The sequence below is a fragment of the Pseudomonas sp. Ag1 genome (genome assembly GCF_000278565.1).
In the GTDB taxonomy this organism is placed as follows: domain Bacteria; phylum Pseudomonadota; class Gammaproteobacteria; order Pseudomonadales; family Pseudomonadaceae; genus Aquipseudomonas.
Genome location: NZ_AKVH01000108.1, coordinates 1 through 57,011 on the forward strand (window position 1 = coordinate 1; position 57,011 = coordinate 57,011).

A 57,011-nucleotide genomic window follows, 5' to 3' on the forward strand; every position below is an offset into this window, starting at 1 on the left:
CGTTTTGCTTACTTTTGCGCTGTTCAAAAGTGAGCCGCTGTAAGAGCGGAACCAATAGTCGCCGTTACCTAAATAACGGATATACACCCCGACCCCCCTCTCACCCCAACAACTCACTCATCGCAATAATCTGCTCCGCCACCTGAATCAGCTTCTGCTGCCGACTCATCGCCTGACGCCGCATCAGCGTGTAGGCCTCTTCCTCATTACACCCCTTCATTTTCATCAACAACCCCTTGGCCGTTTCGATCCGCTTGCGTTCGGCCAACTGCTGATCCCGCGCCTGCAACTGCGCGCGCAGCGCCTGGTCACTCTCGAACCGCGCCATCGCCACATCCAGAATCGGCTGCAACCGCTGCGCCTGAATCCCCTCGACAATGTAGGCACTCACCCCGGACTTGATCGCCTGACGCATCACCCCCGGATCATGCTCATCGGTAAACATCACAATCGGCCGTGGCTGGTCGCGACTCACCAGCACCACCTGCTCCATCACATCGCGTCCCGGCGACTCGGTATCGATCAAAATCACGTCCGGGCGCACCGCTTCGACCCGCGCCGGCAAGTCGATCGTCAACCCCGATTCATCGATCACCTCAAACCCGGCCTCGGTCAACGCAGCCTTGAGCCGCCCGACCTTGCGCGGTGTGTCATTGATCAACAGGATTCGTAGCATGGGTTCCTCCTGTCAGCGCAAGGCCTGGCGGCTGGCAACATCTGCCATGGCATGCAGGCGAAAGCTGCGGGCATACCCGGCCGGGTCCGAACCGTCCCAGATTTTTCCGTCGATCAACTGGCTGCTGCGCATGGCCTCGCCACCGGCAGGCACGCCCACGGCGCTGGCCGCCTGGCGATAGATGTCCAGTTGTTGCACACGCCGGGCAACGCCGAGGTAGTCCGGGTCCTCCCGCAGCAGGCCCCAGCGGCGGAACTGGGTCATGAACCACATGCCATCAGACAGGTAGGGCAGGTTCACCTCGCCGTCGCCATAAAAACGCAGCGCGTGGGGATCCTGCCAGTGGTTGCCGAGGCCGTCATCGTAGTCGCCGAGCAGGCGCGGTTCGATGCAATCGAGCGGGGCGTCGAGGTACTGCGGGGCGCTCAGCAACTGTGCAGTGGAGCGGCGGTTTTCCGTGCTCTGTTCGATAAAACGGCTGGCCTGCAGGATCGCCATCACCAGTACCCGGGCGGTATTGGGGTATTGCTCGACAAATGCCTGGGTGCAGCCGAGGACTTTTTCCGGATGGTCCGGCCACAGTGCCTGGGTGGTGGCCAGGGTAAAGCCCTGGTTCTGCTTCACCGCACTGGCGCACCAGGGCTCGCCCACACAAAAGCCGTCGATGCGCCCGGCTTGCAGGTGCGCAACCATCTGCGGCGGCGGCACCAGCACACTGTCCACATCCTGCAGGGGATGGATGCCCTGGCTGGCCAGCCAGTAATACAACCACATGGCGTGGGTACCTGTGGGAAAGGTCTGGGCGAAGGTGAGTTTTGTTCGGCTTTGGTGCACGTGGCGGTCCAGTGCCTCAGGACTGGTCACCCCCAGCTGTTGCAGGCCACGGGACAGGTTGATGCTCTGGCCGTTCTGGTTCAGGCCCATCAGCACCGCCATATCGGTGGGTGCCACGCCGCCGATGCCCAGGTGCACGGCGTAGATCAGGCCGTACAGGCTGTGGGCGGCGTCCAGTTCGCCGCTGACCAGGTTGTCCCGCAGGCTGGCCCATGATGACTGGCGCCTGAGATTCAAGGTCAGGCCATAGGGCTGGGCGAAGCCCTGGGTGGCGGCGACCACCACCGAGGCGCAATCGCTCAGGGCCATGAAACCCAGGTTGAGGCTGCTCTTTTCCGGGGCATCGCTGCCGTTGACCCAAGCCAGGGGATCACTCATCAATACGTACCTTTCATAAAAAAACGCCGTTCCGTCGGGTACTCAGAGGAAGAGCCCGGGGTAACGACGTCTGTGTCCTTGAGCCCGTTCCGCCGTTGGCGCGAGCTGCGATAGACAAGGCATAGCAAGGCACATGCCACGATGCGCACAGGATGGGCTGGGCGTCAGCTTTTCATCAGGATTGAAATTGGCCTGCCTCGCAGTATGGCCGCTCTTTCAGCCCGGGCCATGCAGGCATGTTCAGCCACCTTCACCGTTTCTCGACACTGCTTTTCTGCCTGGTGCTGCTGGGCAGCCCCGGCGCGTTCGGGGACTCCTACCAGGCCCGTGATGAAAGCCTGCACACTTTTTTTACCGCGTTGTCCCTGCCGCTGGGGCAGCCGATCGTTGTCAGTCAGGCGGCAGCTCGCAAGCGCATCAGCGGGGCGTTCGATTTCGACTCGCCCCAACCGCTGCTGGAGTCGGTCGCCCAGCAGCAAGGCCTGATCTGGTACACCGATGGCCAGGTGCTTTACCTCTATGACGCCGACGAGGCGAAAAGCTCGGTGGTGACCCTGCGGCATATCTCGGTCGACCTCCTGCGCGGGTTCATGCGCCGTTCGGGGCTCGAAGAGGCGCGCTACCCGCTGCGTGCGAGTGGGGCGCGGGTGTTCTACGTGTCCGGGCCGCCGAACTATGTCGACCATGTGCTGCGCCTGGCCCAACTGATGGACCGCCAGCGTGCGGAACTGCGCCTGGGGCCGCAGCGGATCGGGGTGGTGCAGGTGCTCAACACCCACGTTGCAGACCGCGAGTACAACATGGGCGACAGAACCGTCACGGTGCCGGGCATGGCATCCATGATCGAAAAACTGCTGGCCGTCGAGCAGGAGAGTGCGTCCCCGCGGCAACCCGGATTACTGGCCGACAAGAATATCTCGGTGCTGGCGTACCCGGACACCAACAGCCTGCTGATCAAGGGCAAGCCCGCGCAGGTGAGCTTTATCGAAGGTCTGGTGGCAGAACTGGACGTACCGAAGCGCGCGGTGGAGGTTTCGATGTGGCTGGTGGATGTGGACCGCGGTGAGCTCAAGAAGATCGGCGCGACCATGCACAAGGGGGCGGACAAGCCTTCAGCTACCCGGGTCATGGCACCCATCGAGGACGAAGCATTCATGCAGCGGATCACCGCCTTGGAGTTGCGCAGGCGAGCGAGGGTCACGACGTTGCCGGTGATTCTCACCCAGGAGAATGTGCCCGCGGTTTTCAACGACAACCAGACGTTCTATCTGCCCCGGCCGGGTGAAGACCACGACGAATGGCAACCGGTGGTCTTTGGTACGCAGGTCAGTGTTCTGCCGCGCTTCGCCGAGGCGAATGAAATCGAGATGCTGCTCACCGTCGAGGATGGCCGCCAGATGGGCAAGGCTGCCAGTCGCGATAAACCCTCGGCGGGGGTGGAGCGGATGGGGATCAACACGGTGGTGCGTGTGGCTCCGGGCAGGCGATTGCTGGTGGGGAATTTTCAGCGCGATACCGGCACAGCCTTGCTCGGACGCTACAACGGGCCCATGGCCAACAGTGTGCGATTGTTTGTGATTCAGGCGACGGCGGTCGCAAATGTGCTGCATACCGCTGCCGAGCCGGGGCAGGCGCCGCCGTTGACGCGCTCCCAGCATGAGCAGGTGAAGCGGGCATTTAACCGGGTGACCGAAGGATAAGAACGTTGGTGGCGCCCCTGGGCGGGCATCGTCGAAAGGTCCTACGTGCCCAGTCTGAAAAAATCAGTGCCTATGGGGTTTTTTCCTCTCCTATACAGCGAGTGGGCTTTTTATAGTCGCGACCTTCAGGAAACCAGTGTTGGAAATGAAGGTGAGTTGGGTGCGGAGGTACGAATGGCCGTGGTGAACGATGGGGTACTGGCTACCCCCATGGTCTTTGAGCGCTGGACGTTGCACGGCGACGGTAGATTGACCAGTGAAGACTCGGATATTCAACTCCCGCCCAAGGAGTGGCAGGTGTTGCGCCTGTTGCTGTCCTCGGCCGGAGTGCTGGTGACCAAGGACCACTTGCTGGAACAGGCATGGCCCCATAACGAGGCCACGGAAGAGTCCCTGACCCGTTGCATCTGTTCGCTGCGCAAATATTTGAAGGGCGGCAAGGGCCTGATCAAGACGGTATACGGCAAGGGGTACCGGGTGACCTGTGCGGTCAGGGTGACCAGCCTGACGGTGGGCGCTGTCTGTTCCACCTGCGGTCGGGGGCAGGCATGAGCAGCGCCCGATGCAAGGGGGCGCTGCTGCTGATGCTCACGCTCGGCTTCGGCAATGAAGCCCGGGCGTATTGCTGGGCCGAGGCTGCCAGCCGATACGGCATGGAGCCGGAATTGTTGCAGGCCATCGCCGCGGTGGAGTCGGGCTACCGCGCCAAGGCCATGAATTACGCCAACAACAACGGCACCCGTGATATCGGGCTGATGCAGATCAACAGCATTCACCTGCCGCGCCTGCTCAAGGAGGGCATTACCGAGCAGCGCTTGCTGGATGAGCCTTGCCTGTCGGTGGAGGTGGGGGCGTCGATCCTTGCCGACTTCGTCAAACAGTTCGGCTACAACTGGACAGCGATCGGTTCCTACAATGTGGGCGGCGGGCCCGGGCCTCAGCGTGAGGCCCTGCGTCTTCGCTATGCGCAAAAAATCTGGGTCCGCTATGAGGAACTGATGACGCACCGTAACTGACGATTGGACGGCACGCCTCGCATGCAGCCCGTCACCCCGGCTATAATCGCCGCCACCTTTCGCCGCCATCCGAGTCAAGCCCGCCCATGTATACCCTGGCCCGCCAGCTGTTGTTCAAACTCTCTCCGGAAACTTCCCACGATCTGTCCCTGGACTTGATCGGTGCCGGTGGCCGCCTGGGGCTCAATGGCCTGGTGTGCAAGGCCCCGGCGAAAATGCCGGTGTCGGTGATGGGGCTCGATTTCCCCAACCCGGTAGGCCTGGCTGCGGGTTTGGACAAAAACGGTGCGGCCATCGACGGTTTTGCGCAGCTGGGTTTTGGCTTTGTCGAAATCGGCACCGTGACCCCACGGCCGCAGCCGGGCAACCCGAAGCCGCGGATCTTCCGCCTGCCGGAAGCCGAGGCGATCATCAATCGCATGGGCTTCAACAACCTGGGTGTGGATAACCTGCTGTCACGGGTTCAGGCGGCGAAGTACACCGGTATCCTCGGGATCAATATCGGCAAAAACTTCGACACGCCGGTGGAGCGTGCGGTGGATGACTATCTGATTTGCCTGGACAAGGTCTACGCCCACGCCAGCTACGTCACGGTCAACGTCAGCTCGCCTAACACCCCGGGCCTGCGCAGCCTGCAGTTTGGCGACTCCCTCAAGCAACTGCTCGAAGCCTTGCGTCAGCGCCAGGAAGATTTGGCTGTGCGCCACGGCAAGCGTGTGCCCCTGGCAATCAAGATTGCCCCGGACATGAACGACGAAGAGACCGTACTGGTGGCCCAGGCCCTGGTGGATTCGGGCATGGATGCGGTGATCGCCACCAACACCACCCTGAGCCGCGTCGGTGTCGAAGGCCTGGCGTATGGTGACGAAGCGGGCGGCTTGTCCGGTGCGCCGGTACGCGACCAGAGCACTCACATCGTCAAGGTGCTGGCGGCCGAGTTGGCAGGGCGCTTGCCGATCATTGCCGTGGGTGGCATCACCGAGGGCAAGCACGCGGCCGAGAAAATCGCCGCCGGCGCGAGCCTGGTGCAGTTGTACTCCGGCTTTATCTACAAGGGCCCGGCGTTGATTCGCCAGGCGGTGGATGCGATTGCGGCATTGCCGCGCGGCTGACAACAGGCAATAAAAAGGGCTCCTTGAAGGAGCCCCTGGGCCGAAGCCCGCCGCCCGGATGGGGCGTGCGTGGTTAAGTGGTTGCGTATTCGTGCTGGTGTCGGAATTAAATGCCCTTGATTAGCCGACGGCGTGAAGTTCGTTGAGTCTGTGGATTCCCGCAGTGCCAGTCATACCGTCCCAGTTGTCGCCGCGTCCTTCTCGCCAGCCGTTGATCCAGGCTTGGCGTACCGACGGTAGAGTAAATGGGCAAAGCTCACGGGATTTGCCATGAACGCCATATTGATATCCGCGTAAAAATGCTCTTTCCAACGGATCACGCTTAAGTCTTCTCATAGGGTGTTTCCCTCACTTGTTGACTGTCTTGATATCCTTCGGCCTCGTCCGAGGCCGGGCAGAGTTTTTCTGCCGTTGGTGCGCTCGCTGCCGGCGTGGCGAGCTATGTGTCGGCGTCGTTACGGCGCCAACCTGTGTTGAGTTCTAACCAATAGGTCACATGGATTCAATGATCGTTTTGTCATAAGCACGTAACGATAACGATGCTATAGCCATAAGCTGGGATGGCTTTTCGCCCCTTTTGTTGGGCAAACCCAGCTATGATGTGCCCTTCAAAGAGGATGGGTTTAATCCTTTAGTGAGAATGTCCGCCTGTTGCAGTCGGTTATTATTCGACGAAGGGTCGGAATGTTTCTTCTTGTTGCTTCAAATACTTGAACTGCCCCGTCGATAAAGGCCCGAAAGGCCGGTAGCCGGGGTGGAACGGCACATTCGTGCCACACGAGCGTTCTTCAAGAAAAGCGCTTGATTGAAAACCGAACGCGCGATGCGTCGCCCGTTCACTTATTGCTGAAAAGCCTGGAATGCCCCATGTCGGACCGTTTTGAACTCTTCCTCACTTGCCCCAAGGGCCTCGAAGGCCTGCTGATCGAGGAAGCCGTGGGGCTTGGCCTTGAGGAAGCCCGCGAGCACACCTCGGCCGTGCGCGGCATGGCCGACATGGAGACCGCCTACCGCCTGTGCCTCTGGTCGCGCCTGGCCAACCGCGTGTTGCTGGTGCTCAAGCGCTTCCCGATGAAGGACGCCGAAGACCTGTACCACGGGGTGCTGGACATCGAGTGGGAAGACCACATGCTCGCCGACGGCACCCTGGCCGTTGAATTCAGCGGCCATGGCTCGGGCATCGACAACACCCACTTCGGCGCGCTGAAGGTCAAGGATGCGATTGTCGACAAGCTGCGCACCCCGACCGGCGAACGTCCATCCATCGACAAGATCAACCCGGACCTGCGCATCCACCTGCGCCTGGACCGTGGCGAAGCGATCCTTTCCCTTGATTTGTCCGGCCACAGCCTGCACCAGCGCGGCTACCGCCTGCAGCAGGGCGCGGCACCGTTGAAAGAGAACCTGGCGGCGGCGATCCTGATTCGCTCCGGCTGGCCGCGCATCGCTGCCGAAGGCGGCGCGCTGACGGACCCGATGTGCGGCGTCGGTACCTTCCTGGTGGAAGGCGCGATGATCGCCGCCGACATGGCGCCCAACCTGAACCGTGAGCTGTGGGGTTTCACCGCCTGGCTTGGCCACGTTCCGGCGCTGTGGAAAAAACTTCACACAGAGGCCAGCGAACGTGCCGCCATCGGCATGGCCAAGCCACCGCTGTGGATTCGTGGTTACGAGGCGGATCCTCGCCTGATCCAACCCGCCCGTAACAACATCGAACGCGCAGGCCTTAGCCACTGGATCAAGATCTACCAGGGCGAAGTCGGTACCTTCGAGCCGCGTCCGGACCAGAACCAGAAAGGCCTGGTGATCTGCAACCCGCCGTATGGCGAGCGTCTGGGTGATGAAGCCAGCCTGTTGTACCTCTATCAGAACCTCGGCGAGCGTCTGCGCCAGGCGTGCCTGGGCTGGGAAGCGGCGGTGTTCACCGGTGCTCCGGACCTGGGCAAGCGCATGGGCATCCGCAGCCACAAACAGTATTCGTTCTGGAACGGCGCCTTGCCGTGCAAATTGCTGCTGATCAAGGTCACCCCGGATCAGTTCGTCACCGGCGAGCGTCGCACCCCGGAACAACGCCAGGCCGAGCGCGAGCAAGCGGCCTACGACCAGGCGCCGACCGAGCCGCAAGAGCGCCAGTACAACAAGAACGGGAATCCGATCAAACCCGCCCCGGCCCCAGTGGTCGAGCAGGCGCGCTTGAGCGAAGGCGGGCAGATGTTTGCCAACCGCCTGCAAAAGAACCTGAAACTGCTGGGCAAGTGGGCCAAGCGCGAAGGCGTCGATTGCTACCGTGTGTACGATGCCGACATGCCGGAATACTCCATGGCCATCGACCTGTACCACGACTGGGTCCACGTCCAGGAATACGTGGCGCCGAAGTCGATTGACCCGGAAAAAGCTTCGGCACGCATGTTCGATGCCCTGGCGGCCATTCCCCAGGCGCTGGGCATCGACAAGAACCGTGTGGTGGTCAAGCGTCGCGAACGCCAGAGCGGCACCAAGCAGTACGAGCGCCAGAGCGCCCAGGGCAAGTTCACCGAGGTCAGCGAAGGCGGCGTCAAGTTGCTGGTCAACCTGACCGATTACCTGGACACCGGCCTGTTCCTCGACCACCGTCCAATGCGCATGCGCATCCAGAAAGAGGCGGCCGGCAAACGCTTCCTCAACCTGTATTGCTACACCGCCACCGCCAGTGTGCACGCCGCCAAGGGTGGCGCGCGCAGCACCACCAGCGTCGACCTGTCGAAGACCTACCTGGACTGGGCGCGCCGCAACTTCTCCCTCAACGGTTTCTCCGACAAGAACCGCCTGGAGCAGGGCGACGTGATGGCCTGGCTGGAAGCCAGCCGCGATGAGTTCGACATGATCTTCATCGACCCGCCGACCTTCTCCAACTCCAAGCGCATGGAAGGCATCTTCGACGTGCAACGCGACCACGTGCAGTTGCTGGACCTGGCCATGGCGCGCCTGGCACCGGGCGGCGTGTTGTACTTCTCGAACAACTTCCGCAAGTTCCAGCTGGAAGACAACCTCGTCGAGCGGTATGCCGTCGAAGAGATCAGCGACAAGACCATCGACCCGGATTTTGCGCGTAACGCCAAGATCCATCGGGCGTGGAAAATCACCGCGCGCTGATCACTGCGTTCTGAAGCCGCAGGCCCGGATCATTCCGGCCTTGCGGCTTTTTTTTGCGCTGGTCAAACGCAAGTCCTGTGGCTATAACTTAGGACCTGGCCAAAGTGACGCACCCGCACGCTGGCGTTCCGAGTCTTGTCTATGCCGCTGCATGCCGTCCGCCCGAAAATCCTAGGCTTTATCAGTGAGCAGGTGTCGGCGTGGCTGGTGGCGGTGGTGGTGTTGCTGGCCGGTATCGCGCTGACGATTGTCGTCGCCTGGGCCGCGTCAGAGCTTTACCAGCAGCAGATGCGCCAGCGCTTTCAACTGCTGGTCAACGAGCGCTACAGCCGTCTCCAGGAGCGTTTCGAGGACCAGGAACAACGCCTGGGCAGCCTGCGGCGGTTCTTCGTCAATTCAAATACAGTCTCGCGCAAAGAGTTCGAAGGGTTCGCGCAGCCCTTGCTGTTGCGTACCCGCGCCTATGCCTGGGCACCCCGGGTTTTGCGTGACCAGCGCGGTGCGTTCGAGCAGGCAATCACGGCGGAGCGCGGTGCGAATTTCTCCATTCGTGAATTGAATGCGGCGGGCGAACTGACCCCGGCGACTGATCGCGATGAGTATGTGCCGGTGCTGTACAGCCAGACCCAGAGCATTCTCGGCTCGCCGCTGGGTTTTGACCTGTTGGCCCAGCCACTGCGGCGCTCGACGGTGGAGCGTGCGCAACAGTCAGGGAAGATGGCGGTGTCCCAGCCCATGCAACTGGTGGGTGTGGAGCCGGCCTATGCCATGGGTGTATTGCTGGTGGCACCGGTCAGCCGGGCACCGACGACACAAGTGCCCAACAGTGAACCTTACGGCTACGTCATGGCGGTGATCAGCATGCGCCAGCTGGTGGCCGATGGCTTGCCCAAGGCCGCACGGGACAACCTGGTGATGCAGATTGTCGACACCTCCGATGCAGAGCAACGGGTGTTGTACGAATCCAGCAACCCCGTGGCAGACAGTGACCTGGTGGCAGCACGCCGGCTGACGCTCGGCGACCACGTCTACGCCTTGAGCCTGCGCCCCAGCCAGGTGTTCCAGCAGGGCAATCACTCGTCGCTGGTCAGTATCCTGGTCATGGGCAGCCTGCTGAGTGTGCTGCTCAGTGCGTTGCTCTACGTGGTGGTCAGCCAGCGCCAGCGCGCATTGAAGCTGGTGGAGCAGCGCACCGCCCAATTGCGTCAGCGGGAACAGGAACTGCGAGGCACCCACGGCCAACTGCGCAGCGTGCTCAATGCGGCCACCCAGGTGGCGATCATCGCGACGGACTTGCGCGGTGTGATCACCACCTTCAACGCCGGCGCCGAGCAGATGCTGGGCTTTGAAGCACAAGAGGTACTGGGCCACCTGACCCTCGAAAGCCTGCACCTGGCCCCCGAGCTGGAAGCCCGTGCCGCGCAATTGAGCGCAATCCTCGGCAAGCGCATCGCGCCAGCCCAGGCGATGCTGGTGGACAGCGCCGATGCAGTGCATGAGGCCCGCGAGTGGACGCTGGTACGCAAGGACGGCAGCCAACTGACGGTGAACATGCTCGCCACTGTTCTGCTGGACGAGCATGGCCTGTGGGTCGGGCACCTGGCGATCTGCCTGGATGTCACCGAGCAGAAGCGCGCCTATGAGGCACTGGCCGCGCGGGACCGCCTGCTGAAGAAACTCAGCGCCCATGTGCCCGGCGGTATTTTCCAGTTCGTCCTGGAACCGAACAATGTCTCGCGGTTCATTTATGCCAGCGATGGCATCCGCGACATCTACGAAATCGAGCCTGGGGTGTTGCAGCAGGATGCGCGAAAGGTCTTCGAGCGGATTCATCCGCTGGATGTCGAGCGGGTACGGGAGTCCATTCGCCTGTCCACCCTGCAACTGAGCCATTGGCGTGAAGAATACCGGGTGCAGTTGCCCCATCGGGGGCTGCGCTGGGTTCGCGGTGAGGCGACGCCGGAAGAGCTGGCCGGTGGCGGTACGTTATGGCATGGCTATGTGTCGGATATTTCCGATCTCAAGCGGGTCGAGGAAGAGCTGCGGGCGCTGTCGATTACCGATTCCCTGACCGGCATTCATAACCGACGCTACTTCCAGGACCGGCTGAAGGCCGAGATGATCCGGGTCAAGCGTGCCTCGGGGGCGTTGTCGGTGATTATGTTCGACATCGATCACTTCAAGCGTATCAACGACCAGCATGGTCACGCGGTGGGTGATGAAGTGCTCAAGGAGTTATGCCGGCGCATCAGCCAGCGGTTACGACGCACGGATGTGTTTTGCCGGCTGGGCGGCGAGGAGTTTGTGGTGCTGTGCGCCAATACCGACGGCAGCCAGGCGTTCAGTGTTGCCCTGGAGTTGTGGCAGGCGTTGCGCGGTGAGCCGATGGAAGGTGTCGGCACCGTGACGGCGAGCTTCGGGGTCGCCAGTTGGCGGGTCGAGGAGGGCGTCGACAGCTTGTTGCTGCGGGCGGATTCGGGTGTCTATGCCGCCAAGCAGGCGGGCAGGGACAGGGTTGAGGCAGAGCGGGTGCTTGCCTGAAGTGCACGGCCATTCAAGCTATTAGAGATCAATGTGGGAGCTGGCTTGCCTGCGATAGCATCACCTCGGTATTCCTGATAGACCGAGGCGTCTGCATCGCAGGCAAGCCAGCTCCCACATTTGATATTTGCTGCTGTTAGAGGACCGGGGCCGCCGCCGCCAGTTTCGGCTGGCGATACAGGTCCAGCAGCACCTGGTCCAGTACCGAGGACGCGCCCCACGGTTTCGGATCGTTGAGAATCGCCACCACAGCCCAGGTATTGCCATTGTTGTCGCGGCTGAACCCGGCAATCGCCCGCACGGTGTTCAGGGTGCCGGTCTTGACGTGGGCTTCGCCGCGCATGGCCGTGGTCTTCAGGCGTTTACGCATGGTGCCGTCGGTGCCGGCAATCGGCAGCGAACTGATGTACTCCGCCGCGTACGGGCTTCTCCACGCCGCTTGCAGCATGGTCGCCATTTCGCGGGCGCTGACCCGTTCAGCACGGGACAGGCCGGAGCCGTTCTCCATCACCAGGTGCGGCGCGGTGATGCCTTTTTTCGCCAGCCACTGGCGCACCACGCGCTGGGCGGCCTTGGCGTCGTCGCCGTCGGCATCGGTGCGGTACTGCGCACCCAGGCTCAGGAACAACTGCTGGGCCATGGTGTTGTTACTGTATTTGTTGATGTCGCGGATGATCTCCGCCAGGTCCGGCGAGAACGCACGAGCCAGCACTTTGGCGTTCTTCGGTACCGGCGCCTGGATGTCGCGGCCCTGGATGCTGCCGCCCAGTTCCTTCCAGATCGCCCGAACGGCGCCGGCGGTGTAGGTGGCGTGGTCCAGCAACGACAGATACGTCTGCGAGCTGCAGCCGTCCGCCAACTGGCCGCTGACGGTCACGGTGACGCTGCCGTCGGCGGCGGTCATCGGGCTGTAGCGCACATCGCCGGTGCATTGCTTGGCGTTGGAGACCTTGACCTGGTTGTCGATGCGGATGCTCGCAATCGGCGGCTCGACCGACACCAGCACCTTGCCCGAATCATTGCGGGTGACGAAGCGCAGCGCCTTGAGGTTGACCATCAAGGCATCGGGCTTGACCAGGAACGGCTTGTTCTCGTCGTTGCCGTCGTCATTGAACTCCGGCAGTTGCGGCGGGATGAAGAAGCCACGGTCCAGCACCAGGTCGCCGGTCACTTGCTGCACGCCATTGGCCCGCAGGTCGCGCATCAGCAGCCAGAGTTTTTCCATGTTCAGCTTGGGGTCGCCGCCGCCCTTGAGGTACAGGTTGCCGTTCAGGATCCCGCCGCTCAGGGTGCCGTCGGTGTAGAACTCGGTTTTCCACTGATGGTTGGGACCGAGCATTTCCAGGGCCGCGTAGGTGGTGACCAGCTTCATGGTCGAGGCCGGGTTGACCGACACGTCGGCGTTAAACACGGTAGGTGTGCCCGGGCCATTGAGGGGAATCATCACCAGGGACAGGGCATTGTTTTGCAGCTTGGCTTTCTGGAGGGCTTCCTGGACCTTGGGCGGCAGGGAAGTGTTGATCGGGGCGGCGGTAACGGAAAAGGCCAGGGGCAGAAGAAAACTGGCGAGTAACAGTGGACGCAAAGATTTGATCATAAGAATTAAAACCCTACTGCTGAGGGGGTAAAAAGGTGAGGGGTATGTACGAAAAATCCCTCAATGGTCATGAAAGTGTCGGCATTATGCCCCAAGGCTGTCGCACTTGTGGCTGAACGATAGCTGCAATTGGCGGTTTTTTTTACTGGCACTCTGCCGCCTGTCCCAGAGAATCGGGCAAAGGCCTGCTTAAACTGCTAAAGTGCCGCCCGTTATTACTTAAGAGGATTGTTCCAATGGCGACTAACCGTTCCCGGCGTCTGCGCAAAAAACTGTGCGTTGATGAATTTCAAGAGCTGGGTTTCGAACTGAACCTGGACTTCAAAGAAGGTTTGGACGATGAAGCGGTTGACGCTTTCCTCGAAGCATTCCTGACTGAAGCGATGGACGGCAACGGCCTGGACTACGTCGGCGGTGATGACTTCGGTCTGGTTTGCAAAGCCACCCGTGGTTCGGTCAACGAAGAACAGCGTGCCGCTGTTGAAGCGTGGCTGAAGGCTCGTCCAGAGCTGACCCGCGTTGAAGTCAGCGCCCTGCTGGACGCTTGGCACCCAGAAAAGCCGATCAACCCGGCAGTCTGATGTCATGAAAAAGCGACCCGCCCGGGTCGCTTTTTCGTTACTGGGTCTAAAGAATCAGGCCTTGCGCCAGTTCAGAATCACCAGCGTCAACACCCCCGCGACAATTCCCCAGAACGCCGAACCGATGGAAAACAACGTCAACCCCGACGCTGTGACCATGAAGGTGATCAACGCAGCTTCCCGTTCCCTGGGTTCATTCATGGCGATGCTCAGGCCATTGATGATCGAGCCAAACAACGCCAGTGCCGCAATCGACAGCACCAGTTCCTTGGGCAGGGCGGCGAATAACGCGGCCAATGTCGCGCCAAACACCCCGGCGATCCCGTAGAAAATCCCGCACCAGACCGCGGCGGTGTAGCGCTTGTTGCGATCCTCATGGGCATGAGGGCCGGTGCAGATCGCCGCGCTGATGGCTGCCAGGTTGATGCCATGGGAGCCAAACGGCGCCAGCACCAGCGAGGCCAGGCCGGTGGTAGTAATCAATGGCGACGCCGGTACGTTATAGCCGTCGGCCCGCAGCACCGCGACACCCGGCATGTTCTGCGAGGTCATGGCCACCACGAACAGCGGGATGCCGATGCTGATGGTCGCGGCCAGGGAGAAGTGCGGCGTGGTCCACACCGGCGTTGCCACTTCCAGGTGAAAGCCACTGAAATCCAGCAGCCCCATCAGCCCGGACAGTGCCGTGCCGATCAGCAGTGCCGCGAGCACGGCATAACGCGGCGACAGGCGCTTGATGACCAGGTAAGTGAAGAACATCCCCAGTACCAGCCCGGTACGGTGCTGCGCGGCGACGAAAATCTCGCTGCCGATCTTGAACAGAATCCCCGCCAGCAAGGCGGCCGCCAGGGACGCGGGGATGCGCTTGACGAGTTTTTCGAAGCTGCCGGTGAGCCCGCAGATGGTCACCAGCACCGCGCAGGTGATGTAGGCGCCGATGGCCTCGCCGTAGCTGACGCCGCCCAGGCTGGTGATCAACAGCGCCGCGCCCGGTGTGGACCAGGCAATGGTGATCGGCGTGCGGTAGCGCAAGGACAGGCCAATGCTGCACACCGCCATGCCGATGGAGATCGCCCAGATCCACGAGGAAATCTGCGCGGTGGTCAGGCCGGCGGCCTGGCCAGCTTGAAACATCAGCACCAGGGAGCTGGTGTAGCCGGTCATCATGGCGATGAAACCGGCGACGATGGCCGAAGGCGAAGTGTCGGCCAGTGGGCGTAATCGCGCTTGGGGGACGTCGGACATGGGGCGGTGTTCCTTTTACCGGGTTGTTTTTGTAGGCGCGAGCCTGCTCGCGAAGATCATTAACGATGACGCTGGCATCTTGAATGAATGCGCTGCCTGGACGTTTTTCACGAGCCAGCTCGCTCCTGCAAAGGAGAAAACGTGGAATCAAGCCTAAACTCAAACGTAACGATTCATTGCAATACAGCCGGCGCCCCAAACAGCCGTACAGTGTGTTGGCGCACTGGGTTGTGTACAATGTGCGCTGATTTTACGCGATACTTGCCAGCGACCCTCTGTGCCGTATTACAGTCAACGTCAATTCGCCGCCGTTCTCCCGACCCGAGTGCCCATGAACGAACAGTTGCAGCCCCTCAAGAAACAGCCGCGAGCCGGTAAGGCCGGTCGCAGTGGAACCCAGGACGATATCGTCTACGCGCATATCTTCGAGGCGATCCTCGAACAACGCCTGGCGCCCGGTACCAAATTGAGTGAAGAAGCGCTGGGCGAAATCTTCGGCGTCAGCCGCACCATCATTCGCCGCGCGCTGTCGCGCCTGGCCCATGAAGGCGTGGTACTGCTGCGGCCCAATCGTGGTGCGGTAGTGGCCAGCCCGAGCGTCGAGGAAGCCCGCCAGGTATTCCTCGCCCGGCGCCTGGTGGAGCGTGCGATCACTGAGTTGGCGGTGCAGCATGCCACGGCCGAGCAACTGGCCGAACTGCGGCAGATGGTCAACGACGAGCGCGACAGCTTCTCCCGGGGCGATCGCGGCGCGGGCATCCGGCTTTCCGGCGAGTTCCACCTGAAGCTGGCCGAGGCGGCGAAGAATGCGCCGCTGATCAGTTTCCAGCGCAGTCTGGTGTCCCAGACCTCGTTGATCATCGCCCAGTACGAAAGCGGCAACCGCTCGCACTGTTCCTACGATGAGCACACGCAGTTGATCGACGCGATCGAAGCGCGGGATGCGGATTTGGCGGTGAACCTGATGATGCATCACATGGATCACATCGACAGCAAGCTCAACCTCGATGAGGAAAGCGCTTCTGACGATCTGCATGCAGTGTTCTCGCATCTGTTGCAGACAAAGAAGCCGGGGCGCTCGTCTGTAAAACTGTAATTTTCCAGGCTCGCCACTAACTAAATGTGGGAGCGGGCTTGCTCGCGAAGGCGTTGGATCAGTCAGCACATCCAGCGACTGACACACCGCCTTCGCGAGCAAGCCCGCTCCCACATTTGTTTTGTTGTACCTGTTAAATCAGCGTTGGTGCACCAATTGCCCCGCCGCATACGTCTGCAACACCGCCCGGTCATCCCCCAGTGTCATCAACACGAACAACGTCTCGGCGATGTTATTGGCCTGCTTCAGGCGATAGCTGAGCAGCGGGGTGGCGTTGTAATCCAGTACCAGGAAGTCCGCGTCAGTGCCGGGTTGCAGCGTGCCGATCTTGTCTTCCAGACGCAGCGCCCGCGCACCACCCAGGGTCGCCAGGTACAACGACTTGAACGGACTCAAGCGCGCCCCTTGCAGTTGCATCACCTTGTACGCTTCGTTCAGGGTTTGCAGCAGCGAGAAGCTGGTGCCACCGCCGACGTCCGTACCCAGGCCGACATTCAGCTTGTGCTTCTCGGCCATCGGCAGGTTGAACAAACCGCTGCCCAGGAAGAAGTTCGACGTCGGGCAGAACGCGACTGCCGAACCGGCTTCTGCCAACCGCGCGCATTCGTCGTCGCACAGGTGCACACCGTGGGCGAACACCGAGCGTTCACCCAGCAGTTTGTAATGGTCGTACACGTCCAGGTAGCCCTTGCGCTCCGGGAACAGTTCTTTCACCCATTCCACTTCCTGCAGGTTTTCACTGATGTGAGTCTGCATGTAGAGGTCCGGGTATTCCCCCAGCAGCTGCCCGGCGAGGGTCAGTTGTTCAGGTGTACTGGTCGGTGCGAAACGTGGCGTCACCGCGTAGTGCAAACGGCCCTTGCCGTGCCAGCGCTCGATCAGCGCCTTGCTCTCCGCGTAGCCGGATTCGGCGGTGTCGGTCAAATAGTCCGGCGCGTTGCGGTCCATCATTACCTTGCCGGCGATCATCCGCAGGTCGAGCTTCTCGGCCGCTTCAAAAAACGAGTTCACTGACTGCGGGTGCACGCTGCCAAATACCAGCGCGGTGGTGGTGCCGTTGCGCAGCAGTTCCTTGATGAAAATATCCGCGACTTCTTCGGCGTGGGCCTTGTCGGCGAACTGGCTTTCACACGGGAAGGTGTAGGTGTTGAGCCAGTCCAGCAACTGCTCGCCATAGGCACCGACCATGCCGGTCTGCGGCAGGTGGATGTGGGTGTCGATCAGGCCGGGGGTGATCAGCGCGTCCTGGTAATGGGTGACTTCGATGTCGGCGGGCAGGCTGGCGAGCAAGTCGCTGGCGTGGCCAAGGGCACTGATCTGGCCGTTGTCGATCACCAGCAGGCCGTCCTCGAAATATTCGTAGGAGGCTTCGATCCCCACTTCGGCAGGGTCGGCGATGCTGTGCAAAATGGCGGCACGGTAGGCTTTGCGTGTCAAAGGCATGGTCGTCTCAGTTAGTCGCTTGGCTGCGGCGGGATACCGGCAGCAGTTTGGCAATGGGTTCGGCGCTCGCAGTGTGCTGGCCGAAGTTGGCGTTATAGGTGGCGATGATTTCGCCGGCGATGGAGATGGCGATTTCCACAGGCAGTTTGCCTTTGACCTCGGTCAGCCCCATCGGGCAATGCATGCGTTGCAGTTGCGCGGTGTCGAAACCGCGATCCCGCAGGCGGTGTTCAAACTTGACGCGTTTGGTCTTCGAGCCGATCAGGCCGAAGTAGGTGAAGTCATTGCGCTTGAGCAGGGCGGCGGTGAGTTCCAGGTCCAGCGCGTGGTTGTGGGTCATGACGATGCAGTAACTGCCCACAGGCAAGTGGTCGATTTCATCCACCGGCTCTTCGCTGACGATTTTACGCACGCCTTGGGGGATGTGTTCCGGGAATTCCTGTTCCCGCGAATCGACCCAGCGCACCCGGCACGGCAGGCTGGCCAGCAACGGCACCAGCGCGCGGCCCACGTGGCCGGCGCCGAACACCGCGATCTGCGCCTGCACCTGGCCCATGGGTTCGAACAACAGCACCGTCACGCCGCCGCAGCACTGGCCCAGGCTGGCGCCGAGGCTGAAGCGCTCCAGGTGGGTGTTTTGCTGGCCGCGCACAAGCATGTCCCGGGCGATCTGCATCGCCTTGTATTCCAGGTGCCCGCCACCGATGGTGTCGAAGGTGTGGGCGGCGCTGATCACCATCTTCGAACCGGCGTTGCGCGGCGTGGAGCCGAGCTCTTCGATGATGGTCACCAGCACGCAGGGTTCGCCCTGGTTCTGCAGGTCGGCGAGGGCGCTGATCCAGTTGTTCATGTTTACCTCAACATCTCTGTTGTCAGTCCGGCCGCCTTCGCGAGCAAGCCCGCTCCCACATTTTGATTTGTGAACACATTCAAATGTGGGAGCGGGCTTGCTCGCGATGGCAGCGCCTCGGTCTAGAGCGAAGCCAGCTCGGTTTCCGTTTCCACAGCTTTTGCAGCGGTCAGTTGGCGCATCTGCTCACAGCCCCACAACACCCGCTCCGGCGTCGCCGGTGCATCGATCTTCGGCTGATGGCGATAGTCACCCAGGCTCGCCACGGCGTCCTTGATCGCACACCACGAGGCAATACCGAGCATGAACGGCGGCTCACCCACGGCCTTGGAATGGAACACCGTGTCTTCCGGGTTCTTGCGGTTTTCCACCAGCTTCACCCGCAGGTCCAGCGGCATGTCGGCCACCGCCGGGATCTTGTAGCTGGCCGGGCCGTTGGTCATCAGCTTGCCCTTGTTATTCCACACAAGCTCTTCCATGGTCAGCCAACCCATGCCCTGGATGAAGCCGCCTTCGACCTGGCCGATGTCGATGGCCGGGTTCAGCGAGGCGCCCACGTCATGCAGGATGTCGGTGCGCAGCATCTTGTACTCGCCGGTCAGCGTGTCGACGATCACCTCGCAACAGGCCGCGCCGAACGCGAAGTAGTAGAACGGCCGCCCACGTGCCTGGCTGCGGTCGTAGAAGATTTTCGGGGTCTTGTAGAAGCCCGTGCTGGAGAGCGACACTTGGGCGAAATACGCCTGCTGGATCAGCGCTTCAAAGGTCAGGATGTGATCGCGGACCCGCACATGCCCGTTGTGGAATTCAACGTCGGCCTCGCTGACTTCATATTTGCGCGCGGCAAATTCCACCAGGCGCTGCTTGATGGTTTCGGCGGCATTCTGTGCGGCTTTACCGTTCAGGTCAGCGCCGCTGGAAGCCGCCGTCGGCGAGGTGTTGGGCACCTTGTCGGTGTTGGTGGCGGTGATCTGCACGCGGTCGATTTCCACCTGGAAAATCTCGGCCACCACCTGCGCGACCTTGATGTTCAACCCCTGGCCCATCTCGGTGCCACCGTGGTTCAGGTGGATGCTGCCGTCGGTGTAGATATGGATCAGCGCACCGGCCTGGTTGAGGAAACTGGCGGTGAAGGAAATGCCGAACTTTACCGGTGTGAGTGCCAGGCCTTTTTTCAGGATCGGGCTGTTGGCGTTATAGCGACGGATCGCTTCGCGGCGCTCGAAATACTGGCTGCTTTGTTCGAGTTCGGCGGTCATCTCTTCGAGCATGTTGTGCTCGACGGTCTGATAGTAGTGGGTGACGTTGCGCTCGGTCTTGCCGTAGTAGTTGGCCTTGCGCACGGCCAGCGGGTCGAGGGCCAGGTGCCGGGCAATCGCGTCCATCACTTCCTCGATGGCGACCATGCCTTGGGGGCCGCCGAAGCCGCGGTAAGCGGTGTTGGAGGCGGTGTTGGTCTTGCAGCGGTGGCCGTTGACGGTGGCGTCGCCCAGGTAATACGAGTTGTCGGAGTGGAACATTGCGCGGTCGACAATCGAGTTCGACAGGTCCGGTGAGCAACCGCAGTTGCCCGCCAGGTCCAGGTTGATACCGTGCAGCCGGCCACTGTCGTCGAAGCCTACGTCGTACTCGATATAGAACGGGTGGCGCTTGCCGGTCATCAGCATGTCTTCGACACGCGGCAGGCGCATTTTGGTCGGCTGGCCGGTGAGGCGTGCGACCACCGCACACAGGCATGCCGGGCTGGCAGCCTGGGTTTCCTTGCCGCCAAAACCACCGCCCATGCGGCGCATGTCGACCACGATTTTGTTCATCGATACGTCAAGTACTTCGGCCACCAGCTTCTGTACTTCGGTGGGGTTTTGCGTGGAGCAGTAGACGATCATGCCGCCGTCTTCGGTGGGCATCACCGAGGAGATCTGGGTTTCCAGGTAGAAGTGTTCCTGGCCGCCGATGTGCAGGGTGCCCTGGATACGGTTCTTCGCGGTCGCCAGTGCGCCCGCCGAATCACCGCGCTGGTGGGTGTGGCTGTCGAGCACGAAATGTTTTTTGCGAAACGCCTCGACCACGTCCAGCACCGGCTCCAGGTCTTCGTATTCGATCACAGCGGCCATCGCCGCCTTGCGTGCGGTTTCCAGGTCGCGGGCGGCGACGGCCAGCACCACCTGGCCGACGAACTGCACGGTGTCGATGGCCAGCAACGGGTCGCCGGGCATCAACGGGCCGATGTCTTTCAGACCCGGCACGTCTTCGTGGGTGATGACGATGCGCACGCCTTCAAAGGCGTAGCAGGGCGCGGTGTCGATGCTAAGGATCTTCGCGTGGGCGCGGTCCGACATGCGTGCGTAGAGGTGCAACTGGTTGGGAAATTCCAGGCGGTCATCGATGTACTGCGCTTCGCCCGAGACGTGCTTGGCGGCGCTGTCGTGCTTGACGCTGCGACCGACGCCGCTGGTCAGGTCCTTGGCAAACAGTTCGGCGAGTTCGGCCTGGGATTTTTCCACGGCGTGATGGTTAGACATAAGCGGTCACCCGAGTCTCGATGTGCGGCGTTTGCAGTTCGATGAAGTATTTGCGCAGCAGGTTCTGTGCGCTGAGCAGGCGGTATTCCTTGCTGGCGCGGAAGTCCGACAGCGGGGTGAAATCCTCGGCCAGGGCCGCGCAGGCTTTTTCCACGGTGGCGGAATTCCAGGTGGCGCCGTTCAGTACGGCTTCGCAGTTCTTCGCGCGTTTTGGGGTGGCGGCCATGCCGCCGAACGCCACGCGGGCATCGTCGATCACACCGTTAGTCATCTTCAGGTTGAAGGCCGCGCAGACGGCAGAGATGTCATCGTCCAGGCGCTTGGAAACCTTGTAGGCGCGGAACAGCGGCACGCCTTTGGGCACGATGATTTTCTCGATGAATTCGCTGTCCTGGCGGGCAGTGACGCGGTAGTCGATGAAGTAGTCTTCCAGCGCCAGGGTACGGCGTGTGTTGCCCTTGCACAGCACGATCTGCGCGCCGAGGGCGATCAGCAGTGGCGGCGAGTCACCGATGGGCGAGGCATTGCCGATATTGCCGCCCAGGGTGCCCTGGTTGCGGATCTGCAACGAGGCGAAACGGTGGAGCAATTCGCCGAAGTCCGGGTATTCGTGGTTGAGCGCGCTGTAGCAGTCGGACAGGGGAGTGGCGGCGCCGATTTCCAGGCGGTCGTCGAAGCTTTCGATGCGCTTCATCTCTTCGATATTGCCGACGTAGATCATCACCGGCAGCGTGCGGTGGAACTGGGTGACTTCCAGCGCCAGGTCGGTGCCGCCGGCCAACAGCCGGGCTTGTGGGTAAGCGTCGTAAAGGTCCGCCAGGTCGGCGACGGTCAGCGGCACCAGGCAGCGTTTGTCGCCGCTGTTCAACTCGCCGGTTTGCGTCGGGGCGATGGCTTTCAGGCGGGCGATGGTGTCGGCCTGGCGACTGTCGAACTGGTCCTGGGGCTTGTTGCAGCAGGCCTGTTCGGCGGCGGCAAGAATCGGGCGATAGCCGGTGCAGCGGCAGAGGTTGCCGGCCAGGGCTTCGTGGGCCTTTTGGCTGTCGGGTGCATCACTGTTCTTTTGCAGGGCGAACAGCGACATCACAAAGCCCGGGGTGCAGAAGCCGCATTGCGAACCGTGGCACTCCACCATGGCCTGTTGCACGCTGTGGAGTTGGCCCTGGTGCTTGAGGTCTTCGACGCTGATCAGTTGTTTGCCATGCAGGGACGAGACAAACGTCAGGCACGAATTGAGGCTGCGATAGCGAATCTGCTCGGCGCCCTGATCGTCGGTGTGCAACTCGCCGACTACCACGGTGCAGGCGCCACAGTCGCCGCTGGCGCAGCCTTCCTTGGTGCCGGATTTGCCCAGGTGCTCACGCAAATAGTTGAGCACGGTCAGGTTCGGGTCCAGGGCGTGCTCGCTACGGAGCTCCTGGTTTAGTAAAAACTGGATCACGGAAGGCCTCGCAGACTCATTATTGTTGTTAACCGCTTTGCGCCGAATCTAGTCATGTCTGACTTTTCGGTCAACGATTTTCTGACCGAAAGGTCAAGAAAATGCGATATCAACATCCTTAATTATGGTCCAGTTCTCTGGAACCGCCGTTTTTGGGGGCTTCTGGACTTTAATGGCTGCTTATTTCATGCCAAATTCCGCTCTGTGGGCCGTACGCCATCAACCGGCAAGTGCGCTACACTGCCGCGCTTGTACCGATAGAAGATTTTGAAGGGAAAACATGACGTTCAAGGCGCCGGATAGTCTTGCCGAGCAAATCGCTCACCACCTCGCCGAACGTATCATTCGCGGCGATCTCAAGCCTGGGGAGCGGATCCAGGAGCAGAAGGTCACACTGGCGCTGAATGTCAGTCGTGGTTCCGTGCGCGAAGCCTTGCTGATCCTCGAGCGCCGGCACCTGATTGCGATCCTGCCGCGCCGTGGCGCCCACGTCACCGAGCTGACGGCCCACAAGGTGCAAAGCCTGTGCACGCTGATGGGCGAGCTGTACATCCTGCTGGGCAATGCGGTCGCCGCCGGCTGGCAGACCCAGGCCGACATGGCGCCGTTCGTGCAAATCCAGCAGCGCCTGATCGCCAGCTTCGAACGCCAGGACATCCGCGCCTTCGTCGAAGAGAGCTTCAACGTGATGCGTGCCGCCTATCCGTTCGCCAACAACCCGTACCTGCAGGAAACCGTCGAGAACCTGCAGCCGGCGATGAACCGCGCCTATTACCTGGCGCTGGATCAGCGCAAGGCGTCCATGAGCGAGTACCTGGTGCTGTTCGAGCAATTGCTCGCCGCCGTGCTGGCCCGTGACCTGCCGCAGATTCGCCTGGTGCTCTCGGCCTACGGCGAGCGCAGTTGCTCGCTGGTCATTGCTGCGTTGGCGGAAGCCTAAGCGTGCGGCTCAAGTGCATCAAACTGGCGGGGTTCAAATCCTTCGTCGACCCGACCACGGTGAACTTCCCCAGTAACATGGCGGCAGTGGTCGGGCCCAATGGCTGCGGCAAGTCGAACATCATCGACGCCGTACGCTGGGTGATGGGCGAGAGCTCCGCAAAAAACCTGCGTGGCGAGTCGATGACCGACGTCATCTTCAACGGCTCCACCAGCCGCAAGCCGGTGAGCCAGGCCAGCATCGAACTGGTGTTCGACAATTCCGACGGCACCCTGGTGGGCGAGTACGCGGCCTATGCGGAAATCTCCATTCGCCGCAAAGTGACCCGCGACAGCCAGAACAGCTACTTCCTCAACGGCACCAAGTGTCGCCGCCGGGACATCACCGACATCTTCCTCGGTACCGGCCTGGGCCCGCGCAGCTATTCGATCATCGAACAGGGGATGATCTCCAAGCTGATCGAAGCCAAGCCCGAAGACCTGCGTAACTTTATCGAGGAAGCGGCCGGCATCTCCAAGTACAAGGAGCGCCGCCGCGAGACCGAAAACCGTATCCGCCGTACCCATGAAAACCTTGCCCGCCTGACTGACCTGCGTGAAGAGCTGGAGCGCCAGCTGGAGCGCCTGCACCGCCAGGCCCAGGCCGCCGAGAAGTATCAGGAATACAAGGGCGAGGAGCGTCAGCTCAAGGCGCAACTGTCGGCCCTGCGCTGGCAGGCGTTGAATGACCAGGTGGGCCAGCGCGAAGCGATCATCGGCACCCAGGAAATCAGCTTCGAAGCCCTGGTGGCCGAGCAGCGCAATGCCGACGCCAGCATCGAACGCCTGCGGGACGGTCACCATGACCTGTCCGAGCGCTTCAATCTGGTGCAGGGGCGCTTCTATTCGGTGGGCGGCGATATCGCCCGGGTCGAGCAGAGCATCCAGCACGGCCAGCAGCGTTTGCGCCAGTTGCAGGACGACTTGAAAGAAGCCGAGCGTGCGCGCCTGGAAACCGAATCGCACCTGGGCCACGACCGCACCTTGCTGCTGACCCTTGGGGAGGAGCTGGACATGCTCACTCCCGAGCAGGAAGTCACCAGCGCCGCTGCCGAGGAAGCCGCTGCGGCCCTGGAAGAATCCGAAACCACCATGCACGCCTGGCAGGAGCAGTGGGACACGTTCAACCTGCAATCTGCCGAGCCGCGCCGCCAGGCTGAGGTGCAGCAGTCACGCATCCAGCAACTGGAAACCAGCATGGAGCGCCTGGCCGAGCGTCAGCGGCGCCTGGTGGAAGAGCGCGTGCTGCTCGCTGCCGACCCGGAAGATGCAGCGATCCTCGAACTGAGCGAGAAACTCGCCGAAAGCGAAATGACGCTGGAAGAGCTGGAAGCCAGCGAAGAACAACAAGTGGAGCGCCTCGAGCAATTGCGTCAGCAACTGCAGCAGGCGACCCAGGCACAGCAGCAGGCCCAGGGCGATTTGCAGCGGCTCAACGGCCGGTTGGCTTCCCTGGAAGCCTTGCAGCAAGCGGCGCTTGACCCGGGCACCGGCACGGCTGAATGGCTGCGTGACCAACACCTGGCCGAGCGCCCGCGCCTGGCCGAAGGCCTGAAGGTTGAAGCCGGTTGGGAGCTGGCGGTGGAAACCGTGCTCGGCGCCGACCTGCAAGCGGTGCTGGTGGATGATTTTGGCGGGTTTGACCTGGCGGGTTTTGCCCAGGGCGATCTGCGTTTGCTCAGCCCGGCGGCGGACGGCACTCGCGTGCCGGGCAGCCTGCTGGATAAAGTGGAGGCGGCGATTGACCTGTCGCCCTGGCTCGGCCAGGTCAAGCCGGTCGACAGCCTTGAGCAGGCCCTGGCCCAGCGCGGGCAGTTGGCCGCCGGGCAAAGCCTGATCAGCCGTGATGGCTTCTGGGTCGGCCGGCACTTTTTGCGGGTACGGCGCGCCAGCGAAGCGGAAAGCGGCGTATTGGCCCGTGGCCAGGAAATTGTCAACCTGACCGCCGAGCGCGAAGAGCGCGAAGCCACACTCGAGTCCCTGGAAAACCAGCTGCAAACCCTGCGCGCCACCCAGCGCCAGCAAGAGACCGGCCGCGAACACCTGCGCCGGCTGTTGCAGGACGAAGCGCGCCAGCAGGGCGAATTGAAAGCCCAGCTCTCGGCGAGCAAGGCCAAGGTCGAGCAACTGACCCTGCGCCGCACCCGGCTCGACGAAGAAGTGGCGGAGATGGGCGAGCAACGCGCCCTCGAACACGAACAAGTCGGCGAAGCACGCCTGCAACTGCAGGAAGCCCTCGACAGCATGGCCCTGGACACCGAGCAACGCGAGCTGCTGCTGGCCCAGCGCGACAGCTTGCGCGAGCGCCTCGATCGGGTGCGCCAGGAAGCTCGCCAGCACAAGGATCACGCCCATCAATTGGCCGTGCGCCTCGGCTCCCTGCGGGCGCAGCACGACTCCACGCGCCAGGCCCTTGAGCGCCTGGAAATGCAGTCCGAACGCCTGACCGAAAAACGCGAGCAACTGAGCCTCAACCTGGAGGAGGGCGAGGCCCCGCTGGAAGAGCTGCGCCTGAAGCTTGAAGAGTTGCTCGACAAGCGCATGACCGTCGACGAAGAGCTCAAGACCGCCCAAATCGCCCTGGAAGACGCCGACCGCGAACTGCGCGACGCGGAAAAACGCCGGACCCAGGCCGAGCAACAGTCGCAACTGATCCGGGGCCAGCTCGAACAGCAGCGCATGGAATGGCAGGCCCTGACGGTGCGCCGCAAAACCCTGCAAGACCAGTTGCTGGAAGACGGCTACGACCTGCACGGCGTGCTCAATACCCTGACCGCCGAGGCCAACGAGAAAGAAGCCGAAGAAGAACTTGAGCGGATTGCCGCGCGCATTCAACGACTCGGCGCGATCAACCTCGCGGCCATCGACGAGTACCAGCAGCAGTCCGAGCGCAAACGTTATCTGGATGCGCAGAACGCCGATCTTGTCGAAGCGCTGGACACCCTGGAGAACGTGATCCGCAAGATCGACAAGGAAACCCGTAATCGCTTCAAAGATACCTTTGATCAGATTAATGGCGGTTTACAGGCGTTATTCCCGAAAGTTTTCGGTGGTGGCAGCGCTTACTTGGAACTGACGGGCGAAGATCTACTCGATACAGGGGTAACGATCATGGCGCGGCCTCCGGGCAAGAAGAACAGCACCATCCATTTGTTGTCTGGTGGCGAGAAGGCACTGACCGCATTGGCCCTGGTATTTGCGATCTTCAAGTTGAACCCGGCGCCGTTTTGCATGCTCGACGAAGTTGACGCCCCGCTGGATGACGCTAACGTTGGACGGTACGCCCGACTGGTTAAAGAAATGTCCCAGACGGTGCAGTTCATCTATATCACCCACAACAAGATCGCCATGGAAATGGCCGATCAATTGATGGGCGTGACGATGCACGAGCCGGGCTGTTCGCGATTGGTGGCGGTGGATGTCGAAGAGGCGATGGCGCTGGTGGAATCCTGAGCCGCAGGTCGAAGGAGGATTTTCAGCAGGACGTAAGGTGATTTACCGGTCTGGGAAAAGTGGCAAATGGACATATTTGTTCAAGGCATTTTGACAGACGGTGTAAAGTTATCTTTGGTCGTGCTAGTTTAATGTCAAATTTTCGTATGCGTGGGCAAAACGTCATTCAGAACATAGAGTTGGCGCCACGTTTTAAAGCGGTTTGCACGGTGCTAAACCCCTTATTTTTCAGCATTTTTTATTAGAGGCACGGGATTACATGGAAATCGGTCTGCGCGAGTGGCTGATCGTCATCGGCATTATTGTCATTGCCGGTATTCTTTTTGATGGCTGGCGCCGGATGCGTGGCGGCAAGGGCAAGTTGAAATTTCGCCTGGACCGCAACCTGTCCAATTTGCCGGACGACGACGGCAGCGCCGAGCTGCTGGGGCCACCGCGTGTCCTGGACAACCATAAAGAGCCGCACCTGGACGAGCACGACCTGCCGTCGATGAGCGCACCGGTGCGTGAAGCCCGTGAACCCAAGCGCGGCAAGCGCAGCGCGGCCAGCGAGCCATCCCAGGGCGACCTGAACCTGGACCTGGAAGAAGGCCCGAGCTTCAGCAGCCGTGATGACGACTTCCCGGATGAGTCCCCGGCCAAGAGCGCCCATAAAGAATCCGTCAAGGACCAGCCGGCTGCCGAAGAGGTGCTGGTGATCAGCGTGATCTGCCGTGACGCCGCCGGCTTCAAGGGCCCGGCCCTGCTGCAGAATATTCTGGAAAGCGGTCTGCGCTTTGGCGAGATGGATATTTTCCATCGCCACGAAAGCATGGCCGGCAACGGCGAAGTCCTGTTCTCCATGGCCAATGCGGTCAAGCCGGGCATCTTCGATCTGGACGACATCGACCATTTCAGCACTCCGGCGGTGAGCTTCTTCCTCGGCTTGCCAGGCCCGCGTCACCCGAAACAAGCGTTCGACGTGATGGTGGCGGCAGCTCGCAAGCTGTCCCAGGAACTCAACGGCGAACTCAAGGACGATCAACGCAGTGTCCTGACCGCCCAGACCATCGAGCATTACCGTCAGCGCATCGTCGAGTTCGAGCGTCGTGCCCTGACACAGAAGCGCTAAGGTCCAAGCTTAAGCGTTGCCTGTAGAATCCATGCACTAACATATTGAGCAGCTTCGGCTGCTCTTTTGCTTTATGAGAGAACACCCATGACCGCCGCCCACACCCGCATCCTCGAACTGCGCGCTGAACTGGATCAGCACAACTACCGTTACCACGTCCTCGACGAGCCGAGCATTCCGGACGCCGAGTACGACCGTTTGTTCCACGAGCTCAAGGCGCTTGAAGCCGAGCACCCGGAGCTGGTAACCCGTGATTCACCGACGCAGCGGGTCGGCAGTGCGGCATTGTCTGCGTTCACTCAGGTACGCCACGAAATCCCGATGCTCAGTCTCGGCAACGCCTTCGATGAAAGTACCATGCTGGAATTTGATCGCCGGGTCACTGAAGGCCTGGACCTGCCCGTGGGCGACCTGTTTGGCGGTGGCGCAGCGGTGGAGTACAGCTGTGAGCCGAAGCTCGATGGCCTGGCGGTCAGCCTGCTGTATCAGGACGGTGAGCTGGTGCGTGGCGCCACCCGCGGCGACGGCACCACTGGCGAAGACATCAGCGTCAACGTGCGTACCGTGCGCAACATTCCTTTGAAACTGCACGGCACCGGCTGGCCGGCGACCCTCGAAGTGCGCGGCGAAGTATTCATGTCCAAGGCCGGTTTCGAGCGGCTGAACGCCACCCAGCTGGAAGTTGGCGGCAAGACCTTCGCCAACCCGCGCAACGCGGCGGCGGGTAGCCTGCGTCAGCTGGACTCGAAGATCACCGCCAGCCGTCCGCTGGAATTCTGCTGCTATGGCGTGACCACGGATATCAGCGACACCCACATCGGCAACCTGCAACAGCTGAAGAAGTGGGGCATGCCCATCAGCCATGAGCTGAAGCTGGCCAAGGGGATTCAGGATTGCCTCGACTACTACCGCGATATCGGTGAGCGCCGCAACGCCTTGCCCTATGAAATCGACGGCGTGGTGTTCAAGGTCAACAGCATTGCCTACCAGCGGGAGCTGGGCTTCCGTGCCCGCGAGCCGCGCTGGGCAATTGCCCATAAATTCCCGGCCATGGAAGAGCTGACCGAGCTGCTTGACGTTGAATTCCAGGTCGGCCGCACCGGCGCTGTGACGCCCGTGGCACGCTTGAAGCCGGTCAAGGTCGCGGGTGTGACCGTTTCCAACGCCACCTTGCACAACATGGATGAAGTGGCACGCCTGGGCCTGATGATCGGCGACACGGTGATCATCCGCCGTGCCGGTGACGTAATCCCCCAGGTGGTGTCGGTTGTCACCGAGCGTCGCCCGGAAAACGCCCGCGCGGTGCAGATCCCCGAGAGCTGCCCGGTGTGCGGCTCCCACGTTGAGCGCACGCAACTGGTCAAGCGTAGCAAGGGCAAGGAAACCGTCAGTGAAGGCGCGGTGTACCGCTGCGTCGGGCGCCTGGCCTGTGGTGCGCAGCTCAAGCAGGCGATCATCCATTTCGTTTCGCGCCGGGCCATGGACATCGATGGCCTGGGCGACAAGACCATCGAGCAACTGGTGGACGAAAAACTCATCGGCTCGCCGGCGGATCTCTACAAGCTCAAGTACGAACAGATTATCGACCTGGAAGGTTTTGCCGACGTTTCCAGCAAGAAGCTGATTGCCTCTATTGAAAACAGCAAGACGCCAACCCTCGCACGGTTTATCTACGCTCTGGGCATTCCCGATGTGGGCGAGGAGACGGCCAAGGTGCTGGCGCGCTCGCTGGCATCCCTGGAGCGCGTGCAGCAGGCCTTGCCGGAAGTGCTGACGTACTTGCCGGACGTTGGCCTGGAAGTGGCCCACGAGATTCACAGCTTCTTTGAAGACAGCCATAACCAGGATGTGATTGGCGCCCTGATCTCGAAGGACGAGTGCGGCCTGGAGTTGCAGGAGCAGGGCGACCTGAGCGCCGAGTTTGCGGCGAGCACCACGTTGGGCGGCTTGCTCGACAAGCTGCACGTGCCGTCCGTGGGCCCGGGCGCCGCGCAGAAACTCGCCGACAAATTCGGCTCCCTCGAAGGCGTGATCAAGGCCGACTGGCTCGACATGCGCCAGGCGTTGCCGGAGAAGCAGGCCAAGGCCGTCCGGGACTTTTTTGATATTGAAGAAAACGCCCGGCGTGCGCTGGCCATCGAGCAACAGCTCAAGGACTTCGGCATGCACTGGCAGAGTGAGAAGAAAGTCGTCGAAGGCTTGCCCGAGGCCGGTCACACATGGGTGCTCACCGGCTCCCTGGAACTGATGAGCCGCGATGTTGCCAAGGAAAAACTCGAAAGCCTGGGCGCCAAGGTGGCGGGCTCGGTGTCGGCGAAAACCCATTGCGTGGTCGCCGGGCCGGGCGCGGGTTCGAAGCTGGCCAAGGCCACTGAGCTGGGCTTGAAAGTGCTGGATGAAGAGGCGTTCGTGGCATTTTTGGCCAAGCACAACATCACAGTCTGATGATCGTTCCCACGCCCTGCGTGGGAACGCCGCCCTGGACGCTCTGCGTCCGCTCTAAAGTTGCGACGCGGAGCGTCACTGGATGCATTCCCACGCAGAGCGTGGGAACGATCTCTCTCGGGCAATGCTCTAGTATTGGCAAGCCTCCCGGAGAGATCGCCATGTACCGCTTCTTCGAACAACTCAGTTCGCGCATCGCCGCACCGTTCATGGCCGAGACCTCGCGCAACAGCAAGGTCTGGCAGTGCCGCTGTGGGCAATCGCTGTTCTTTCGCAACAGCCAGTGCCTGGCCTGCTCGGCGCTGCTGGGCTATCAGCCGGAGCAGAGTCGCCTGTCCTCCCTGCAGCCCGGCCCGTATGCCGATACCTGGCTGCTGGACGCCGACCCTGAAGCCGGTGCCTTTCGCCGCTGCGCCAACCTTGACACGCCCGCCGCGTGCAACTGGTTGCTGCCCGCCGACAACGGCCAGGCCTTGTGCGTGGCCTGCAGCCTGAACCGCACCATTCCCGACCTGTCGATCCCTGAAAACCCCGAACGCTGGCGCAAGGTCGAAACCGCCAAGCGTCGTCTGGTGGCCCAACTCATCAGCCTGGGCTTGCAGGTGATTCCCAAGACGGTCGATGAAGACACCGGCCTGGCCTTCGATTTTGTCGGCATCGACCTGGAAGGCAACGCGCCCACCACCGGCCACGCCAATGGCCTGATCACCCTCGACATCAAGGAAGCCGACGACGCCCACCGTGAGAAAATTCGCGTACAGATGCGCGAGCCTTACCGCACCTTGCTCGGTCACTTCCGTCACGAGGTCGGCCATTACTACTGGGACCGCCTGATCGCCAACAGCCATTGGCTGGAGCCGTTCCGCACGCTGTTCGGTGACGAGCGCGCCAGCTACGCCGACGCCCTGGAGCAGCACTACCAGAACGGCCCGCGCCCGGACTGGCAGCAAACCTGCGTCAGCGCCTACGCCACCATGCACCCGTGGGAAGACTGGGCGGAAACCTGGGCGCATTACCTGCACATGATGGACGCCGTCGACACCGCGCTGGGCTTCGGCATGAGCGCCCGGGAGATGGACCTGGATTACCAGCCGTTCCCCCTCAGCACCCTCTACGACCCCGGGCATCCCGGCGGCACGGCGTTCCTGTCATTCGTCAATGCGTGGATCGAACTGGCCGGCATGCTCAACGAACTGTCCCGCAGCATGGGCCAGCCGGATTTCTATCCGTTCGTCCTGCCGCCGGCGGTGATTGCCAAGCTGCACTTCATTCACCTGGTGATCCAGCAAGAGGGCGGTCGGGCGGACGAGGTCGTGCTTTTGTAGGAGCAAGCTTGCTCCTGCAGCCAAGTACTTGAACCATCAGATATTTTTAATCCCGCGCGAACGGTTGTAACTTACGATGAGATCGGTACAATGGCGCGGCTTGCCGAGATGCGAGCGTCGTTATGGTGACCCCATCGGTCCCCCCGCAACGATTACCCGTGAACCTGGTCAGAGCCGGAAGGCAGCAGCCACAGCGGGAACATTGTGTGCCGGGGTGTGGCTGGTGGGGTTGCCTCCATAACGCCCCTTCTGTAGTCATCCTTTTTACATATTTAGAATATTCAGACTCAAGCGCCGGATTTAGATCAGCGTTTGGTTTTCTCGTACCTGAAATTCTAGGTTCTCCCTTGATCATTTGCCGTGAGGGCTACGTGTCGTTCCTTGATCGTCGCACACAGAAGAAGCGAAAAGTCTAATGTCTGAATGAAATCAGGCGTGATATCGTTGTGCCACTAACTGAGCGGCATCATCGGTGTTATAGGGAGATGGCATGAAAAAAGTAATAGCTTTGTCCGTTTTGGCTGCGGTAGTAGCCCTTTCATCCAGTAGTGTTTTTGCCCGTGGCAGCAGTTTCGGCGGACACTCGTCTTCCCACTCCAGTTACTCCTCATCCAGTCGCTCGGATCACACCATTCGTGCATATACCAAAAGCAACGGTACCTATGTGGGTTCCTCTCATGCGACAAATCCGGACGCCACTCGTAACAACAACTACAGCACCAAGGGCAACGTGAATCCCTATACCGGAAAACTCGGAACCAAAAGCCGCGATGGCCTCAAATAGTCGAGTCCTTCACAACGGGTGAAAGTCCCGCTGGACAGCCAAAAACCTCCTTGCTAGTTTGCGCCAGTCACATATTTCAAGATATGTCGATGACGCATGGATGATATTAAAGTGATGGCACTTTATTGCTCATTCACCCCAACTAACAAGGATGTCAGTAATGAAAAGCCTGCAAGGGTTGCCCACTCTCATCAGCGCTTCCGTCGGTGCGCCGGGCAAAGCCCGCAACTTGCCCACCGATGTTCAATGCATCCAGTATTTATTCAACTTGATCATTCCCAAGTTGGGTTTCCCCCTGGCGGAAAATGGCAAGTGCGACGGCCAGTTGGTGCAGTGCATCAGCCAGTATCAGTTCCGCCACCTCAAATACGCGCATCCCGATGGTGTCATCGACCCTACCGGTCGCACCTTCAATAGCCTGATCGAAGAAGCGGTGAAGGTGCCGGTCAAGCCGAACCCGACCCTGCGTATTCCGACGTTCCTCAATGTGTTCGGCAACACCGGCGCGGACATGGTCCAGGCCACGGTCGACCACTATCTGGACCGCATGCGGGCAATGATCGAGGCCGAGCGGCGCAACCGGCAGATGATGCTCCAGGCCACGTGCGACGGCGGCACGACGCTGACGGATACGGACTTCCAGAACGCTGCCACGCAGTTGGGTAACGGCATTTCCGTCAATATCATCAAGGCCTTTGCCACGGTGGAGTCGGGCGGGCGCTCCGGGTTCGGCCCGGCCAAGTTGCCGGTGATCGCCTTTGAAGGGCACCATTTTCGCAAGTACACCAAGAGTAAATACGACCAGACCCACCCGCTGTTGTCGTACCCCTACGTGAAGAAGGCCGGGCCCCAGTGGAAGGCCAATAACAAGGACCAGACCAAGGCCTGGGAAACCATGGCCACCGCCTTTGCGCTGGATCAGGAAGCGGCCTTGAAGTCGGCCTCCTGGGGCATGTTTCAGATAATGGGCTCCAACTTCACGGCATGCGGTTATAAAACGGTGTTTGAATTTGTGGTGGCCATGAAGATTAATGCCGGGCATCAACTAAAGGCCTTCCTCGGTTTTTGCAGCCAGAGCCCGGCCCTGGTCAAGGCCATGAAGAACAAGGATTACGCCGCCATGGCGCTGAACTATAACGGCAAGGATTATGGCGACTATGACCAACGCATCAAAAAAGCCTACGAAGCACTTGAAGGGAAAAAATAGAATGCCGTTCAAACGTTGCGTGTCCCGATTGCTGGTTGCCTCTTTCGTGTGTGTTGCTGCAGGTGCGCCGGCGTTTGCCGCTACGCTGCACTCGGGCAAGTACGAAGGGCTGATGCTGGCCGTGACGCCCGAGCATCAGGTGGAGGGGTTTTATGCCGAGGAAATGGGCGAGGGCGTGACCCGCTCGTGCACGTTCTTCCTGCAGGGCAAGGTCGACGGTGCGAAGGCATCGGTGTCGACATGGCTGGATGAGGCCTATCCGGGTACCGTCGCGGCCTCCTCGGACGGTGTGATGCTGACCGTGGAGAAGGGCCGCGAACATCCCGGCTGCATCAACGTGTTGATGCCGGAAATTGCCACCGGCCTGGACCTGACCCAGACCGCTGCCAAGAAGTGGATTGGCCTGGTGACCGTTTCGTCCGACAAGGCCTTCCTGCAGAAGACCCCGGACGCCAAGGCCAGCCATCGTGCCTACGTGGTCAAGGACGATGTGGTCGCGGTACTGGCGTTCAAGGATGGCTGGGCCCAGGTCGAGTTCATCAATGGCGAAGGCCGCTCTTCCAAGGGCTGGATCAGCCAGGACCAGTACGCTAGGCTGGTCCCCGCAAAAGGCTGAAGATGCTGCTGCGCCCGCGCGTAGCGGGGCGAAAACCGGTTAGCCGAAAGTTTCCCGCAACAGCCCCGCAAAGGCATCCCGCGCCAGATGGCGTTGGGTGTCTTTGTGCCAGAACAGCAGGTTATCCACCGCCGCCAATTCGTCGAAGCGGTAGGACGTCAATTGGTTGGCCTGCTCGTAGCGCGCCAGGATGCCTTCCGGCGCCAGTGCCACGCCAATCCCCGCGCTGACGCAGCCAATGATCGTGCCCCAACTGGCATAATTTGCGATGGCAGGCTTGATGTCGTGGGGCTTGAGCCAGTTCTCCAGGGCTGCGCGATACGGGCAGCCGGGCGGCCACACCAGCAGCGTGCGGCCGGCCAGGTCCCGGGCGTCCTCGATGGGTGCGCTGGAGGCGCTGGTAATCAGCACCAGGCGCTCGCTGTAGACCACGCTTTGTTCGAGCTTCGGGCGTTTGCCGCCGGCGGCCACCAGCGCGGCGTCGATGCGGTGATGTTGCAGGTCATCGAGTAACTGCGCCCAGGCACCGGTCACCAGTTCCAGCTCCACTTGTGGATAACGTCGATGGTATTCGGCCAGCAGCGGCGGCAGGCGGCCACTGGCGCTGGATTCCACTGCGCCGATGCGCAGCTTGCCGCGGGGAATCGCGTTGCTGTCGACGGCACGCTTGGACTCTTCCACCAGCGCGAGGATGCGCTCGCAGTAGTCGAGAAACACTTCCCCTGCGGCACTGATCGCCAACCCGCGCCCGGCGCGAATGAACAGCGGGGTACCCAACTCGCTTTCCAGTTGCTTAATGCGTGTGGTGATGTTGGACGGCACGCAGTGCAGTTGCAGGGCGGCCTGGGCCACGCTGCCGGTTTGTGCCACGGCTTTCACCATTTTCAGTTGGGCCAGTTCCATCGCTCAGTTCCAGTGATTACAGAAGTCAGAAACGGTTAATTGTCCTGCGCCTTGCCGGGGCCAAGACTGACGGCATTCCCACTGCTGGGCGCCGTTCATGAAAGCCCCGTCACCTGTAAAGCTTACGCTAGTCACTGCCTGCGTCATCCTCTGTTGGGCGTATTCGCCGATTGGCGTGCATCTGGCCTTGCACAGCTACAGCCCTGGCCAGTTGGCCTTGGGGCGGTTCCTGATTGCTTCGGTATTGATGGCCGGCGTCGCGTTGGTCATGAGGATCGAGCGGCCACGTCTGCGGGACCTGCCGTGGTTGCTGGTGCTGGGCTTCTTCGGGATTTTCCTGCATCACCTGACGATCAATTTCGGCCAGCAATTTGTCACGGCCGCTGCCTCCAGTGTGCTGGCGCAGTCGGTTCCGCTATTTACGGTGCTGGTGGCGTTTTTCGGCTTGAAGGAGCGAGTTACCGGCTGGCGCTGGGGTTGCGTGCTGCTGGGCTTGAGCGGGGTGCTGGTGGTGATCTGGGGCGAGCATGGCCTGGGGCAGATTGATCCCCGTGGACTGATGATCCTGCTGGCGGCGTTGTCGTGGAGCCTTTATTTCACCATCCAGAAACACTATTCCCGGCGCTACAGCCCGCTGACCACGGTGTGCTACACCGTGTGGTCGGGCACCTTGCTGTTGTGTGTGTATTTGCCGGGTTTGCCGGCGGTGGTGTCGCAATCATCAACCCAAGCCAACTGGGCGGTGTTGTTGCTCGGCGCCTTTCCCAGCGCCCTGGCGTACCTGGCCTGGGCCTATGTGTTGCGGCATGTCGAGGTCAGCCGCGCGTCAGTGGCGTTGTACCTGGTGCCGCCGGTGGCGATGGTGATGGCCGCCACGCTGCTGGGCGAGCAGGTTTCGCTGCGCGTGGTGCTGGGTGGCCTGATCGTGCTGGCCAGTGTCGGCGCCATCAGCCTCGAAGGGCGCTGGCGCCGCAAGCCGTTACGGGTTCACGGTGAACACCCGCAGGCGGTGACCGTCGGGGTCCTGGGCGACAAAGGTGTAGCCGAAGTCCGCCTCGACCGGTGACTGGATGATGCTCATCCCGAGTTGCACCCAGCGTGTGTGCAAATCGTCGACCGTTGCGATATCAGCGACGCAGAAACCCGCCTCGCTACCGCCAACCGAGGCTTGGGCCGCAGGCTCCACGGTATGGCGCGACCACAGGCCGAGTTTCACCCCGTTGTCGAGGATGAACAGCGCAAAGGTCGGCCCCAGCTCCACCGGCGGCTTGTCCAGCAGTCGGCTGTAGAGGTTGGCGCTGGTGGCCGGGCTGTCGACGTACAACAAAAAGTAATGGGCAATGCTATTCATGATGACTCCGTGGAATGACGCAGCAATGGCGCGGCTCAGTCCCTAGTCTAAGGGGCTGTCCTGTCAGTTCATGTCAGGAGTCATCAAGCAAAGAGCAGACAGTCAATCTGGCTGTCTGCTCTTTTTATTGCGTGCACGTGTGTTGCGAGCTCTAAGGCTTGGACAAGGCCTGGTCTACCGCTGCGATCAGCTTTCCCAGATCCTTCGGGGTGGCTTTGTGAATGACACCGAACAGATAAGCGCGCTGTTCCTCCTCGTCGACCAGGTCTGCGAAAAAGACTTTCAGCTTCACTCCCAGCGCCTCTGCGAACAAGAACAGTGCCTCGACGCTGGGTGTATAGGTGCCGGTTTCGAAGCGGCTGATGGTTTTAGGGTCAAAACCGGTTTTTTCACCTAGTTCAGCCTGAGTAAGCCCTGCGACCTTGCGGTAACGTCTGATGGCTGGACCCAAACTTGAAATGTGCATCGCTCAATTCCCATTTAGAATCAAGAACTTAACGATAAATCTTAAAATTAGACAACCGCATGTACCATCACCTTTTCTTGCAAAATGTGATGTAATTCGTAGAATCGGCATCTAGGACAAGTATTTGGTGGTCTCGTTTCAGAAGGCAGGTTTATGAAACAGGAAATCATTGCTCTCTCCTTACTCTCATAAATATGCCCATAAAACGGACGCCTGGCAGGGACTGAAATGTCGCTCGTCAGTGCCACGCTTCATTGCGCCTCACGTGCCGGATACCCGAATTCAAGCCTAGTTGATCATCACTGAATGGATGATGAATTGCTGTGCAAAATCGTGGGTTTGCGTACCTTTGCGGCCAACCAGCCGATCGACGGCGCAGCCCGACTGGAAATACGAATCCGCCTGTCCTGCCTACCCGGTGGTCGAGAGGGCGATCGAATGCTGTCCATGGAGCTTTAACGTGCGTCTCAATTTGCCGGTCACTGCTGTTGAACAGACTTTTGGGGAGCAGCAACGGCTAATTTCCGCAACTGACGTCAACAGCCATATTACCTACTGCAACGCCGAGTTTGCCGCCATGAGCGGCTTTACCCAGGCCGAGCTGATCGGCAGCACCCACAACCTGGTGCGCCACCCGGACATGCCGCCCGCCGTGTTCCAGCTGATGTGGAGCTACCTCAAGGCCGGGCAGAGCTGGATGGGCGTGGTGAAGAACCGCTGCAAGAACGGCAACTATTATTGGGTCAGCGCCTATGTGACGCCGATTCTCGAAGACGGGCGACTGACGGGCTATGAGTCGGTGCGGGTCAAGCCCACCCGCGAACAGGTGCGCCGCGCAGAAGCGCTGTACGCGCGGTTGCAGGCAGGTGGTGCGGCGGTCTCGCCGGTGCGGCGTGTGGCGTCTGTGTCCCGAGCCATGGCGTTGCCACTGGCGGCTGCCGTTGCCAGTGTCGCCGCCTTCCAATGGGTTCCGGGTGTATGGGCCCAGGCGTTGACTGTCGGCTTGTTTCTCGGCCTGGGCGTCTGGGGGCATCAACGCTTGGGACTACAGCTCAAGCAGATTGTGCAGAACACGCCCAATACCTTTTCCGACCCCATCAGCGCCATGACCTACAGCGACGCGCTGGGGCCGACCGCGCAGCTCGAAATGATCCTGATCAGCGAAGAAGCGCGACTTAAAACCGCCCTGACGCGCCTCAGCGACCTGGCCAACCAGATGGCCGAAGCAGCCGCCCATTCCAGCGTGTTGTCGAGCACCACCGAATCGGCGTTGCTGGAACAGCGCGCCGAGACCGACATGACCGCCGCCGCCATGACCGAGATGGCTGCGTCCATCGCCGAAGTGGCAGTGCACGTTCAACAAACCGCCAGTGAAGCCCACACCGCCAACACCCTCGCCGAGCAGGGCAGCCAGGTGGCCGGCACGTCGCGCGAGGCGATCCAGCTGCTGGCCGGCACCGTCACCCAGATCAATCAGGCGGTGGGCAACCTGGCCGGGCAGACCCAGCAAATCCAGGTGGCCGCGAGCATGATCCAGGCAATCGCCGACCAGACCAACCTGCTGGCCCTCAACGCGGCCATTGAAGCGGCCCGCGCCGGCGAGCAGGGCCGTGGCTTTGCCGTGGTGGCCGACGAGGTGCGCGCCCTGGCGGGCAAGACGCGGGAGTCGACCCAGCAGATCCAGGGCATCATCCAGAACCTTCGGGCGGGCGCCGATGAGGCGGTCGAGATCGCGAGCCTGGGCATTCACGAGGCCGAGCAGGGCGTGCAGCAAGTACTTGAGGCGCAGCAGGCGCTGCAAGGCATTCGCCACGCGGTGGAGCGTATTACCAGTATGAGTCAGCAAATGGCTGCTGCCTCACAGGAACAATCCCACGTCGCCGAGGAAGTTTCACAGCAGATCAATAACGTTGCCGCCACGGTGCAAAAGACAGCGGGCAATGCCAACGCTGCAGTCACCCGTGGCCGGGAACTCGAAAGCATCTCTTCCGGGTTGCGCGCCCTGGTCGAGCGGTTCAACCGCTAGCCACAGTGAGCCTGACTCATGGACGAGAAATACCGCAGGGCCGTGGATGCAGCCGCCATTTTCTCCGAGACTGACCTGGCGGGCTGCATCACTTACGTCAATGACCAGTTCTGCGGCATGTCCGGCTACGGGCGTGACGAGTTGCTGGGGCAAAATCACCGCATTCTGAGCTCGGGACTGCACCCTGCGGGGTTCTTCCAGGGCATGTGGCAAGCCATCAGCGAAGGCCGGGTGTGGCGTGGGGAAATCTGCAACCGGGCCAAGGATGGGACGTTGTATTGGGTGGACAGCACCATGGTGCCGCTGCTCGATGAGAAGACCGGGCGCGTGCAGAAGTACGTGTCGATCCGCTTTGATGTCAGCGAAAAGCGCCAGCTGTTGCACACCCTGCAATGGCGGGTCGGCCACGATGTGCTGACCGGCTTGCCGAACCGCGCCTATCTGTCGGAGTTGCTTAACCAGTCCCTGGAGTTCTCCCGCAGCGAAGACATACCGTTGGCGTTGTGCATGCTCGACCTGGACGGCTTCAAGGCGGTCAACGACGGGTATGGGCATGCCTGTGGGGATCTGTTGTTGGTGGAAGTGGCCACTCGGTTGCGGGAGATCATCCGCGGCGAGGACGTGGTCGCCCGGCTCGCCGGTGACGAATTTGTGCTGATCCTGCGTTATGTGCGCGATATCGACGAGCTGAACGGCGCCTTGCTGCGCATCCTCAAGGCGATTTCCGAGCCGTACTCGATCCAGGGGGCGGAGCTGAATGTGTTCGCCAGCATCGGCGTCACGCTGTTCCCCCTGGACGACGAGGACGCCGACACCTTGCTGCGCCATGCCGACCAGGCGATGTATGTGGCCAAGCAGAGCGGGCGCAACCGCTACCAGTTGTTTGATGTATCCCTGGAACAGGAGGTCAAGGCCAGCCACCAGACCGTGGAGCAGATCCGCCAGGCCCTGGCGGCGGGCCAGTTGTGCCTGCATTACCAGCCCAAGGTCAACTTGCGCTGCGGCACGGTGGTGGGGTTCGAAGCGTTGTTACGCTGGCAGCACCCCGAGCGTGGCCTGGTGAAGCCGGGGGATTTCCTGCCACTGATCGAGCAGACCGACCTGATTGTCGATATCGGCGAATGGGTGATCGCCCAGGTGTTGGGCCAGATGCATCGCTGGCAGGTGCATGGGCATTGGTGGTCGGTGAGCGTGAACATCGCGGCGCGGCACTTCCAGCGCGAGGATTTTGTCGAGCGCCTGCAAGACTTGCTGGCGCAATACCCGCAGGTGGAGCCGCACCGGCTGGACCTGGAGATCGCCGAGTCGGTGGCCATCGACAATATCCAGCGTGTCACCCAGCACCTGGAGGCCTGCCAGGCCTTGGGCGTGCAGTTCTCCCTGGATGATTTTGGCACCGGCTATTCCTCCCTGAGCTACCTCAAGCGCCTGCCGACCCAGACCATCAAGATCGACAAGTCGTTCGTGCGCGACATCCTGCACGACAAGGACGACCTGGCGCTGACCAAGGCCGTGATAGGTCTGGCCCGTGCGTTTGGCCGCGAAGTGATTGCCGAAGGCCTGGAAACCCTGGAGCACGGCCAGCTGTTGATGCGCATGGGCTGCGAAGTGGCCCAAGGCTATTTCATCGCCCGGCCGATGCCTGCGGACGACGTGCCGGGTTGGGTCGAGGGATTTGCACCGCCGCCGCAGTGGCAAAAGCTTGAGTGATGTTTACTGTGGCGAGGGAGCTTGCTGTGGCGAGGGAGCTTGCTCCCGCTGGGCTGCGTAGCGGCCCCAAGATCTTTGGGAGCGCTGCGCACTCCAGCGGGAGCAAGCTCCCTCGCCACACGAGTCCCGGGGTTATTGGTCTGTCAGGGCAAACTGCGTCAGGCAGAACGTCGCAATGCCCATGTCTTCCAGGCGCTGGGACCCACCCAGCTCCGGCAGGTCAATGATCGCCGCCGCTTCGAAAATCCGTGCGCCCATGCGCCGGGCCAGGTTGGCCGCTGCGATCAGCGTGCCGCCGGTGGCGATCAGGTCATCGAACATCAGCACCGAATCACCTTCACACAGGCTGTCGGCGTGCACTTCCAGGAAGGCTTCGCCGTATTCGGTCTGGTAACTCTCGGCCAGCACGTCAGCCGGCAATTTGCCTTGCTTGCGGAACAGAATCAGCGGTTTGTTCAACTGATAGGCAATGATCGAACCGATCAAAAAACCGCGGGCATCCATCGCACCAATGTGGGTGAAGTCGGCTTCGACGTAGCGGTGTACGAAGGTGTCGGCCACCAGGCGCAAGGCCTTGGGCGACTGGAACAGCGGCGTGATATCGCGAAAGATCACCCCAGGCTTGGGGAAGTCGATGACTGGGCGAATCAGGGATTTGATGTCGAACGAATCGAAGACCATCGTCGAGGAGTCCTGGGGAGGAAAGCGGACTCGAAGTATACCTGCGGCCCAGCCGATTGGCTCGGCCGCAAGCGTCTGGATCAACCGTCGAGCGAACCGCCAGCCAATGCGCAGAGCTGGATCGGGTCGAGGATATGCACTTCCTTGCCTTCGGCCGCAATCAACTCGTTCTGCTGGAAGCGGGTGAATACCCGGGACACGGTTTCCACCGCCAGGCCCAGGTAGTTGCCGATTTCGTTGCGCGACATGCTCAGGCGGAACTGGTTGGCCGAGAAACCCCGCGCGCGGAAACGTGCGGAGAGGTTGACCAGGAAAGTGGCAATACGCTCGTCGGCGGTTTTCTTCGACAACAGCAGCATCATCTGTTGGTCGTCGCGGATTTCCCGGCTCATCACGCGCATCAGCTGGCGACGCAATTGCGGCAGCTGCAGGGCCAGTTCATCCAGGCGTTCGAACGGGATTTCACACACCGATGTGGTTTCCAGGGCCTGGGCCGACACGGGGTGAATCTCAGTGTCCATGCCCGACAGTCCGACCAGTTCGCTCGGCAGGTGGAAGCCGGTGATCTGTTCTTCGCCGCCATCGCTCAGGCTGAAGGTTTTCAGCGCGCCAGAACGTACTGCATAAACGGAGTCAAACTTGTCGCCCTGGCGAAACAGGAACTCGCCTTTTTTCAGTGGGCGACCGCGTTTAACGATCTCGTCCAGCGCTTCCATGTCTTCCAGATTCAACGAAAGTGGCAGGCACAGGGGGGCCAGGCTGCAATCCTTGCAATGAGCCTGGCTATGAGCGCGCAGTTTAACTGGCTCGGACATTTCTTAAATCCTTGTGGGAAAACACACATAAGACGTAAGGGTACCGCACTGGGGGACGATCAGGCCAGCGTGTACAAAAAAGCAGCAGCGGTATAAAGAATTTTGTATCGAGGTCGATACAAGATTGTCACTCCTAGAGCTGGAGGCTCAGATCATGCTTTCCATTGGCGCAACCAACCCTGCCATTGTTTCTTCGCTAACCGTGCCTGATGCGAAAAAAGACCCCGCTGCAGACGATAAAGACCAAGCGTCTTCTACCGATCGGGCCACTGACACCAAGCCCCAAGGACTGGTGGTGGATATCTCGGGAGCGGGGCTGAAGGCCTCCAAGGCCAGCACCAACTCCAACAAGGACATTGACGACAGCAACCTGAAAGACAACATCAAGCAGCTGTTGAAAATGATTCGCGAGATGAGAAAACAGCTCGCCGAGAAGCTGGCTCAGCTCTCAGCTGCCATGTCCGACGCCTCAAAGACCCCGCAGGCAAGGCAGGCCAGAGTGGCCGCCTTGCAGAGTGATATCGCGACATTGCAGGCCGGCTTGATGACGGCCCAATCGCAGTTGACCAAGGCCTTGAAGGACGAGTCTCCCGAGTCGCAGCTGGAAGCGATGGCCCTGCTGGCGAAGTAGGACAGGTTCAGATTACCCGCGAAAATCGTTGCCGATTCTGGTGCTCCAGATAGGCATCGAACACCATGCACACCGAGCGTACCAGCAGGCGCCCCGCCGGCAATACGCGGATGCCCTGTGGGTCGAGTTCGATCAGTCCGTCCTCGGTCATCGCCTCCAGTTGCGGCCAGAGCTCGTCGAAATAGCCGCGAAAATCGATGTTGAAGGCCTGTTCGATCTTCTCGAAATTCAGGCTGAACGTGCAGATCAGCTGCTGGATCACTTCCCGGCGCAACCGGTCATCCGTGGTGCATAACAACCCACGGCTGGTGGCCAGTTGCGCGCCGGCGAGGGCGTTCTGGTAGTGGTTCAGGTCGCTGCTGTTCTGGCAGTACAGGTCGCCGATCTGGCTGATCGCCGACACCCCGAGCCCGATCAAATCGCAATGCCCATGGGTGGTGTAGCCCTGGAAGTTGCGTTGCAGCGTGCCTTCTTCCTGGGCGACGGCCAATTCATCGTCCGGCAGGGCAAAGTGGTCCATGCCGATGTAGCGGTAGCCCGCCCGGGTCAACTGCTCGATGGTGGTTTGCAGCATCAGCAGTTTTTCCGCCGGGGAGGGCAGGTCGTCGGTGTTGATCCGTCGCTGGGGCATGAACCGTTCCGGCAGGTGTGCGTAGTTGAACACCGAGAGGCGGTCCGGTTGCAGGCTGATGACTTCTTCCACGGTGCGTGCGAAATTCAGCGGTGTCTGCTTGGGCAAACCGTAGATCAGGTCGATATTGATCGAACGAAACTGCAGGGTGCGCGCTGCGTCAATCACTGCGCGGGTTTCTTCCAGGCTTTGCAGGCGGTTCACCGCACGCTGCACTTCGGGGTCTAGGTCCTGCAGGCCGATACTGACGCGGTTGAACCCCAGTTCACGCAGCAGGCCCATGGTCGCCCAGTCGGCTTCCCGTGGGTCGATTTCAATCCCGTAGTCGCCGGAGTCATCGTCCAGCAGGTTGAAGTGCTGGCGCAGGCGGCCCATGACCTGACGCAGCTCGTCATGGCTGAGAAAGGTCGGGGTGCCGCCGCCGAAGTGCAGCTGCTCGACCGGCTGTTTGGGATCGAGGTGGCACGCCACCAACTGGATTTCCTGCTCCAGGCGTTGCAGATAGGCGTGAGCCCGGCCGCGATCCTTGGTGATGACCTTGTTGCAGGCGCAGTAGTAGCAAATGTTGGCGCAAAACGGCACATGCACATACAGCGACAGGGGCCGTACGGCCTTGCGGCTGTCGCGCAGGGCGTGGAGCAGGTCAAAGGTGCCGACCTGGCTGTCGAATTGTACGGCGGTGGGGTACGAGGTATAGCGTGGCCCCGCCAGGTCGTAGCGGTGAATCAGATCAGTGTCCCAACGAATGGCGTCGAGCATGCGGGCGTTCCCCCGGATAGGCTAGTGGGCCGAGTCTAGGGGCTGGGTGGGGAAGCCATCTTGATTTGCATCAACGGGGAGCGGCGCTATGCCACATGGCGATCTAGTGGCCCATCAGCCAGTGCTGGTGCGGACCGGGCAAGGTCCAGATGCCGAACAGGATGACCAGCAGGCCACCAGCCATCCGCACGCTGCGTTTGCGCAATAACGCGGTGACTCGATCAGCGGCTAAGCCCGTGGCCAGCAGTACCGGCCAGGTGCCAAGGCCGAACGCGAGCATCAGCACCGCACTGTCCAGCGCATTGCCCTGGCTGGCCGCCCACAGCAACGTGCTGTAGACCAACCCGCACGGCAACCAGCCCCAGAGCGCACCCAGCAGCAACGCCCGGGGCAGGCTGGACACCGGCAGCAAACGGTTGGCAACCGGCTGGATATGCCGCCACAGGCCGCGCCCGAGGCTTTCGATACGGGTCAGGCCGCTCCACCAGCCGGCCAGGTACAAGCCCATGCAGATCAGCAACAGCCCGGCGAGGATGCGCATGAACATCGCTGCCGGACTGTTGGCCACGGCCCAGCCGGCCAGGCCGATCAGCAAGCCGGCGGTGGCGTAGCTGAGGATGCGCCCCAGGTTGTAGGCCAGCAGCAGGCGAAAGCGCCGACTGCGTTGCTCCTTGGGAATCGCCAGGGTCAGCGCGCCCATCAGGCCGCCACACATACCCAGGCAATGGCCGCCGCCCAGCAGGCCGAGGATCACTGCCGAGACCAGCAGGGGCGCCAGTTCAAGCATGGGGCGGATCTTTCGGCTTGGGCGGTTGTTCAGGGCCGTTGGCTTCATCGACGGCCGCCAGGTGGTTCGGGTCCTGGTCATCGAACAGCACGCTGTGGGCCGGGCCATCGAGGTCGTCGTACTGGCCGCTGTCCACCGCCCAGAAGAAGATGTAAATGGCGATGGCCACGATCAACAGCGCCGCCGGGATCATCACGTAAAGAGCTGGCATCTGCACTCCATGCCCGCGCGGCTCAAGCCGGCAGCGGGCGGGTTACGGGGGCGGGGCTCACGGCTGGCGTGCTCGGCATGCGAGTCAGGCGCAGGGCATTGAGCACCACGGTCAACGAACTGAGGGACATGCCGATCGCCGCCCAGATGGGAGTGATCCAGCCGAGGGCGGCAAACGGCAACATCAGGCCATTGTACAGCCCGGCCCACAGCAGGTTTTCAATGATTACCCGGCGGGTGCGCCGGGCCAGGGTAAAGGCTTGTACCAGGGCGTTGAGGCGGTTCGACAGCAACACCGCGTCGGCGCTGGTCTTGGCCAGGTCGGTGGCCGAGCCCATGGCCACGCTGATATCGGCGGCGGCCAGCACCGGCACATCGTTGACGCCATCGCCGAGCATCAGCACCTTGCGGCCTTCCTTGTGCAACTGTTGCAGCATTTGCAGCTTGTCATCGGGGCGCAGGCCGCCATGGGCTTCGTCGATGCCCAGCTCGGCGGCGACACTGGCAACCATCGGCGAGCTGTCTCCCGACAGCAGCAACGTGCGCCAGCCGCGTGCCTTGCAGGCGGCGAGCAAGGCGGGCGCGTCGCTGCGCAGGCGGTCATCCAGGACAAACCAGGCCAGGGCGCCGCCGGTGTCGCCCAGCAGCAGCCATTGGCCGGCTTCCTTCGGCGAGGCGGGGAGGGCGCAGCCGCTCAGTTCGCAGACAAAACCCGGCTGGCCAATGCGCAACCGGCGGTCACCGACGCGGCCTTCCAGGCCCAGGCCCGGCGTGCTGAGCACTTCATCCGCCGCCAACGGCGCGCGGCCGAATGCGCGGGCGATCGGATGTTCCGAACGTTGCTCCAGCGCCGCCGCAAGGCTCAGGCACTCGTCGCTGCCCAGCAGGCTCAACGGGCGGATCGCGCGCAACGCCAGGCGACCTTCGGTAAGGGTGCCGGTCTTGTCGAAAATCACCGTGTCGATCTGGTTCAGGCCTTCCAGCACGTGGCCGCGGGTCAGCAGCAGGCCGAGTTTGTGCAGGGTGCCTGTGGCTGCCGTCAGGGCGGTGGGTGTTGCCAGTGAGAGGGCGCAAGGGCAGGTCGCAACCAGCATCGCCAGGACGATCCAGAACGCCCGTGACGAATCCAGCTCCCACCACACCAGGCCGATGACCGCAGCGGCGACCAACGAGCACAACAGGAACCATTGGGCGGCGCGGTCGGCGATCTCCGCCAGCCGGGGTTTCTCCGCCTGGGCCCGCTCCAGCAGGCGCACGATGGCCGACAGGCGCGTGTCGTGGCCCAGGGCGCGGACTTCGACGGTCAGCGCACCTTCGACGTTGAGGGTGCCGGCAGTGACGGCATCGCCGACCTGGCGTGGTTGCGGCAGGTACTCGCCGGTCAGCAGCGATTCGTCGATGCTCGACTGGCCGTCGAGGATGATGCCGTCTGCCGGCAGCACCGCCCCCGGATGCACCAGTACCCGGTCGCCCAGGGCCAGTTCGCTGAGCAGGATCCGTTCACTTTGCCCGTCGGCACTCATGCGCAGGCACGAGGCTGGCAACAGGTTGACCAACTGCGCAGTGGCTGCCGCCGTGCGTTCCCGGGCGCGACGCTCCAGGTAACGCCCGGCCAGCAGGAACAGGGCAAACATGCCGACTGCATCGAAATACAGTTCGCCGGTGCCGGTGATGGCGGTCCAGATTCCGGCCAGGTAGGCACCGCCAATGGCTAGGGACACCGAAACATCCATGGTCAGGTGGCGGGTGCGCAGGTCGCGCATCGCCCCCTTGAAAAACGGCGCGCAGCTGTAGAACACGATGGGCGTTGTCAGAAACATCGCGACCCAGCGCAGGATCACGTGCAGCTCCGGGCTCAGGTCGATATTGAATTCCGGCCAGGTGGCCATCGTCGCCATCATCGCCTGGAACCACAGCAGCCCGGCCACCCCCAGTTGACGCAGGGCCAGGCGGTTTTCGCTGGCCAGTTGTTCGGCGGCGCGGTCGGCTTGGTACGGGTGGGCGGCGTAGCCGATGTGACGCAATTCGCCGAGCAGTTGGCTCAGGGGCAGTTGCCCATCGGCCCAACGCACGTGCAGGCGGTGGTTGGACAGGTTCAGCCGCGCCTCGGCCACGGCGGGCAGGCTGCGCAGGTGTTTTTCGATCAGCCAGCCACAGGCGGCGCAACTGATGCCTTCCATCAACAGTGTGGCTTGCGACAGGTCACCGTCGTGGCGCACGAAAGGCTTTTGCACATCGGCACGGTCATACAGCGCCAGCTCGTCCACCAGTTGCACCGGCAGCGCCTCGGGGTTGGCCGAGGCTTCGCTGCGGTGCTGGTAATAGCTTTCCAGGCCACCGGCGACAATCGCCTCGGCCACCGCCTGGCAGCCCGGGCAGCACAGCTCGCGGGGCTCGCCGAGGATCACGGCAGTGAACCGGCTGCCGGGCGGCACGGGCAGGGCGCAGTGGTAGCAGGGGATCGGGGTGGTCATGGCTCAGTTCCGATGATCGTTCCCACGCTCTGCGTGGGAACGCTTCGCTGGACGCTCCGCGTCCGCTCTTGTGACGCGGAGCGTCACGGGATGCATTCCCACGCAGAGCGTGGGAACGATCAAACAGGTGACGCTCTATTTTTTCAGGTCTTCAGCACCCTGCAGCGGCTCGTCGCCCAGCAGCAAGTCCTTGTCATGGCTGACCTGTTCTTCTTCAAACATACGCCAGGTCCGGTCGCCTTCCACCCCTAGCAGCTCGACGAAGCGGCGGCCTTCGACCTTGTCGGTCACCTGGCCGATGTAGCGGCCGGGCTCGCTGTCGCTGCGGGTCAGGATGATCTTGCGATCCTTCTCCGGCTGGGTCGGCGAAATCAGGTTCAGCTCCAGGGTGCCGGGCCCGCTGTTGCCGGTCAGGTGCAATTCGACTTCGCCGGTCAACTCGTCCAAGTGCACCTTGGCCCGCAGTTGCAGAGTCTGGGCCAGCAGTTCGCGGTCCAGGGAACGGTTGATGCCTTTGCCGGCCTCGTAATAGTTGTCGTTGACCAGGTTGTCGGGGTTGTTCACCGCGATGGTCACCATGGACAAGGTCAACGTCACCGAGCAGGTCAGGATCCCAATGATGATCCAGGGCCAGAGGTGCTTGTACCAGGGGCTTGCGGCAGTAGCTGCGGGCATTGTTCGGCTCTCTATTAACGGACTTGTGGGCCGATGAATCGGCTCTTGGCTTCAATGTGGACGCTGTCGTCATCGGCATCCCTGAGGATGAATTTCACCTCGTTGGTGCTCGACGGCAGTTGTTCCGGTGCGCTCGACAACTCCACCGGCATGCTGAAGATTTCCCCGGCTGCTACCTTGATCTCGCGCCGGCCTTGCAGCTTGAGGTCTGGCAGGCCTGCGGCGTCAAGCACGTAGGTGTGGTCGCGCTGGTCCTTGTTCATGATCTTCAGGCTGTAGACGTTTTCGATCCGGCCCTCGGCGTTTTCGCGGTACAGCACGCGGTCCTTGCTGACGTCGAAACCCACCAGCGAGCGCACGAAGAAGGCGGCCACCAACAGGCTGATCATCGCCAGCAGCACCAGGGCATAACCGATCAGGCGCGGGCGCAGCTTATGGGTTTTCTGCCCGGACAGGTTGTGCTCGGTGGTGTAGCTGATCAGCCCGCGCGGGTATTCCATCTTGTCCATGATGTTGTCGCAGGCGTCGATGCAGGCCGCGCAGCCGATGCATTCAATCTGCAGGCCGTCACGGATGTCGATGCCGGTAGGGCACACCTGCACGCACATCGTGCAATCGATGCAGTCCCCCAAGCCCTGGGCCTTGTAGTCGATACCTTTTTTGCGCGGCCCACGGACTTCGCCACGGCGCGGGTCGTAGGAAACGATCATCGTGTCCTTGTCGAACATCACGCTCTGGAAACGCGCATACGGGCACATGTAGATGCACACCTGCTCGCGCAGCCAGCCGGCGTTGCCGTAGGTGGCGAGGGTGAAGAAGCCGACCCAGAAATACGACCAGCCATCCGCCTGGCCGGTGAAGAAATCGAACACCAGTTCACGGATCGGCGAGAAGTAGCCGACAAAGGTCATGCCGGTGACGAAGCCGATGGTCAGCCACAGGCTGTGCTTGCCGAACTTGCGCAGGAACTTGTTGGCGCTCATCGGCGCCTTGTCCAGCTTGATGCGTTGGTTGCGGTCGCCTTCGGTGACCTTTTCGCACCACATGAAGATCCAGGTCCACACGCTTTGCGGGCAGGTGTAGCCGCACCAGACGCGGCCGGCATACACGGTGATGAAGAACAGGCCAAACGCCGCCACGATCAGGATGCCCGACAGCAGGATGAAATCCTGGGGCCAGAAAGTCGCGCCAAAAATGAAGAATTTACGTTCCGGCAGGTTCCACCAGACTGCCTGGTGGCCACCCCAGTTCAGCCACACGGTGCCGAAGTAGAGCAGGAACAAACCGGCACCCCCGAGCATCCGCAGATTGCGGAACAAACCGGTGAAGGCACGGGTGTAGATTTTCTCCCGCGATGCGTAGAGATCGACGGTGTTATTCGAATTTTTGGCAGGCGGGGTAACGTCATGTACCGGAATCTGGTTGCTCATCATTGCATCCCACGGCAGTGGAGATTTGCCTCGGCCAGTACGTGCCAGCCGGGGTCAAAATAGGGGTGTTGCAGTGGCCTAATGATACGCCCCTGATACCCTTCGACGGGTGCGACCTTTGGTCGCGTTGGGGGAAATCAATTGATGGTGTACGTGATCTGGGTCAATTGACTTGTGAAGTATGGACGGTTTTCGCAGCCTTACCGGTCATTCGTCCCATGGATTGATCAGCGCGACGCCGCTGGATTGAAAAAAGTCGCCAGTGTTGCGCGTGACCACTGTCAGCCCATGAACCAGCGCGGTTGCAGCGATCAGCGCGTCACTTTCGTTGGCCTGGTCTGGCACATGCAAGCTGGCACAGCGCAGGGCAACTGCTGCATCAATCGGCAGGATTCTGGCATCAAACGCCGGCATGACATGGCGCTTGAGCCATGTGCGCAAAACCTTCCCCTGGGCGGGATCACGCCGCTCCATTCGCAGGACTCCTGTTTCCAGTTCCTTCAAGGTAATGGCTGAAATATACATCCGTGGCGCGATGACACTTTTGGCCCAGGCGACGACCTTGGCATCGGCCTGGGGTTTGCGCAGTTCAGAGATGACGTTGGTGTCGAGTAGATACATCAAGTGAAGTCCACGGGTCGATGAGTGATCACGGCGCGTTCGGTTTCGAACTCGATATCTGCCGCTTCTGGCATCACCAACAGGTCAACGATGTCGGCATTGAGGCCTGTCAGTTTTTGGTAGTCCTCAATGCTTAGCAGTACATGGGCGGGCTTGCCCCGGTCAGTGATAAAAACCGGGCCTTGGCGGGCGGCTTTTTTGGCACCGCTTGTGTCTTGATTGAATTCACGGCTGGAAATGGTGGTGATGGTCATGGGGGCTAACCTCCGTATGGAGTACGAATGTAGTCACGTTACTACCTGCGGTTTTCTTGATCAATCTCAAATGTAGATGCGTTGCTGGCGGTGACGACTTTTTCGACTTGAAAACAAAACGGCCCCGCCAATCTCCACTGGCGGGGCCGTTTTTTTCACCCCTTTTCCTCACACGGCGTCTGGCGGCTTGTTCCCATGGGACAGTCCGAAACATACGCCGCCAGCAAGTCCACCCTGCCGTTTCCCTTGCGACTTCCTGGTGTTGAGTAAGTAAATCAGGAGAGGTCTACGGGCCGGTGTGGTGGCGTTTTTATAACTGCTTTTTGCGCTGTTAAATAACCTACAACGATTGGTTAGGAAGCTGACGCTTCTGCGATAACAGTTCTTAGGCCCAAACGAGCCTTTGTTTACACAGAATGAAACGTTTGTTGTAGGAACGCTGATCGCGTTATTGCCACGCAGGAAATGCCGACGTTGAGATCAAGTCTGGATCAGTGTTCGGCAATGTTTTGTAGCAGCGCGCAGCGTTACCACGATGAAACCTTTGATGAGCAATTGTTGAACGTTATGCCTAGGTCTCTTGCGCGCCGATAAATTTATTTTGTTTTGACGTTATTCAAATCGAGGAAACCAATGACCATTCAACGTGCTAATGACACGCATAATGTTGGAGCTGTTCCACCATCGGCTTCGACGCTGCCAGTATCCTCTGGCATCAGCGTAGAGCAATTCAGTAGTTGGAATGATTATCGGGTGGCCGACCGTCTACTCAGAAACTTTGATAAGTATGCCGACCCTGCGCAACCAGACTACATCACCCGCGACTCTCTACGACAGGTTGCGTATGCCTCTGCGCAGAGTGGCTACAGCAGTGACGACATGAATTTTGCCCGTTCGCTGCTGGAAAATCCTGTACTCATGGAGAAACTCGATGGGTACGGAAAGCATAAGCACGATGGCAAAATCGATCGTGAAAGTATCATAACCGTGGGTCAGAATATGGGGTTTCCCCTGGCCACGATGAGTGATAAAGAACTGGCGCAAAAGCTCCTGAATGAATATGACACCTATTACCCGGAGCGCGGTTGGGGTGGGATTGATCGCAGGGAGGGTGTGACTTACGCTTCACTGAAGAACATCGCGGATGGGACGCGTCATGATCGCGGCCCAGATGAAGCGATGGTCGCGCGGGAAATCTTGAGTCGTCCTGAGTTAGTGGCACAGTTAGGACTGACGGATTGGTCTAAATCGGCTGATCGGGGGGCGATCAACGCTGCTATTAAAAGAATGGACCAAGTGCATGAAGAACGGTAACGCCTCGTCCTCGGGGTAAGTTGAGTTCCACCAATGCCCCATTACCAAAGCCCCGCGCAGCATTGGCTGCGCGGGGCTTTTTGGTTTTAATGCTTACTGCTCCTCAGCTGCCTTGTCTCCATGGGACAGGCTGTAAACATAGGCCGCCAGCAAGTGCACCTTGTCATTGCCCTGCAACTGCTCCTGCGCAGGCATCTGGCCTTGACGGCCATAACGGATGGTCTGCTGCAGTTGCGCGAAGCTTGAACCGTAGATGAACGCGCCAGGGTGGGTCAGGTCAGGCGCGCCCATGGCGGGTGTACCTTTACCGGCAGGACCGTGGCACGCCACGCAGTTGGCGGCGAAGAGTTTCTCGCCGTTGGCCACGTCTGCCTTCGCGCCTTCCGGCAATTTGCGGCCATCGAGGTTGGTCACCACAAAGCCGGCCACATCGGCCACGCCTTGCTCGCCAATGACTTCGGCCCACGCCGGCATCACCGCGTGGCGGCCCTTCATGATGGTTTCCTTGATGGTGGCCGGGTCGCCGCCCCAGCGCCAGTCGGCGTCGGTCAGGTTGGGGAAGCCGTAGGCACCCTTGGCGTCGGAACCGTGGCACACCGAGCAGTTGGAGGCGAACAGGCGGCCACCCATCTTCAAGGCTTGCGGGTCCTTGGCCACTTCTTCGATCGGCATGGCGGCGAACTTGGCGAAGATCGGCCCGAACCGGGCGTCCGACTTGGCCATTTCCTTTTCCCATTCGTGCACGCCGGTCCAGCCGGTCTGGCCATTGGCAAATGGGGTTTGCTTGTCGTTGTCGAGGTAGTTGTAGCCCGGCAGCAGGCCTTTCCAGTTGCCCAGGCCAGGGTACAGCGCCAGGTAACCGAGGGCGAAGATGATGGTGCCGACGAACAGCATGAACCACCATTTGGGCAGCGGGTTGTCGTACTCCTCGATGCCGTCGAACGAGTGGCCGACGGTTTCATCGGTTTGCTCGGCGCGCTGGCCCTTGCGGGTCGACAGCAGCAGCCAGGTCAGGGCGAAAATGGTACCCAGACTGAGGACTGTGACGTACAGACTCCAGAACGTAGTCATTCTTTGTTACTCCTAGACGCTTCCACGACGTGCTTGATGGCTTCGGGATCATCCGCGAAGGGCAGCAACGTCGCGTCTTCAAACTCCGACTTGCGCTTGGGGCTGAACACCCACAAGGCCAGGCCGATAAAGGCCACCATCACGACAACGGTGCCCAGGCCTCGAATCATCCCGATATCCATCCAGATCACCGTTTGCTTTTGATGATGGTGCCAAGGCCTTGCAAGTAGGCCACCAGTGCGTCCATTTCGGTCTTGCCCTTCACGGCCGCTGCCGCACCGGCGATGTCTTCGTCGGTGTAGGGCACGCCCAGGGTGCGCAAGACTTCCATCTTCTTGGCGGTGTCCTTGCCGTCGAGTTTGTTTTCGACCAGGAACGGGTACGCCGGCATTTTCGATTCGGGCACCACGTTGCGCGGGTTGTACAAGTGCGCACGCTGCCAGTCATCGGAGTAACGACCGCCGACCCGGGCCAGGTCCGGGCCGGTACGCTTGGAACCCCACAGGAATGGGTGGTCCCACACGCTTTCACCGGCGACCGAGTAGTGGCCGTAGCGTTCGGTTTCGGCACGGAACGGGCGGATCATCTGCGAGTGGCAGCCGACACAACCGTTGGCGATGTAGACGTCGCGGCCTTCCAGTTCAAGGGCGGTGCGTGGCTTCATGCCTTCCACCGGCTTGTTGGTCACGTCCTGGAAAAACAGCGGAACGATCTGGGTCAGGCCGCCGATACTCACGGCGATGACCATGAAGAAGGCCAGCAGGCCGATATTCTTCTCGACTACTTCATGCTTCATCAGTGAGCTCCCACAACGGCGATCTTGGTAGCGGCTTCGGCTTCTACAGGGTCGGAGGCACGCACGGTGCGCCACACGTTGTAGGCCATGAACAGCATGCCGCTGGCAAAGATCGCACCGCCCAGGGCGCGCACGATGTAACCCGGATGGCTGGCTTGCAGCCCTTCGACGAAGGAGTAGGTGAGGGTGCCGTCATCGTTGATTGCACGCCACATCAGACCCTGGGTGATGCCGTTGACCCACATCGAGGCGATGTAGAGCACGGTACCGATGGTGGCCAGCCAGAAGTGGGTGTTGATCAGGCTGACGCTGTGCATCTGCGCACGGCCGAACAGTTTCGGGATCATGTGGTACAGCGCGCCGATGGAAATCATCGCTACCCAACCGAGGGCGCCGGCGTGTACGTGGCCGATGGTCCAGTCGGTGTAGTGGGACAGCGAGTTGACCGTCTTGATGGCCATCATCGGGCCTTCGAAGGTCGACATGCCGTAGAACGCCAGGGAGACCACCAGGAACCGCAGGATCGGGTCGGTGCGCAATTTATGCCAGGCGCCCGACAGGGTCATCATGCCGTTGATCATGCCGCCCCAGCTTGGCGCGAGCAGGATGATCGACATCGCCATGCCCAGGGACTGGGCCCAGTCCGGCAATGCGGTGTAGTGCAGGTGGTGCGGACCTGCCCAGATGTACAGGGTGATCAGGGCCCAGAAGTGCACGATGGACAGGCGATAGGAGTAGATCGGACGCTCGGCCTGTTTCGGCACGAAGTAGTACATCATCCCCAGGAAGCCGGTGGTGAGGAAGAAACCTACGGCGTTGTGGCCGTACCACCACTGGATCATTGCGTCCGTCGCACCGGCGTAGGCCGAGTAGGACTTGAAGAAGCTGACCGGCAAGGACGCATGGTTGACGATATGCAGCATCGCCGTCACCAGGATAAACGCCCCGTAGAACCAGTTGCCGACATAGATGTGCTTGGTCTTGCGCTTGACGATGGTGCCGAAGAACACCACTGCGTAGGTCACCCAGACAATCGCCAGCAAAATGGCGATCGGCCATTCCAGCTCGGCGTATTCCTTGGTGGTGGTGTAGCCCAGCGGCAGGGTGACGATCGCGCCCACGATGACCGCTTGCCAACCCCAGAAGGTAAAGGCCGCCAGTGCATCGGAAATCAGTCGCGTTTGGCAGGTTCGCTGCACGACGTAGTAAGAAGTGGCAAACAGTGCACATCCACCGAAGGCGAAAATCACCAGGTTGGTGTGCAACGGGCGCAGGCGTCCAAATGTCGTCCATGGCAGGCCAAAATTCAACTCTGGCCAAACCAGTTGCGAGGCAATGAAAACGCCGAGCCCCATGCCAAGGATCCCCCAGACCACCGTCATGATGGCGAACTGGCGGACTACCTTATAGTTATAAGCAGTCGGACTGATTGCTGTGCTCATTCTAAGGTTCCACGGTTTAGTTTTTTTATAGGGTAAAAATCGGTCGCAAGTATGGAGAAAGCAAGATTCCATTGCAACGCAAGGTGACCTGCGTCAATGCGTTCCAAACCAGATTCTGCGCCCTTTCCATGTTTGGCGTAAGGACAAAATTCAGGGTTAAAAGCTGACGACTTGGACAGGATTTTAAACGGGTCGAAGGTACTTGTAACTGAGTGTGTGTAAACAAGCAGCTCGGGTGACGAATGGCCAGTGGCACGACAGCCGGTAGGTACCAGCCTTTGCGCCTGTCATCGAGCAGAAATGTTTCAACCCATCGAGTGCAAGTCGGCCGTCGACCGGCCAATGCCAGTCCACTGTGCAAACAAGCGTAGACCCGAATGGCAGGAGGGGAAAGTCAGCGATCGGAAGGGTGCGACAATGGGTCGCAAAAAAGCCGCGCCTGAATCAGGCGCGGCTTTTGGGTGGTGCAGGATTACTCGGGTTGGCTGTCAGGCGTTGCGCCATCAGCATTGTGGGACAGGCTGTAAACATAGGCGGCCAGCAGGTGCACCTTGTCATTGCCTTGCAGTACTTCCTGCGCAGGCATCTGGCCCTGGCGGCCGTGGCGAATGGTCTGCTGCAACTGCGCCAGGCTGGTGCCGTAGATAAAGCCACCTGGCTGCGTCAGGTTCGGCGCGCCCATGGCTTCCACGCCATGGCCTTCCGGCCCGTGGCAGGCGACACAGGTGGTGCTGAATGCCACTTGGCCCGCGGCGACATCCGCGGTGCTGTCCGCCGGCAGCGGCAGGCCTGCCAATTCATGGCGCACATAGGCTGCGACGTTCTTCACACCGTCCTCACCCAGCACTTCACCCCAGGCCGGCATCGCGGCATGACGGCCATTCATGATGGTCATCTTGATTGCATCCGCCGAACCGCCCCAGCGCCAGATGTTGTCTGCAAGGTTCGGGAAGCCGTAGGCGCCCTTGGCGTCCGAGCCATGGCACACCGCGCAGTTGGAGGCGAACAGGCGGCCGCCCATTTTCAGCGCCTGCGGGTCCTTGGCAACTTCTTCCACCGGCATGGCCGCGAATTTGGCGAAGATCGGCCCGAATTTGGCGTCGGCCTTGGCCATCTCCTTGTCCCATTCCTTGGTCTGGGTCCAGCCATCTTCATAGCCCGGCAATACGCCTTTCCAGTTGCCCAGGCCCGGGTAGAGGATCAGGTAGCCGACGGCAAACACCAGGGTGCCGGCGAACAGCATGAACCACCATTGCGGCAGCGGGTTGTCGTACTCCTCGATCCCGTCGAAGGCGTGGCCCATGGTCTGGTCCACGCTGCCCTTGGTCTCGCCCTTGCGGGTGCCGATCAACAGCCAGGTCAGGCCGATCAGGCTGCCGAGGGTCAGTACACAGATCCATGTACTCCAGAAGGTAGTCATGGCCGGTTGCTCCTTGTTGCAGGCTCTTCTTGAGCGTCGGGGGTTGGCGGTAGCGGTTCATCGGCAAACGGCAGCAGGCACGCCTCGGCGAACTCCGAATTGCGCCGGGAGTTGAACACCCACAGCGACAAGCCGATGAAGGCGATGGCCACGACCAGCGTGCCAAGCCCGCGGATGGTTCCAGCATCGAAATCAAATCCCATGGCTCACCTCTTGCTCTTGATGGCAGTGCCGAGCACTTGCAGGTACGAAACCAGCGCGTCCATCTCGGTCTTGCCCTTGAGGGAGGCCACGGCACCGGCGATGTCGTCGTCGGTGTACGGCACGCCGAGGGTGCGCATCACCTTGAGCTTGGTCTCGGTGTGGCTGCTGTCGACCGGGGCGGTGACCAGCCATGGGTACGCCGGCATCTTCGATTCCGGTACCACGTTGCGCGGGTTGTACAAGTGCGCGCGGTGCCA

General features: G+C 61.0%; 51 protein-coding genes, 1 other RNA gene and 1 pseudogene (1 of these 53 running past the window's edge). 24 read left to right on the forward strand and 29 right to left on the reverse strand.

Annotated features, from left to right (window positions below; all coding sequences use genetic code 11):
- Positions 1-100: 100 nt before the first annotated feature.
- Positions 101-676 (reverse strand): ANTAR domain-containing response regulator, encoded by a 576-nt coding sequence (locus A462_RS08485; protein ID WP_003219125.1) that lies wholly within the window; start codon positions 674-676, stop codon positions 101-103.
- A gap of 12 nt (positions 677-688) precedes the next feature.
- On the reverse strand, positions 689-1,888 hold the full coding sequence (locus A462_RS08480) for a CmpA/NrtA family ABC transporter substrate-binding protein (protein ID WP_008437541.1): 1,200 nt from the start codon (positions 1,886-1,888) through the stop codon (positions 689-691).
- A gap of 236 nt (positions 1,889-2,124) precedes the next feature.
- On the opposite strand from A462_RS08480, the gene sctC reads away from it, so the two are divergent.
- The 4 genes from sctC (at position 2,125) to A462_RS08460 (ending at position 5,716) form a co-directional block, all read left to right on the forward strand.
- Positions 2,125-3,588, forward strand: a complete 1,464-nt coding sequence (sctC, locus tag A462_RS08475; protein WP_008437543.1) for a type III secretion system outer membrane ring subunit SctC — start codon at positions 2,125-2,127, stop codon at positions 3,586-3,588.
- 174 nt (positions 3,589-3,762) lie between these two features.
- A complete protein-coding gene (locus tag A462_RS08470) occupies positions 3,763-4,140 on the forward strand; it encodes a winged helix-turn-helix domain-containing protein (protein WP_008437545.1) in 378 nt (125 codons plus the stop codon).
- Positions 4,137-4,604: a transglycosylase SLT domain-containing protein gene (locus tag A462_RS08465; protein ID WP_008437547.1), complete on the forward strand. Its 468-nt coding sequence runs from the start codon at positions 4,137-4,139 to the stop codon at positions 4,602-4,604. Before A462_RS08470 ends, A462_RS08465 begins: the two co-directional genes overlap by 4 nt.
- An 86-nt stretch (positions 4,605-4,690) precedes the next feature.
- Positions 4,691-5,716 carry a quinone-dependent dihydroorotate dehydrogenase gene (locus A462_RS08460; RefSeq protein WP_003219118.1) on the forward strand — a complete coding sequence of 342 codons (1,026 nt, stop codon included), beginning with the start codon at positions 4,691-4,693 and terminating at the stop codon, positions 5,714-5,716.
- 120 nt (positions 5,717-5,836) lie between these two features.
- Here the strand turns inward: A462_RS08460 and rmf are convergent, their stop codons facing one another.
- Entirely contained in the window at positions 5,837-6,052 is a 216-nt protein-coding gene (rmf, locus tag A462_RS33700; protein WP_002553055.1) for a ribosome modulation factor, read from the reverse strand.
- Between the two features lie 531 nt (positions 6,053-6,583).
- Between rmf and rlmKL the strand changes: the two genes are divergently transcribed.
- The gene (gene rlmKL, locus A462_RS08455) at positions 6,584-8,848 is read left to right on the forward strand and encodes a bifunctional 23S rRNA (guanine(2069)-N(7))-methyltransferase RlmK/23S rRNA (guanine(2445)-N(2))-methyltransferase RlmL (protein ID WP_003219107.1); all 2,265 of its coding nucleotides are present in this window, start codon (positions 6,584-6,586) and stop codon (positions 8,846-8,848) included.
- Positions 8,849-8,989: 141 nt separating this feature from the next.
- Positions 8,990-11,389 (forward strand): sensor domain-containing diguanylate cyclase, encoded by a 2,400-nt coding sequence (locus A462_RS08450; RefSeq protein ID WP_008437551.1) that lies wholly within the window; start codon positions 8,990-8,992, stop codon positions 11,387-11,389.
- A 136-nt stretch (positions 11,390-11,525) separates the two neighbouring features.
- Here A462_RS08450 and dacB read toward each other — a convergent pair whose 3' ends face one another.
- Complete coding sequence (gene dacB / locus A462_RS08445; RefSeq protein WP_003219103.1) at positions 11,526-12,986, reverse strand: D-alanyl-D-alanine carboxypeptidase/D-alanyl-D-alanine endopeptidase; 1,461 nt, start codon at positions 12,984-12,986, stop codon at positions 11,526-11,528.
- Positions 12,987-13,222: 236 nt separating this feature from the next.
- Between dacB and A462_RS08440 the strand changes: the two genes are divergently transcribed.
- Positions 13,223-13,567, forward strand: a complete 345-nt coding sequence (locus A462_RS08440) for a YggL family protein (RefSeq protein ID WP_003219101.1) — start codon at positions 13,223-13,225, stop codon at positions 13,565-13,567.
- A 54-nt stretch (positions 13,568-13,621) separates the two neighbouring features.
- Here A462_RS08440 and A462_RS08435 read toward each other — a convergent pair whose 3' ends face one another.
- Positions 13,622-14,812, reverse strand: coding sequence for a benzoate/H(+) symporter BenE family transporter (locus A462_RS08435; protein ID WP_008437554.1), 1,191 nt, complete (start codon positions 14,810-14,812; stop codon positions 13,622-13,624).
- A 331-nt stretch (positions 14,813-15,143) separates the two neighbouring features.
- Between A462_RS08435 and A462_RS08430 the strand changes: the two genes are divergently transcribed.
- The gene (locus A462_RS08430) at positions 15,144-15,908 is read left to right on the forward strand and encodes a GntR family transcriptional regulator (RefSeq protein ID WP_003219095.1); all 765 of its coding nucleotides are present in this window, start codon (positions 15,144-15,146) and stop codon (positions 15,906-15,908) included.
- 138 nt (positions 15,909-16,046) lie between these two features.
- Here A462_RS08430 and guaD read toward each other — a convergent pair whose 3' ends face one another.
- The 4 genes from guaD to xdhA all read right to left on the reverse strand — a co-directional run bounded on the left by guaD (position 16,047) and on the right by xdhA (position 22,164).
- Entirely contained in the window at positions 16,047-17,351 is a 1,305-nt protein-coding gene (gene guaD, locus A462_RS08425) for a guanine deaminase (RefSeq protein WP_003219093.1), read from the reverse strand.
- A gap of 7 nt (positions 17,352-17,358) precedes the next feature.
- Complete coding sequence (gene xdhC / locus A462_RS08420) at positions 17,359-18,201, reverse strand: xanthine dehydrogenase accessory protein XdhC (protein WP_008437557.1); 843 nt, start codon at positions 18,199-18,201, stop codon at positions 17,359-17,361.
- Between the two features lie 122 nt (positions 18,202-18,323).
- Entirely contained in the window at positions 18,324-20,723 is a 2,400-nt protein-coding gene (gene xdhB, locus A462_RS08415; RefSeq protein ID WP_003219089.1) for a xanthine dehydrogenase molybdopterin binding subunit, read from the reverse strand.
- On the reverse strand, positions 20,716-22,164 hold the full coding sequence (gene xdhA, locus A462_RS08410) for a xanthine dehydrogenase small subunit (protein ID WP_008437558.1): 1,449 nt from the start codon (positions 22,162-22,164) through the stop codon (positions 20,716-20,718). The genes xdhB and xdhA overlap by 8 nt, the downstream gene beginning before the upstream one ends.
- 280 nt (positions 22,165-22,444) lie before the next feature.
- Between xdhA and A462_RS08405 the strand changes: the two genes are divergently transcribed.
- The 9 genes from A462_RS08405 (at position 22,445) to A462_RS08375 (ending at position 34,083) form a co-directional block, all read left to right on the forward strand.
- Positions 22,445-23,104: a GntR family transcriptional regulator gene (locus A462_RS08405; RefSeq protein WP_003219085.1), complete on the forward strand. Its 660-nt coding sequence runs from the start codon at positions 22,445-22,447 to the stop codon at positions 23,102-23,104.
- A gap of 2 nt (positions 23,105-23,106) precedes the next feature.
- Complete coding sequence (gene smc, locus A462_RS08400) at positions 23,107-26,595, forward strand: chromosome segregation protein SMC (RefSeq protein ID WP_003219082.1); 3,489 nt, start codon at positions 23,107-23,109, stop codon at positions 26,593-26,595.
- Between the two features lie 259 nt (positions 26,596-26,854).
- A complete protein-coding gene (gene zipA, locus A462_RS08395) occupies positions 26,855-27,706 on the forward strand; it encodes a cell division protein ZipA (protein ID WP_003219080.1) in 852 nt (283 codons plus the stop codon).
- Between the two features lie 87 nt (positions 27,707-27,793).
- Complete coding sequence (gene ligA / locus A462_RS08390; RefSeq protein ID WP_008437559.1) at positions 27,794-30,151, forward strand: NAD-dependent DNA ligase LigA; 2,358 nt, start codon at positions 27,794-27,796, stop codon at positions 30,149-30,151.
- Between the two features lie 161 nt (positions 30,152-30,312).
- Positions 30,313-31,476: a zinc-binding metallopeptidase family protein gene (locus tag A462_RS08385; RefSeq protein WP_008437560.1), complete on the forward strand. Its 1,164-nt coding sequence runs from the start codon at positions 30,313-30,315 to the stop codon at positions 31,474-31,476.
- A gap of 132 nt (positions 31,477-31,608) precedes the next feature.
- Positions 31,609-31,705: signal recognition particle sRNA small type (gene ffs, locus A462_RS33710), an RNA gene on the forward strand.
- 261 nt (positions 31,706-31,966) lie between these two features.
- Positions 31,967-32,260: a hypothetical protein gene (locus tag A462_RS33715; RefSeq protein WP_083853240.1), complete on the forward strand. Its 294-nt coding sequence runs from the start codon at positions 31,967-31,969 to the stop codon at positions 32,258-32,260.
- Between the two features lie 160 nt (positions 32,261-32,420).
- Positions 32,421-33,467 (forward strand): N-acetylmuramidase family protein, encoded by a 1,047-nt coding sequence (locus A462_RS08380; protein ID WP_003219071.1) that lies wholly within the window; start codon positions 32,421-32,423, stop codon positions 33,465-33,467.
- A gap of 1 nt (position 33,468) precedes the next feature.
- Positions 33,469-34,083 carry a hypothetical protein gene (locus tag A462_RS08375; protein ID WP_003219069.1) on the forward strand — a complete coding sequence of 205 codons (615 nt, stop codon included), beginning with the start codon at positions 33,469-33,471 and terminating at the stop codon, positions 34,081-34,083.
- Positions 34,084-34,122: 39 nt separating this feature from the next.
- On the opposite strand, the gene A462_RS08370 is transcribed toward A462_RS08375, so the two are convergent.
- On the reverse strand, positions 34,123-34,986 hold the full coding sequence (locus tag A462_RS08370; protein ID WP_008437561.1) for a LysR family transcriptional regulator: 864 nt from the start codon (positions 34,984-34,986) through the stop codon (positions 34,123-34,125).
- Positions 34,987-35,083: 97 nt separating this feature from the next.
- Between A462_RS08370 and A462_RS08365 the strand changes: the two genes are divergently transcribed.
- Positions 35,084-36,052: a DMT family transporter gene (locus A462_RS08365; RefSeq protein WP_032899655.1), complete on the forward strand. Its 969-nt coding sequence runs from the start codon at positions 35,084-35,086 to the stop codon at positions 36,050-36,052.
- Here the strand turns inward: A462_RS08365 and A462_RS33720 are convergent.
- Positions 35,966-36,337, reverse strand: coding sequence for a VOC family protein (locus tag A462_RS33720; protein WP_003219063.1), 372 nt, complete (start codon positions 36,335-36,337; stop codon positions 35,966-35,968). The two genes, A462_RS08365 and A462_RS33720, sit on opposite strands and share 87 nt — an antisense overlap.
- Before the next feature lie 151 nt (positions 36,338-36,488).
- The gene (locus tag A462_RS08360) at positions 36,489-36,803 is read right to left on the reverse strand and encodes a helix-turn-helix domain-containing protein (RefSeq protein WP_003219061.1); all 315 of its coding nucleotides are present in this window, start codon (positions 36,801-36,803) and stop codon (positions 36,489-36,491) included.
- A gap of 306 nt (positions 36,804-37,109) precedes the next feature.
- Here A462_RS08360 and A462_RS34335 point away from each other — a divergent pair, with 306 nt between their 5' ends.
- From A462_RS34335 to A462_RS08350, 4 genes and pseudogenes are all read left to right on the forward strand, one after another.
- Positions 37,110-37,262 carry a hypothetical protein gene (locus tag A462_RS34335; RefSeq protein ID WP_157222851.1) on the forward strand — a complete coding sequence of 51 codons (153 nt, stop codon included), beginning with the start codon at positions 37,110-37,112 and terminating at the stop codon, positions 37,260-37,262.
- A 1-nt stretch (position 37,263) separates the two neighbouring features.
- Positions 37,264-37,590 (forward strand): annotated as a pseudogene (locus A462_RS35295) (PAS domain-containing protein); the annotation flags it as partial.
- A gap of 129 nt (positions 37,591-37,719) precedes the next feature.
- Positions 37,720-38,829 carry a methyl-accepting chemotaxis protein gene (locus A462_RS08355; RefSeq protein ID WP_443200830.1) on the forward strand — a complete coding sequence of 370 codons (1,110 nt, stop codon included), beginning with the start codon at positions 37,720-37,722 and terminating at the stop codon, positions 38,827-38,829.
- 18 nt (positions 38,830-38,847) lie between these two features.
- Positions 38,848-40,539 carry a putative bifunctional diguanylate cyclase/phosphodiesterase gene (locus tag A462_RS08350; protein WP_003219057.1) on the forward strand — a complete coding sequence of 564 codons (1,692 nt, stop codon included), beginning with the start codon at positions 38,848-38,850 and terminating at the stop codon, positions 40,537-40,539.
- A gap of 132 nt (positions 40,540-40,671) precedes the next feature.
- Here A462_RS08350 and A462_RS08345 read toward each other — a convergent pair whose 3' ends face one another.
- Positions 40,672-41,220: an adenine phosphoribosyltransferase gene (locus A462_RS08345; RefSeq protein WP_003219046.1), complete on the reverse strand. Its 549-nt coding sequence runs from the start codon at positions 41,218-41,220 to the stop codon at positions 40,672-40,674.
- A gap of 80 nt (positions 41,221-41,300) precedes the next feature.
- A complete protein-coding gene (gene fnr, locus A462_RS08340; RefSeq protein ID WP_003219044.1) occupies positions 41,301-42,035 on the reverse strand; it encodes a fumarate/nitrate reduction transcriptional regulator Fnr in 735 nt (244 codons plus the stop codon).
- Between the two features lie 154 nt (positions 42,036-42,189).
- Between fnr and A462_RS08335 the strand changes: the two genes are divergently transcribed.
- Positions 42,190-42,666, forward strand: coding sequence for a hypothetical protein (locus A462_RS08335; protein WP_008437565.1), 477 nt, complete (start codon positions 42,190-42,192; stop codon positions 42,664-42,666).
- Positions 42,667-42,673: 7 nt separating this feature from the next.
- Here A462_RS08335 and hemN read toward each other — a convergent pair whose 3' ends face one another.
- From hemN to A462_RS08295, 8 genes are all read right to left on the reverse strand, one after another.
- The gene (gene hemN, locus A462_RS08330; protein WP_003219038.1) at positions 42,674-44,056 is read right to left on the reverse strand and encodes an oxygen-independent coproporphyrinogen III oxidase; all 1,383 of its coding nucleotides are present in this window, start codon (positions 44,054-44,056) and stop codon (positions 42,674-42,676) included.
- Positions 44,057-44,159: 103 nt separating this feature from the next.
- Positions 44,160-44,843: a sulfite exporter TauE/SafE family protein gene (locus tag A462_RS08325; protein ID WP_008437566.1), complete on the reverse strand. Its 684-nt coding sequence runs from the start codon at positions 44,841-44,843 to the stop codon at positions 44,160-44,162.
- Positions 44,836-45,054: a cbb3-type cytochrome oxidase assembly protein CcoS gene (gene ccoS / locus A462_RS08320; protein ID WP_003219033.1), complete on the reverse strand. Its 219-nt coding sequence runs from the start codon at positions 45,052-45,054 to the stop codon at positions 44,836-44,838. Before ccoS ends, A462_RS08325 begins: the two co-directional genes overlap by 8 nt.
- 22 nt (positions 45,055-45,076) lie before the next feature.
- Complete coding sequence (locus tag A462_RS08315; protein WP_008437567.1) at positions 45,077-47,527, reverse strand: heavy metal translocating P-type ATPase; 2,451 nt, start codon at positions 47,525-47,527, stop codon at positions 45,077-45,079.
- Positions 47,528-47,662: 135 nt separating this feature from the next.
- Positions 47,663-48,202, reverse strand: a complete 540-nt coding sequence (locus tag A462_RS08310; protein WP_008437568.1) for a FixH family protein — start codon at positions 48,200-48,202, stop codon at positions 47,663-47,665.
- A 14-nt stretch (positions 48,203-48,216) separates the two neighbouring features.
- Positions 48,217-49,632, reverse strand: a complete 1,416-nt coding sequence (gene ccoG / locus A462_RS08305) for a cytochrome c oxidase accessory protein CcoG (RefSeq protein ID WP_008437571.1) — start codon at positions 49,630-49,632, stop codon at positions 48,217-48,219.
- A gap of 207 nt (positions 49,633-49,839) precedes the next feature.
- On the reverse strand, positions 49,840-50,253 hold the full coding sequence (locus A462_RS08300) for a type II toxin-antitoxin system VapC family toxin (RefSeq protein ID WP_032899659.1): 414 nt from the start codon (positions 50,251-50,253) through the stop codon (positions 49,840-49,842).
- Complete coding sequence (locus tag A462_RS08295; RefSeq protein WP_003219024.1) at positions 50,253-50,507, reverse strand: type II toxin-antitoxin system Phd/YefM family antitoxin; 255 nt, start codon at positions 50,505-50,507, stop codon at positions 50,253-50,255. Before A462_RS08295 ends, A462_RS08300 begins: the two co-directional genes overlap by 1 nt.
- Before the next feature lie 633 nt (positions 50,508-51,140).
- On the opposite strand from A462_RS08295, the gene A462_RS08290 reads away from it, so the two are divergent.
- Positions 51,141-51,821, forward strand: coding sequence for a hypothetical protein (locus tag A462_RS08290; RefSeq protein WP_023659084.1), 681 nt, complete (start codon positions 51,141-51,143; stop codon positions 51,819-51,821).
- Between the two features lie 93 nt (positions 51,822-51,914).
- Here A462_RS08290 and ccoP (A462_RS08285) read toward each other — a convergent pair whose 3' ends face one another.
- From ccoP (A462_RS08285) to ccoO (A462_RS08255), 7 genes are all read right to left on the reverse strand, one after another.
- Positions 51,915-52,892, reverse strand: coding sequence for a cytochrome-c oxidase, cbb3-type subunit III (gene ccoP / locus A462_RS08285; RefSeq protein WP_003219020.1), 978 nt, complete (start codon positions 52,890-52,892; stop codon positions 51,915-51,917).
- On the reverse strand, positions 52,889-53,074 hold the full coding sequence (locus A462_RS08280) for a CcoQ/FixQ family Cbb3-type cytochrome c oxidase assembly chaperone (protein ID WP_008437575.1): 186 nt from the start codon (positions 53,072-53,074) through the stop codon (positions 52,889-52,891). The genes ccoP (A462_RS08285) and A462_RS08280 overlap by 4 nt, the downstream gene beginning before the upstream one ends.
- Before the next feature lie 5 nt (positions 53,075-53,079).
- A complete protein-coding gene (gene ccoO / locus A462_RS08275) occupies positions 53,080-53,688 on the reverse strand; it encodes a cytochrome-c oxidase, cbb3-type subunit II (RefSeq protein WP_003193167.1) in 609 nt (202 codons plus the stop codon).
- Positions 53,688-55,130 carry a cytochrome-c oxidase, cbb3-type subunit I gene (gene ccoN, locus A462_RS08270; protein WP_003219015.1) on the reverse strand — a complete coding sequence of 481 codons (1,443 nt, stop codon included), beginning with the start codon at positions 55,128-55,130 and terminating at the stop codon, positions 53,688-53,690. The genes ccoO (A462_RS08275) and ccoN overlap by 1 nt, the downstream gene beginning before the upstream one ends.
- Positions 55,131-55,602: 472 nt before the next feature.
- Positions 55,603-56,550, reverse strand: coding sequence for a cytochrome-c oxidase, cbb3-type subunit III (gene ccoP / locus A462_RS08265; protein ID WP_003219014.1), 948 nt, complete (start codon positions 56,548-56,550; stop codon positions 55,603-55,605).
- Positions 56,547-56,753 carry a cbb3-type cytochrome oxidase subunit 3 gene (locus A462_RS08260; protein WP_008437576.1) on the reverse strand — a complete coding sequence of 69 codons (207 nt, stop codon included), beginning with the start codon at positions 56,751-56,753 and terminating at the stop codon, positions 56,547-56,549. The genes ccoP (A462_RS08265) and A462_RS08260 overlap by 4 nt, the downstream gene beginning before the upstream one ends.
- 3 nt (positions 56,754-56,756) lie before the next feature.
- Positions 56,757-57,011, reverse strand: the end of a protein-coding gene (ccoO, locus tag A462_RS08255) for a cytochrome-c oxidase, cbb3-type subunit II (protein WP_003219010.1). It continues 354 nt past the right edge of the window; only the last 255 of its 609 coding nucleotides appear in the window; the start codon falls outside the window, past its right edge — the gene reads right to left on this strand; the stop codon is at positions 56,757-56,759.

Coding starts and splice junctions, on each gene's coding strand:
- A462_RS08485 (WP_003219125.1), bottom strand. CDS start 676: ATGCTACGAATCCTGTTGATCAATGACACACCGCGCAAGGTCGGGCGG.
- A462_RS08480 (WP_008437541.1), bottom strand. CDS start 1,888: ATGAGTGATCCCCTGGCTTGGGTCAACGGCAGCGATGCCCCGGAAAAG.
- sctC (WP_008437543.1), top strand. CDS start 2,125: ATGTTCAGCCACCTTCACCGTTTCTCGACACTGCTTTTCTGCCTGGTG.
- A462_RS08470 (WP_008437545.1), top strand. CDS start 3,763: ATGGCCGTGGTGAACGATGGGGTACTGGCTACCCCCATGGTCTTTGAG.
- A462_RS08465 (WP_008437547.1), top strand. CDS start 4,137: ATGAGCAGCGCCCGATGCAAGGGGGCGCTGCTGCTGATGCTCACGCTC.
- A462_RS08460 (WP_003219118.1), top strand. CDS start 4,691: ATGTATACCCTGGCCCGCCAGCTGTTGTTCAAACTCTCTCCGGAAACT.
- rmf (WP_002553055.1), bottom strand. CDS start 6,052: ATGAGAAGACTTAAGCGTGATCCGTTGGAAAGAGCATTTTTACGCGGA.
- rlmKL (WP_003219107.1), top strand. CDS start 6,584: ATGTCGGACCGTTTTGAACTCTTCCTCACTTGCCCCAAGGGCCTCGAA.
- A462_RS08450 (WP_008437551.1), top strand. CDS start 8,990: ATGCCGCTGCATGCCGTCCGCCCGAAAATCCTAGGCTTTATCAGTGAG.
- dacB (WP_003219103.1), bottom strand. CDS start 12,986: ATGATCAAATCTTTGCGTCCACTGTTACTCGCCAGTTTTCTTCTGCCC.
- A462_RS08440 (WP_003219101.1), top strand. CDS start 13,223: ATGGCGACTAACCGTTCCCGGCGTCTGCGCAAAAAACTGTGCGTTGAT.
- A462_RS08435 (WP_008437554.1), bottom strand. CDS start 14,812: ATGTCCGACGTCCCCCAAGCGCGATTACGCCCACTGGCCGACACTTCG.
- A462_RS08430 (WP_003219095.1), top strand. CDS start 15,144: ATGAACGAACAGTTGCAGCCCCTCAAGAAACAGCCGCGAGCCGGTAAG.
- guaD (WP_003219093.1), bottom strand. CDS start 17,351: ATGCCTTTGACACGCAAAGCCTACCGTGCCGCCATTTTGCACAGCATC.
- xdhC (WP_008437557.1), bottom strand. CDS start 18,201: ATGAACAACTGGATCAGCGCCCTCGCCGACCTGCAGAACCAGGGCGAA.
- xdhB (WP_003219089.1), bottom strand. CDS start 20,723: ATGTCTAACCATCACGCCGTGGAAAAATCCCAGGCCGAACTCGCCGAA.
- A462_RS08405 (WP_003219085.1), top strand. CDS start 22,445: ATGACGTTCAAGGCGCCGGATAGTCTTGCCGAGCAAATCGCTCACCAC.
- zipA (WP_003219080.1), top strand. CDS start 26,855: ATGGAAATCGGTCTGCGCGAGTGGCTGATCGTCATCGGCATTATTGTC.
- ligA (WP_008437559.1), top strand. CDS start 27,794: ATGACCGCCGCCCACACCCGCATCCTCGAACTGCGCGCTGAACTGGAT.
- A462_RS08385 (WP_008437560.1), top strand. CDS start 30,313: ATGTACCGCTTCTTCGAACAACTCAGTTCGCGCATCGCCGCACCGTTC.
- A462_RS33715 (WP_083853240.1), top strand. CDS start 31,967: ATGAAAAAAGTAATAGCTTTGTCCGTTTTGGCTGCGGTAGTAGCCCTT.
- A462_RS08380 (WP_003219071.1), top strand. CDS start 32,421: ATGAAAAGCCTGCAAGGGTTGCCCACTCTCATCAGCGCTTCCGTCGGT.
- A462_RS08375 (WP_003219069.1), top strand. CDS start 33,469: ATGCCGTTCAAACGTTGCGTGTCCCGATTGCTGGTTGCCTCTTTCGTG.
- A462_RS08370 (WP_008437561.1), bottom strand. CDS start 34,986: ATGGAACTGGCCCAACTGAAAATGGTGAAAGCCGTGGCACAAACCGGC.
- A462_RS08365 (WP_032899655.1), top strand. CDS start 35,084: ATGAAAGCCCCGTCACCTGTAAAGCTTACGCTAGTCACTGCCTGCGTC.
- A462_RS33720 (WP_003219063.1), bottom strand. CDS start 36,337: ATGAATAGCATTGCCCATTACTTTTTGTTGTACGTCGACAGCCCGGCC.
- A462_RS08360 (WP_003219061.1), bottom strand. CDS start 36,803: ATGCACATTTCAAGTTTGGGTCCAGCCATCAGACGTTACCGCAAGGTC.
- A462_RS34335 (WP_157222851.1), top strand. CDS start 37,110: ATGGATGATGAATTGCTGTGCAAAATCGTGGGTTTGCGTACCTTTGCG.
- A462_RS08355 (WP_443200830.1), top strand. CDS start 37,720: ATGGCGTTGCCACTGGCGGCTGCCGTTGCCAGTGTCGCCGCCTTCCAA.
- A462_RS08350 (WP_003219057.1), top strand. CDS start 38,848: ATGGACGAGAAATACCGCAGGGCCGTGGATGCAGCCGCCATTTTCTCC.
- A462_RS08345 (WP_003219046.1), bottom strand. CDS start 41,220: ATGGTCTTCGATTCGTTCGACATCAAATCCCTGATTCGCCCAGTCATC.
- fnr (WP_003219044.1), bottom strand. CDS start 42,035: ATGTCCGAGCCAGTTAAACTGCGCGCTCATAGCCAGGCTCATTGCAAG.
- A462_RS08335 (WP_008437565.1), top strand. CDS start 42,190: ATGCTTTCCATTGGCGCAACCAACCCTGCCATTGTTTCTTCGCTAACC.
- hemN (WP_003219038.1), bottom strand. CDS start 44,056: ATGCTCGACGCCATTCGTTGGGACACTGATCTGATTCACCGCTACGAC.
- A462_RS08325 (WP_008437566.1), bottom strand. CDS start 44,843: ATGCTTGAACTGGCGCCCCTGCTGGTCTCGGCAGTGATCCTCGGCCTG.
- ccoS (WP_003219033.1), bottom strand. CDS start 45,054: ATGCCAGCTCTTTACGTGATGATCCCGGCGGCGCTGTTGATCGTGGCC.
- A462_RS08315 (WP_008437567.1), bottom strand. CDS start 47,527: ATGACCACCCCGATCCCCTGCTACCACTGCGCCCTGCCCGTGCCGCCC.
- A462_RS08310 (WP_008437568.1), bottom strand. CDS start 48,202: ATGCCCGCAGCTACTGCCGCAAGCCCCTGGTACAAGCACCTCTGGCCC.
- ccoG (WP_008437571.1), bottom strand. CDS start 49,632: ATGAGCAACCAGATTCCGGTACATGACGTTACCCCGCCTGCCAAAAAT.
- A462_RS08300 (WP_032899659.1), bottom strand. CDS start 50,253: ATGTATCTACTCGACACCAACGTCATCTCTGAACTGCGCAAACCCCAG.
- A462_RS08295 (WP_003219024.1), bottom strand. CDS start 50,507: ATGACCATCACCACCATTTCCAGCCGTGAATTCAATCAAGACACAAGC.
- A462_RS08290 (WP_023659084.1), top strand. CDS start 51,141: ATGACCATTCAACGTGCTAATGACACGCATAATGTTGGAGCTGTTCCA.
- ccoP (WP_003219020.1), bottom strand. CDS start 52,892: ATGACTACGTTCTGGAGTCTGTACGTCACAGTCCTCAGTCTGGGTACC.
- A462_RS08280 (WP_008437575.1), bottom strand. CDS start 53,074: ATGGATATCGGGATGATTCGAGGCCTGGGCACCGTTGTCGTGATGGTG.
- ccoO (WP_003193167.1), bottom strand. CDS start 53,688: ATGAAGCATGAAGTAGTCGAGAAGAATATCGGCCTGCTGGCCTTCTTC.
- ccoN (WP_003219015.1), bottom strand. CDS start 55,130: ATGAGCACAGCAATCAGTCCGACTGCTTATAACTATAAGGTAGTCCGC.
- ccoP (WP_003219014.1), bottom strand. CDS start 56,550: ATGACTACCTTCTGGAGTACATGGATCTGTGTACTGACCCTCGGCAGC.
- A462_RS08260 (WP_008437576.1), bottom strand. CDS start 56,753: ATGGGATTTGATTTCGATGCTGGAACCATCCGCGGGCTTGGCACGCTG.